Origin of the sequence: Frankia sp. QA3 (assembly GCF_000262465.1) — a bacterium.
Classification (GTDB): Bacteria; Actinomycetota; Actinomycetes; order Frankiales; family Frankiaceae; genus Frankia.
This window is the reverse complement of the sequence record NZ_CM001489.1, coordinates 1,498,633-1,556,303: the sequence shown is the minus strand read 5'-3', so window position 1 is coordinate 1,556,303 and position 57,671 is coordinate 1,498,633. Positions and strand designations below refer to the sequence as shown.

At 72.6% G+C, this 57,671-nt stretch carries 34 protein-coding genes and 1 pseudogene (1 of these 35 running past the window's edge); 16 read left to right on the top strand and 19 right to left on the bottom strand.

Annotation, left to right across the window (positions count from 1 at the left end; all coding sequences use genetic code 11):
- Both FRAQA3DRAFT_RS06100 and hpnH read right to left on the bottom strand, forming a co-directional pair.
- Positions 1-2,559, bottom strand: the 5' portion of a protein-coding gene (locus FRAQA3DRAFT_RS06100; protein WP_009738192.1) for a branched-chain amino acid ABC transporter permease/ATP-binding protein. The gene continues 405 nt to the left of window position 1, outside the view; 2,559 of the gene's 2,964 nt are visible here — the first part of the coding sequence; its start codon is at positions 2,557-2,559; the stop codon falls past the left edge of the window.
- 485 nt (positions 2,560-3,044) lie between these two features.
- On the bottom strand, positions 3,045-4,046 hold the full coding sequence (gene hpnH / locus FRAQA3DRAFT_RS06095; RefSeq protein ID WP_009738191.1) for an adenosyl-hopene transferase HpnH: 1,002 nt from the start codon (positions 4,044-4,046) through the stop codon (positions 3,045-3,047).
- Positions 4,047-4,424: 378 nt separating this feature from the next.
- Here hpnH and FRAQA3DRAFT_RS06090 point away from each other — a divergent pair, with 378 nt between their 5' ends.
- On the top strand, positions 4,425-5,030 hold the full coding sequence (locus FRAQA3DRAFT_RS06090) for a nucleoside triphosphate pyrophosphatase (protein ID WP_009738190.1): 606 nt from the start codon (positions 4,425-4,427) through the stop codon (positions 5,028-5,030).
- 146 nt (positions 5,031-5,176) lie between these two features.
- Here FRAQA3DRAFT_RS06090 and FRAQA3DRAFT_RS35795 read toward each other — a convergent pair whose 3' ends face one another.
- Both FRAQA3DRAFT_RS35795 and FRAQA3DRAFT_RS06080 read right to left on the bottom strand, forming a co-directional pair.
- A complete protein-coding gene (locus FRAQA3DRAFT_RS35795; protein ID WP_035920629.1) occupies positions 5,177-5,356 on the bottom strand; it encodes a hypothetical protein in 180 nt (59 codons plus the stop codon).
- Positions 5,357-5,359: 3 nt separating this feature from the next.
- Positions 5,360-6,931: an MFS transporter gene (locus FRAQA3DRAFT_RS06080; protein ID WP_009738189.1), complete on the bottom strand. Its 1,572-nt coding sequence runs from the start codon at positions 6,929-6,931 to the stop codon at positions 5,360-5,362.
- 186 nt (positions 6,932-7,117) lie between these two features.
- Here FRAQA3DRAFT_RS06080 and FRAQA3DRAFT_RS06075 point away from each other — a divergent pair, with 186 nt between their 5' ends.
- From FRAQA3DRAFT_RS06075 to FRAQA3DRAFT_RS06065, 3 genes are all read left to right on the top strand, one after another.
- The gene (locus tag FRAQA3DRAFT_RS06075; protein WP_009738188.1) at positions 7,118-8,170 is read left to right on the top strand and encodes an Lrp/AsnC family transcriptional regulator; all 1,053 of its coding nucleotides are present in this window, start codon (positions 7,118-7,120) and stop codon (positions 8,168-8,170) included.
- A 289-nt stretch (positions 8,171-8,459) separates the two neighbouring features.
- Positions 8,460-10,538 carry a PKD domain-containing protein gene (locus tag FRAQA3DRAFT_RS06070; protein ID WP_009738187.1) on the top strand — a complete coding sequence of 693 codons (2,079 nt, stop codon included), beginning with the start codon at positions 8,460-8,462 and terminating at the stop codon, positions 10,536-10,538.
- A 583-nt stretch (positions 10,539-11,121) separates the two neighbouring features.
- On the top strand, positions 11,122-12,198 hold the full coding sequence (locus FRAQA3DRAFT_RS06065; protein WP_009738186.1) for a phosphatidylinositol-specific phospholipase C: 1,077 nt from the start codon (positions 11,122-11,124) through the stop codon (positions 12,196-12,198).
- A 206-nt stretch (positions 12,199-12,404) separates the two neighbouring features.
- Here FRAQA3DRAFT_RS06065 and FRAQA3DRAFT_RS06060 read toward each other — a convergent pair whose 3' ends face one another.
- Positions 12,405-13,250, bottom strand: coding sequence for a hypothetical protein (locus FRAQA3DRAFT_RS06060; protein ID WP_009738185.1), 846 nt, complete (start codon positions 13,248-13,250; stop codon positions 12,405-12,407).
- Between the two features lie 380 nt (positions 13,251-13,630).
- Here FRAQA3DRAFT_RS06060 and FRAQA3DRAFT_RS06055 point away from each other — a divergent pair.
- Positions 13,631-14,224: pseudogene (locus FRAQA3DRAFT_RS06055) on the top strand (transposase); the annotation flags it as partial.
- Between the two features lie 44 nt (positions 14,225-14,268).
- On the opposite strand, the gene cysE reads toward FRAQA3DRAFT_RS06055, so the two are convergent.
- Both cysE and cysK read right to left on the bottom strand, forming a co-directional pair.
- Entirely contained in the window at positions 14,269-15,000 is a 732-nt protein-coding gene (gene cysE / locus FRAQA3DRAFT_RS06050; protein ID WP_009738184.1) for a serine O-acetyltransferase, read from the bottom strand.
- Between the two features lie 3 nt (positions 15,001-15,003).
- The gene (gene cysK / locus FRAQA3DRAFT_RS06045) at positions 15,004-15,936 is read right to left on the bottom strand and encodes a cysteine synthase A (protein WP_009738183.1); all 933 of its coding nucleotides are present in this window, start codon (positions 15,934-15,936) and stop codon (positions 15,004-15,006) included.
- Positions 15,937-16,236: 300 nt separating this feature from the next.
- On the opposite strand from cysK, the gene FRAQA3DRAFT_RS06040 reads away from it, so the two are divergent.
- From FRAQA3DRAFT_RS06040 to FRAQA3DRAFT_RS06025, 4 genes are all read left to right on the top strand, one after another.
- Positions 16,237-16,992 carry a (Fe-S)-binding protein gene (locus FRAQA3DRAFT_RS06040; protein ID WP_009738182.1) on the top strand — a complete coding sequence of 252 codons (756 nt, stop codon included), beginning with the start codon at positions 16,237-16,239 and terminating at the stop codon, positions 16,990-16,992.
- A complete protein-coding gene (locus FRAQA3DRAFT_RS06035; RefSeq protein ID WP_009738181.1) occupies positions 16,989-18,470 on the top strand; it encodes a lactate utilization protein B in 1,482 nt (493 codons plus the stop codon). Before FRAQA3DRAFT_RS06040 ends, FRAQA3DRAFT_RS06035 begins: the two co-directional genes overlap by 4 nt.
- On the top strand, positions 18,467-19,168 hold the full coding sequence (locus FRAQA3DRAFT_RS06030; protein ID WP_035922338.1) for an LUD domain-containing protein: 702 nt from the start codon (positions 18,467-18,469) through the stop codon (positions 19,166-19,168). Before FRAQA3DRAFT_RS06035 ends, FRAQA3DRAFT_RS06030 begins: the two co-directional genes overlap by 4 nt.
- 194 nt (positions 19,169-19,362) lie before the next feature.
- Entirely contained in the window at positions 19,363-22,485 is a 3,123-nt protein-coding gene (locus tag FRAQA3DRAFT_RS06025; RefSeq protein ID WP_009738179.1) for a tetratricopeptide repeat protein, read from the top strand.
- Positions 22,486-22,507: 22 nt separating this feature from the next.
- Here the strand turns inward: FRAQA3DRAFT_RS06025 and FRAQA3DRAFT_RS06020 are convergent, their stop codons facing one another.
- The 8 genes from FRAQA3DRAFT_RS06020 to FRAQA3DRAFT_RS05985 form a co-directional block, all read right to left on the bottom strand.
- Positions 22,508-23,095 carry a hypothetical protein gene (locus FRAQA3DRAFT_RS06020; protein WP_035920628.1) on the bottom strand — a complete coding sequence of 196 codons (588 nt, stop codon included), beginning with the start codon at positions 23,093-23,095 and terminating at the stop codon, positions 22,508-22,510.
- A gap of 69 nt (positions 23,096-23,164) precedes the next feature.
- Positions 23,165-24,403, bottom strand: a complete 1,239-nt coding sequence (locus FRAQA3DRAFT_RS06015) for an McrC family protein (protein ID WP_009738177.1) — start codon at positions 24,401-24,403, stop codon at positions 23,165-23,167.
- A gap of 9 nt (positions 24,404-24,412) precedes the next feature.
- Positions 24,413-26,758, bottom strand: coding sequence for an AAA family ATPase (locus tag FRAQA3DRAFT_RS06010; RefSeq protein ID WP_009738176.1), 2,346 nt, complete (start codon positions 26,756-26,758; stop codon positions 24,413-24,415).
- Positions 26,755-30,819 carry a DNA methyltransferase gene (locus tag FRAQA3DRAFT_RS06005; protein WP_009738175.1) on the bottom strand — a complete coding sequence of 1,355 codons (4,065 nt, stop codon included), beginning with the start codon at positions 30,817-30,819 and terminating at the stop codon, positions 26,755-26,757. Before FRAQA3DRAFT_RS06005 ends, FRAQA3DRAFT_RS06010 begins: the two co-directional genes overlap by 4 nt.
- The gene (locus FRAQA3DRAFT_RS06000) at positions 30,816-33,764 is read right to left on the bottom strand and encodes a helicase-related protein (RefSeq protein ID WP_009738174.1); all 2,949 of its coding nucleotides are present in this window, start codon (positions 33,762-33,764) and stop codon (positions 30,816-30,818) included. The genes FRAQA3DRAFT_RS06005 and FRAQA3DRAFT_RS06000 overlap by 4 nt, the downstream gene beginning before the upstream one ends.
- On the bottom strand, positions 33,761-39,034 hold the full coding sequence (locus FRAQA3DRAFT_RS05995; RefSeq protein ID WP_035922334.1) for a DEAD/DEAH box helicase: 5,274 nt from the start codon (positions 39,032-39,034) through the stop codon (positions 33,761-33,763). The genes FRAQA3DRAFT_RS06000 and FRAQA3DRAFT_RS05995 overlap by 4 nt, the downstream gene beginning before the upstream one ends.
- Before the next feature lie 295 nt (positions 39,035-39,329).
- On the bottom strand, positions 39,330-40,301 hold the full coding sequence (locus tag FRAQA3DRAFT_RS05990; protein ID WP_009738172.1) for an LLM class flavin-dependent oxidoreductase: 972 nt from the start codon (positions 40,299-40,301) through the stop codon (positions 39,330-39,332).
- 11 nt (positions 40,302-40,312) lie between these two features.
- A complete protein-coding gene (locus FRAQA3DRAFT_RS05985) occupies positions 40,313-41,407 on the bottom strand; it encodes an LLM class flavin-dependent oxidoreductase (RefSeq protein ID WP_009738171.1) in 1,095 nt (364 codons plus the stop codon).
- 246 nt (positions 41,408-41,653) lie between these two features.
- Here FRAQA3DRAFT_RS05985 and FRAQA3DRAFT_RS05980 point away from each other — a divergent pair, with 246 nt between their 5' ends.
- Both FRAQA3DRAFT_RS05980 and FRAQA3DRAFT_RS05975 read left to right on the top strand, forming a co-directional pair.
- Positions 41,654-42,676, top strand: a complete 1,023-nt coding sequence (locus FRAQA3DRAFT_RS05980) for an ABC transporter permease (protein WP_232291936.1) — start codon at positions 41,654-41,656, stop codon at positions 42,674-42,676.
- A 5-nt stretch (positions 42,677-42,681) separates the two neighbouring features.
- The gene (locus tag FRAQA3DRAFT_RS05975; protein ID WP_009738169.1) at positions 42,682-43,437 is read left to right on the top strand and encodes an ABC transporter ATP-binding protein; all 756 of its coding nucleotides are present in this window, start codon (positions 42,682-42,684) and stop codon (positions 43,435-43,437) included.
- A 14-nt stretch (positions 43,438-43,451) separates the two neighbouring features.
- Here the strand turns inward: FRAQA3DRAFT_RS05975 and FRAQA3DRAFT_RS05970 are convergent, their stop codons facing one another.
- Both FRAQA3DRAFT_RS05970 and FRAQA3DRAFT_RS05965 read right to left on the bottom strand, forming a co-directional pair.
- Entirely contained in the window at positions 43,452-44,114 is a 663-nt protein-coding gene (locus FRAQA3DRAFT_RS05970) for a TetR/AcrR family transcriptional regulator (RefSeq protein ID WP_009738168.1), read from the bottom strand.
- Between the two features lie 14 nt (positions 44,115-44,128).
- Positions 44,129-44,944: a mycofactocin-coupled SDR family oxidoreductase gene (locus FRAQA3DRAFT_RS05965; RefSeq protein WP_009738167.1), complete on the bottom strand. Its 816-nt coding sequence runs from the start codon at positions 44,942-44,944 to the stop codon at positions 44,129-44,131.
- 343 nt (positions 44,945-45,287) lie between these two features.
- Between FRAQA3DRAFT_RS05965 and FRAQA3DRAFT_RS05960 the strand changes: the two genes are divergently transcribed.
- The 5 genes from FRAQA3DRAFT_RS05960 (at position 45,288) to FRAQA3DRAFT_RS36760 (ending at position 56,261) form a co-directional block, all read left to right on the top strand.
- A complete protein-coding gene (locus tag FRAQA3DRAFT_RS05960) occupies positions 45,288-51,821 on the top strand; it encodes a CHAT domain-containing protein (protein ID WP_009738166.1) in 6,534 nt (2,177 codons plus the stop codon).
- Positions 51,822-51,857: 36 nt separating this feature from the next.
- On the top strand, positions 51,858-52,226 hold the full coding sequence (locus FRAQA3DRAFT_RS05955) for a hypothetical protein (protein ID WP_009738165.1): 369 nt from the start codon (positions 51,858-51,860) through the stop codon (positions 52,224-52,226).
- Positions 52,223-52,843, top strand: a complete 621-nt coding sequence (locus tag FRAQA3DRAFT_RS05950; RefSeq protein WP_009738164.1) for a hypothetical protein — start codon at positions 52,223-52,225, stop codon at positions 52,841-52,843. Before FRAQA3DRAFT_RS05955 ends, FRAQA3DRAFT_RS05950 begins: the two co-directional genes overlap by 4 nt.
- A 203-nt stretch (positions 52,844-53,046) precedes the next feature.
- Positions 53,047-54,345: a toll/interleukin-1 receptor domain-containing protein gene (locus FRAQA3DRAFT_RS36765; protein WP_009738163.1), complete on the top strand. Its 1,299-nt coding sequence runs from the start codon at positions 53,047-53,049 to the stop codon at positions 54,343-54,345.
- Between the two features lie 116 nt (positions 54,346-54,461).
- A complete protein-coding gene (locus tag FRAQA3DRAFT_RS36760) occupies positions 54,462-56,261 on the top strand; it encodes a tetratricopeptide repeat protein (RefSeq protein ID WP_009738161.1) in 1,800 nt (599 codons plus the stop codon).
- Positions 56,262-56,283: 22 nt separating this feature from the next.
- Here FRAQA3DRAFT_RS36760 and FRAQA3DRAFT_RS31285 read toward each other — a convergent pair whose 3' ends face one another.
- Together FRAQA3DRAFT_RS31285 and FRAQA3DRAFT_RS32035 are read right to left on the bottom strand one after the other, a co-directional pair.
- The gene (locus FRAQA3DRAFT_RS31285) at positions 56,284-56,640 is read right to left on the bottom strand and encodes a hypothetical protein (protein WP_009738160.1); all 357 of its coding nucleotides are present in this window, start codon (positions 56,638-56,640) and stop codon (positions 56,284-56,286) included.
- Positions 56,641-57,165: 525 nt separating this feature from the next.
- The coding region (locus FRAQA3DRAFT_RS32035) for an IS256 family transposase (protein WP_009738159.1) at positions 57,166-57,671 on the bottom strand (506 nt) is incomplete at its 5' end.

Sequence of the window (57,671 nt, the reverse complement as noted above, 5' to 3'; positions counted from 1 at the left end):
CGGGCCGGCCAGGCAGCGGGCGAGCTCGACCAGCCGGCGCTCCCCGGTCGACAGGATGCCGACGGGCCGGTCCAGCAGGTCGGTGATCCCGCAGGTGGCCGCGGCGCGTTCGACCGCCTCGGCGACCACCTTGCGCTGCGAGCGGGTCCCGGCGAGGTGCCGCCAGGGCCGGACCCCGGCCATGGACGCCTCCCGGCCGAGCACGATGTTCTCCCGCACCGACATCGAGTCGAACAGTTCCATCCGTTGGAACGTCCGCCCGAGCCCGCCGCGGGCCCGCGCCGACGGTGGCAGGCGCGACACGTCCGAGCCGTGCAGCCGCACCCGCCCGCTGCTGGGGCGGACCAGGCCGCTGCACGCGTTGAACGTCGTCGTCTTGCCGGCGCCGTTGGGCCCGATCAGCCCGGTGACCCGGCCCTGGGGGGCGATCAGCGAGAAGCTGTCGACGGCGAGGTTGCCGCCGAAGCGGACGCTGATCTTCTCCACCTGGATGCCGCTGTCGGGCGCGGCCGCGACCGCCGCGGGCCGCTCGATGGAGATCGCCGCCGTGTCAGCCGCCGCGGTCGCGTCGATGGGCAGCACGTCGATGGGCAGCACGTCGACTGGCAGCGCGGTGGGCAGCGCGTCGGCGCCGGCCGGCGGGGGGGTGCCCGGCTCGCCGGCCGGTGCCGCCGCGACGGTCGCCGCGTCGGGTCGCCGGCCGCCGAGGCGGTCGGCCAGGCGGCGCAGCGCGACGTTGCGCGGCGGTCCCCCGCTCAGCGACACCGCGATGGCGGACACGCCGAACAGGAAGTTCAGCCAGTTGGTGGTGTTCTCGTTGGTGATGTAGGCGCTGGGCAGGACCATGCCCGCCGCGGCGAGGAAGGCGTACCACGGCACCCCGCCCACGCTGATCACCAGGACGGCGAGGAGCACCAGCGAGGAGAACGAGGAGAACGACGACCCGGTCACGGCCGAGACCGAGCCGCCGTAGAGGCCGCCGTAGATCGCGGCGATGAAGGCGGACAGGCAGAACACGAGCACCCGGGTGGTGTTCACGCTCGCGCCGTGGGTGGCCAGCGCCGTCGGCGAGTCGCTCAGGCCGCGCAGCAGGCGCCCGAGCCGGCTGCGGTGCACGCCCACCACCAGGGCCGCGACGAGCGCGACGAAAATCAGGACGAGGTAGTAGTACCCGCGGTCGCTCTCGAAGGCCGACAGGCCGGGGCGGGGCACCCGCACGCCCGACGTGCTGGACCCGAACAGGATCTTCAGCGGGTAGCCCATCTGCTCCAGCGCGATGCCGAAGCCGAAGGTGGCCAGGGCCAGGAACACCCCGGACAGCCTGATCGCCGGGATCGCGATGATCGCGCCGACCGGGATGGCGACCAGGCCCGCGAGCAGCAGCGCGACCAGCCAGGGCAGGTCGAGGCCGGTGGTGAAGTGCCCCATGGACGCGGCGCCGATCGCGGCGAACGCGGCGTGGGCCAGCGACACCTGGCCCGAGGTGCGCACCAGCAGCCCGAGGGAGAGGAAGAGGATGACCTTCAGCAGCGCGTCGGTGTAGGTCGGGATGCGCGAGCTGCCGACGAGGAACGGCACGGCGACGGCGAGGGCCGCGAGCACCACGGCGCCGCTGACCTGGATCCGGGCCGGGGCCCGCCAGGTGTCGGTGACCAGCAGGCGGGCCGACAGCCGCCGGTCGACCAGGCGCCGGCGCGGGGTGAGGAGCAGGACCGCGAACAGCACGAGGAACGGGGTGCTCGGCGGCAGCCCGGTCAGCAGCGCGTTCGGGTGGGTGACCGCGCCGTACTTGGTCAGGATGGAGGCGAGCACGCCGACGACGAGGCCGCCGGCGTAGGTCAGCGGCAGGCTGGAGAAGTAGCCGAGCGCGGCCGCGCCGAACGCCTGCACGACGAGCAGCGTCAGCAGCAGGGCGTCCAGGCTCAGGCTCGGGGCGAGCAGGACGCCGGCGAGGCAGGCGAACGTGCTGCCGATCACCCAGGACCAGCGGCGCACCGCCACCGGGTTGGTGCCGGCGGAGTCGAGCAGCTCGGGGTCGTCGACGACGCCGCGCATCGCCAGGCCCAGGCGGGCGAAGCGGAAGAACAGGTACAGCCCCGCGGTGGCGACCAGCGCGATGGCCGTGATGATGATCTGGTCCCAGGTGATGACCGTCCCGGACAGCGTGAACGCCTCGCCGGTCGGCAGGAAGGTGGGGAAGGTCTGGCTCTGGGCGCCGTAGCGGGCGGTGAAGAAGCCCTGGACGGCCAGGATGATCCCGATGGTTGCAACGATCTTGTAGACGACCCGGACTTCGGCGAGGCGGCGTGCCATCAACTCGAGCAGAAGTCCGAGGGCGGGTCCTACGACGCCGACACTCAGCAGTGCGGCGAATCCCCAGGGGAGGTCGTGTTGGACCCGTAAGAAGTAGAAGGTGTAGGCGGCGGTCGTGGCGACCGCCCCGTGCGCAAGGTTGAAGATCCCGGATGTCTTGTAGGTGAGCACCAGGCCCGTGGCCGCCAGTCCGTAGACGGAGCCGGAGACCAGGCCGATGATCACGAAAGGTAAGAGGTCGTTCATGCGATCGGCCACTCCGCCGACCGGGAACGCACACCTCGGAAGATCATTCCGACACTCCCGTCAGATTCTGCCTCAGACCGAACTCGCCACAGGGGCCGGACGGCCCGCCCGGTCGGATGCCCGCCCGAACGGCCAGGCCGCCCACTCGATCGTGTGGCCGGAATCATACCGTCAGATTGTCTGTCGACCAGAGGCTTGGCGCGTTCTTCTACTGCGACGGAGGGTCTGACCTGCTCGCAGGGGCGTCGGGGCCGGTCCGAAGGCGGCGCGGCGGTGGCGTGTCGGCCGCGGCAGTGCAGGTGACGAAAGAGTTAGAACGACCGGCAGGTCAGCGCGGGGCGCACGACCGAACAGGCCCCCGGCGGCCGGGATACCGAGCCGCCGGGGGCGGGGATACCGAGCCGCCGGGGGCGGGGATTGGCGCGGTGGGCATCAGCCCGCGGGGCGGATATCAGCGCGCGGGGCGGATCAGCGTCCGGCGAGGATCAGCGCGCGGCGGCGCGGATGGTCTCGCGCAGGGACCCCAGCGTGGCCGCGAGGGCCGTCGGTTCGTGGCCGCAGTGCGCCATGCAGTTCGCGCAGCGCGGGTCGCGGCCCCGCCCGTAGCTCTCCCAGTCGGTGGTGTCGAGCAGCTCCTGGTAGGACTCGGCGTAGCCGTCACCCATCAGGTAGCACGGCTTCTGCCAGCCGTACAGGGAGTAGGACGGGATTCCCCAGGCCGTGCAGGGGAAATCGAGCTTGCCTTCGAGGAAGTCCAGGTAAAGCGGCGAGTGGTTGAGTCGCCAGCCCTTCCGGCGGCCTTCCGCGAACGCCTTCCGGAAAAGCTCCCGAGTCTCCTCGACGCCCAGGAAGTTCTCCTGGTCGGGGGCCTTCTCGTAGGCGTACGCCGGGGACAGCATCATCCCGTCGACATTGAGCTCGTTGTTCAGGAAGTTCAGTACGTCGATGACGTTCTGCGGGGTGTCGGTGTTGAAGAAGGTCGTGTTGGTGGTGACCCGGAAACCGCGGCGCTGAGCTTCCTTGATGTTGTCCACGGCCTGGGCGAACACACCCTTCTTCGCCACGATCTCGTCGTGGCGTTCCTCCAGGCCGTCGATGTGCACCGCGAAGGACAGGTACGGCGACGGGGTCAGCTTGTCGATCTTCCGCGGGATGAGCAGCGCGTTCGTGCACAGGTACACGAACTTCTTGCGCTTCACCAGGCCCGCGACGATCTGTTCGACCTGCGGGTGCATCAGCGGTTCGCCGCCCGCCAGGCAGACCACGGGGGCACCGCACTCGTCGACGGCGGCCAGCGCCTGTTCGACCGGCATTCGCTGTTTCAACACGTCCGCCGGATGCTGGATCTTGCCACAGCCCTCACACGCGAGGTTGCACGCGAACAGCGGTTCCAGCTCGAGGGTGATGGGAAACTTCTCCCGCCGCAGAAGTTTCTGCTTCGCGAGATAGGCCCCGACCCTGATCGCCTGACGTGCTGGAATGGCCATTTTCACCCTCCTGGTGTTTGATCTCGACATCGCCGGGTGGGTGGAGCAGTGCCCTGCCGGATCCAGTCTAGGTCCACGATCCATCCGGTTCACGGCCGAGCACCGGTGAGAGTTATGTAACCGACGAGGTACGACCCAACCCCTCCCGCCCACGCCCGAAAGGGTCAATCGACGAATAGCCCGGTCAGCAGGCCAGCCGGCCCGACGGGTGCTCGTTCGGCTCCGCGTTCGACGCTTGGTCGAATGTGCTTGTCCACCGCACCAGAAAAGCTCGCCGCCTGACGACGCCGACGCGCCGAAACGCCGACGCGCCGACCCGCCGGGGGGTGGGCCGTGGCCGGCGGGTAGGCCGTGGCCCGCGCTGGATACGCTGCCTGCATGACGGCGGACCGGCGCATCGTGCTCGCATCCGGGTCACCGCGGCGCCGCGAGCTGCTGGCCCGGCTCGGCGTGCCCTTCGAGGTGGTCGTCAGTGGCGTCGACGAGTCGACGGCGACCGCGACGGCCCCCGAGCTGACCGTTGAGCTCGCCGAGCGCAAGGCCCGCGCCGTCGCCGCGCTGCGTCCCGACCGCCTCATCCTCGGCAGCGACACCGTCGTCGAGATCGACGGCCGGATCCTCGGCAAGCCCGCCTCCCCGGCCGAGGCCCTCGCCATGCTGCGCAGCCTGCGCGGGCGGACCCACCGGGTGGTCACCGGCGTCGTCGTGCTCGACGCGGCGACCGGCACCGTCCGCGGCCGCGCCGCCGTCACCGCGGTCACGATGCGCGATGTGCCCGACGCCGAGCTCGCCGCCTACGTCGCCTCCGGCGAGCCGATGGACGCCGCGGGCGCCTACGCGATCCAGGGTGGCGCCGCTGCGTTCGTCACCGCCGTCGACGGCGACCTCGACACCGTCATCGGCCTGCCGACCGCCGTCGTCCGCGACCTGCTCGCCGGCCTCGACGCCGGCGTCCCCACCGCCGCGACCGAGACCGGCCCCTGAGCGCCACCCGCCGACGCCGCCCACCCGCCAGCCCGCACACCCGCCAGCCCGGTCACCCGCCCCCACCCGATGGCGGTCGGATCATGGCCACATCGGTGACACCACGCTGCGGCGGGCCGGACACCCCCTTTCCGGCCAGATGGCGGTCAGATCGTGCCGAGGGATAAGTACGGCGTTGCGGCGCGTTGCGGCCCCAGACCGTGCTCAGCCCTCGGCACGATGCCGTACATGAGGTGATCATGGAGGGAGACGGCGGGCCGGTCCTCTCCGTCGTCGGTGGACGCGAGGCTGGCGTCCGCTGGATCCAGCCACTTCAGCGTCAGCACTCCTCAATGCCGGGTTGCGCCGGCGGCACGCTGTGACGTGTCGTCGATGCCCACCCGCTGGGAAGCCTCCGACCGCTCGGCCGCGGATCCCGAGGACCCGGCGGCTCCGGCGGCGGCCGCAGCAGCGCCCACGGCCGTACCAGCGCTCCCGGCCGTACCAGCGCTCCCGGCCGTACCAGCGCTCCCGGCCGCAGCCGCCGGGCCGTGCTCGGCGTGGACGCCGCGGCGGACGGTGGCCAGGACGACCACGGCGCCGACCAGCGCCGCCACCGCCGCCCACAGCGAGACCCGGTCGATGCCGGCGGCGTAGCCCGCCCGGACCGACGGCGCCGACCGCAGTCGGGCCGAGAAGACCGCTCCGAACAACGCGATGCCCAGGGTCATGCCGAGCTGGCGGAAGGTGTTGACGGCGCCCCCCGCCATGCCCGCCTGCCGCGGCGGCACCGACTCGACCGCGGCGGAGACCAGCACCGGCGTCGTGAGCCCGACGCCGGCGCCCACCACGGCGAGGCCCGCGAACAGCGCGGACTGGCCGGAGTCGGCCTGCACCGTCAGCCACAGCAGCGCCGAGCCCGCGGCGATGCAGAGCAGGCCCACCCCGATCGGCAGCCGCGGCGCGAACCGGGGCATGTGCCGGCCCGCGACCGCCGCGACCACGAACGCCGTCCCGGCCAGCGGCATCAGCGCCAGGCCGCCGCGCACCGGGCTGAGCCCCAGGACGTTCTGCAGCCACAACGACACGAAGAGCAGGCCGCCGAACGCCGCCATCTGAAACAGCAACGCCCCGGTCAGCAGCCCGGCGAAGGACGGGCGCCGCAGCAGCGCCAGGTCCAGCATGGGCTGGGCGGCCCGCCACTCGACGACGACGAAACCGGCCGCCGCGAGCCCGGCGATCACGAAGGACGCCACGGTCAGCCGGTCGTCCCAGCCGTGTTCGCCACCTCTGATCAGGGCGTACGTCAGCGCGGCCGCGGCCAGCGTGAAGGCGGTCGCGCCGGGCACGTCCAGCCGGCCGGCGCCGCGGGCGCCGGCCGGCAGCACCCGCAGGGTCAGGACGATCGCGCCGAGGGCGATCGGCAGGTTCACCAGGAAGATCGCCTGCCAGCCCAGGCCCTCGGTGAGCAGTCCGCCGGCGATGGGCCCGGCCGCGGCGGCGGCGCCGTTGACCGCGCCCCACACGCCGAAGGCCACGCCGCGGTCCCGGCCGTGATAGGTCGCGGAGACCAGCGCGGCCGAGGTCGCGAACATCGCGGCGCCGCCGACTCCCTGCACCGCCCGGGCGGTGATGAGCAGGGCGGCGTTCGGCGCGAGCGAGCACGCCAGGGACGCGGCCGCGAAGACGACGAGCCCGGCCACGTACAGCCGGCGGTGGCCGAACAGGTCGGCCAGCGAGCCGGCGGCCATCAGCAGGGCGGCCAGCGCGAGGGCGTAGATGTCGATCACCCACTGCAGGGAGGTGAAGGACGCGTGCAGGTCGTCCGCCATCCGGGGCAGGGCGACGTTCACGATGGTGACGTCGACCAGCAGGATGAAGGCGCCCAGGCAGATCGCCGTGAGGGGCAGCCATTTACGCATGACGGGGGAACTCCGTTCCGGGGCGAGGGCCGGGTGGCCGCCGTGACGTCGCCCGGCCGTGGGGCGCTCCGGCGTCGGCAGCCGGGTGGCCGGTTGATCCGTGGTTCCACAGTCCATCGGGCACGGGCCCACACCCCAGCCAGGAGAGCCGGCGCGGCGGAATCCGACAGCCGATAGCCTCGGCGGGTGGAATCCGACGCGTCGTGGCCTCCGCTCGATGCCCTGGACCAGCTCGACCGGCGGATCATGCACGCCCTCCAGATCGACGGCCGGGCGCCGTTCGCGCGGATCGCCGAGGTGCTGGGCGTCTCCGACCAGACGGTCGCCCGCCGCTACGCGCGGCTGCGCGGCACGGGGACCGTCCGGGTGCTGGGCCTGGTCGACCCGTTGCGGATCGGGCTGACCACGTGGCTCGTACGGGTGCGGTGCACCCCGGACGCGGCGGCTTCCGTCGGTGCGGCGCTGGCCCGGCGTACCGACACCCGCTGGGTGAGCCTGATCTCCGGCGGCACGGAGATCTCCTGCATCGTGCAGGGCGCCGTCCCCGGGCAGGACGACACGCTGCTGTTGCAGCAGCTCCCGCGCACCCCTCGGGTGGTGCAGGTGACCGCGCACGCGCTGCTGCACGTCTTCTTCGGCCGCGACCTCAGCCCGCTGACCCGCACCGGCCCGCTCGGTGCGGCCGAGACCGCCGCGCTGGCCCCGGCCGACGCACCCGGGCGCTGCTGGACCGAAACCGCCGAGGAGCCTGTCCCACTCGGCCGCGACGATCAGCGGCTGCTCGACGCGCTCGCCGTGGACGGCCGGACCCCGGCAGCCGAGCTGGCCACCGCCACCGGGTGGTCGCAGACGACGGTGCGGCGCAGGCTGGCGGAGCTGCGGTCGTCCGGCGCGCTCTACTACGACCTGGACTTCGACCACGGCAGGCTGCAGCCGCAACTGCGGGCCTCGCTGTGGCTGGAGGTCGAGCCGGCCCGGCTCGCCGAGGCCGGGACCGCGCTCGCCGGGCACGAGCAGGTGGCCTTCGCCGGGGCGACCACCGGCACGGCGAACCTGTACGCGGCGGTCGGCTGCCGCAACGCCGGCGCCCTCTACCGCTACCTGACCGGCCCGGTCGCCGCGATCCCCGGCATCCGCCGCATCGAGACCGCCCCGATCCACCGCAACCTCAAGGGCGCGGGCCCCCGGCACGACACCCGCCGCACCCTCCCGGCCGGCGACGGATCCCCGGTCGGTTAGATCACGAACCCCGGTCCGCAAGCAGGAGCTGGCCAGCTTGCGAGCCCACCACACCTTGCGGTGAACGCCGTTGACTTGTGGCCTGCGTCACTCTACTGTCGAGCCCTGGTCAGGTTCGTCACTCCGCCGTTCCCCGCCCCGAGATGCGTGGTGGTGAGTGCGGGTCAGCCACGTGGCCGAATCGCGAGGCCGACAGACCGCATGCGGCATGCCGCCATCCGGACGATAGACCGTGAACAGCCGGCAGCACAGACGGGTCATCAGTGACTCACGCGTGAAAGGAAGCTCGATGAAGCTCGTTGAACTCGACTCCTACGTGGTGACCGACAGCTTCTTCGGTGTGCCGTACATCGACGAGGACGAACAGCGCAGCGAGCCCGTCGAGCATCGTTACATCCACGGCGGTTTCGAGGGGACGAGCACCCGGTTCGCATTATGTTATCCGCCCGCCGAGAGATGGCAGGGCCGCCTTTTCCAGCCGCTGGAAGGCGCCAACGCCGGCCACGAGAACGTCAACACCGGCCCGCTCGGCCAGGTGACCGGCGGGCTGGAGATGATCTTCCGGTTGGGCGGCTTCGCCATCGAGTCCAACATGGGTCACATCGGCGATGTCATGGATCCGAAGGCAGGCCCCGATCCGACGATCTACGGCTATCGGGCTGCCGCCGAGTCCGCCCGTTTCGCCAAGTTCGTGGCCGCCCAGATCTATGGCGCGCCGCCCGCGTACGCCTACGTGTACGGCGGAAGCGGCGGCGCGCGGCGCTCGCCGCTGTGCCTGGCGTACGCGCCCGACGTGTGGGACGCGGCCCTGCCCTACATGGGCGACGCCCAGGACGGCGACTACGGCGACCTGCGATTACTGCGTAACGGCACGCCCAACTTCTCGTCGATGTTCAACGTCCAGCGGGTGCTCGGCGACAGGATCCACGACGTCGTCGACGCGATGTGGCCGGGCGGCAGCGGCGATCCGTTCGCCGGCCTGAACACCCATCAGCGCACCGAACTCGCGACGCTCTACAAGATCGGCTATCCGCGTGGCGACGAGTCCTTCATCGCCCAGCCGATGGGCCAGATGTGGCTGTGGTCGTCGATGGCCACCCGCCTGCAGGCCGACTACCCGCAGTACTGGGAAAATTTCTGGACCAGGCCCGGTCACGTCGGCTTCGACCAGCCCGAGCTCGTGCGCGACGACCTGATCGAGCTGGAGACGACGGTCAGGCGGGTCCTGTACGCCAACGACCTGCTCGAGGACCCGACCCTGCAGACGCCGGAGCTGGACCAGGTGCGCGCGTTGGCGTCGCTGTTCGCGGGCATGAACAACATGTGGCACATCCCGATGGCGGTGCAGCTCGACGAGGTTCCGGACGGCTACCTTCTCGGGGCGGCCGTCGAACTGACCAGCGGCGCGGCCGCGGGACGCGTCCTCTACGTCCTCAACGGCCACCAGGACGTGCTGCTCGTCGACAGCGACGGCGAGGCCGCGAACCTGCGTTTCACCGGGGTCGAGCCGGGCGACCGGATACGCGTCGACAACCATGCCTTTCTCGCCTACTGCTACTACTACCGGCACCATCTCCTCCCGTGGGAGCCGGAGTACGACTTCCTGCGGATCGACGGCCGGCCCGTCTACCCGCAGTACGAACTACCGGAGATGTCGCCGTTCATGGGCGTCAAGCACACCGGCCGGATCGAAGGCAAGCTGATGTGGGTGCACCACACGCACGATTCGTCGCTGTGGCCGCCGCAGGGCCTGGGCTTCAAGGCGAACATCGAACGCGAGTACGGGGTCGAACTGGCCCGCACGAAGTTCCGCCTGCGCTGGACCGAGAATGCCGAGCACGTGCCGCCGATGATGGCGGCGTCGGCGCCGGGCCGGGCCAACACCACCTACCTGGTGAACTACCAGCCGATCATCGAGCAGTCCCTGGTCGACCTGATCGACTGGGTGGAGAACGGCATCGAACCGGTGGACACGGCCTACGACTACCGCGACGGCGCGATCGTCCTGCCGGCGACCGCCAAGGAGCGCCGCGGTATCCAACCGGTCGTGTCGGTGACGGCGAACGGCGGCGCCCGGGCCGGGGTCGCGGTGGGCGAGCCGGTCACGCTGTCCGCCCACGCCGAGACGCCGCCCGGCGCCGGCACGATCGTCGGCCTCCGGTGGGACTTCGACGGGCAGGGCACCTTCCCGCGCACGGAGGACCTCGACGGCTCGCAGGCCGAGGTGACCGTGACCACGACACACGCCTACGACGCGCCCGGCACCTACTTCGCCACAGCCCTCGTCGAATCCCACCGCGACGGCGACGTCGCCGCCACCTCGCGCCGCATCCCCAACCTGGCCTCGGCCCGCATCATCGTGCGCTAGCACCCACACACTCAGGTCCGAGCCCCGACTCCGACTCCGCCTCCGAGGATCGTGGTGTGCATGGGAGCGGCGCCATCTGTCTCCTCCACAGGGATAAATCGGACGCGCAACCCTGTGGAAGAACCATGGAGGCGCTCTCCCACGCATCCGCCGCGGACGCCCGAGCCGTCACCCGGCGTTCCGCGATCGTCGGAGCGGCTCGCGGCGGTCAGCCCGCAGACAGTGCCGCCGGAGGCACCGTGGTCACTGCGGTCACTGTTCCGGACAATTTCCGGGAATCCTCCTCGCCTGGCGGCGACGCGCCCCTAAGCTGTCGTTCCGGTAGATATCGTCCGCTGGCCACCGCGTCTTAGCAGGACCGGCGGCAGATCGCATCGCGTTCCAGTTTCCTCACTCTGTTCCGACGAATTCTCGCGTGCGCGCTGGGCCGTCCAGCTCGATTCCAGCTCCGGCCTTCCGCCGCTGTCACTGTCACTGCTACCGCCGTTTTTCCCACCGGGAAATCCGCGGCGTGGAAGAACCCGGCCCGGAAGCGGGCCGCGGCGCAGCAGTTCCCGCAGACTCCCCTGACCTGGAGACGCCGATGGCAAGCGTGCACGACGACGCCGAGACGAAGCTCGCCGAGATCTCGACCGGGACGGCGGGCGGGCCGGCGGGCGGGCCGGCGGGCGGGCCCACCGATCTCCCGCCCGCCATGACACGTCCGGCCTCCACCGAGGCCGACCTGCGCCCGACCCTGTCCCAGGCGGCGAGCTTCGCCCCCCTGCGGGCCGAGCCCCGCGAAGGCGTCGGCCGGCGGCTGCTGCGTGGCCGCGCGAAGTCGGCCGAGCTGCTCACCAGCGACGAGTGGATGTACTACCTCTCCGACAGCACGTCGATCGGGCGGATCTCGATCCCCGGAACCCACGAATCCTGCGCGCGGTACGGCAAGGGAAACATCTTCGTGCCCTGCCAGACGCTCGACGTCGCCGACCAGCTCGACCGGGGCTGCCGTTTCCTCGACATCCGGTGCCGGGTCGTCGGCAGCGGCTCGGACATGTCGTTCGCCATCCACCACGGCGCCTACTACCAGAACATCATGTTCGGTGACGTCCAGCAGAAGTGCGCGGACTTCCTCTACAGCCACCCGTCCGAGTTCATCCTGATGCGGGTGAAGCAGGAGTACTCCAACGAAAGCGACGAGACCTTCCGGAAGATCTTCAACAACAGGTACCTGCGGTCGTACTACTACACCGACGGCGACATCCCGACGGTGGGCCGGGCCCGCGGGAAGATCGTGCTGCTCGGTGACGTGGCCGGTCTCGGCGGCATCAACTACGGCGGGCCCGACCTCGTCATCCAGGACGACTACGGCAACAGCGACCCGAGCGTGAAGTTCGACGAGATCTGGGCCCAGGCGAACGCGTCGGTCGTCTACCGCCAGCCGGGCGACGACCGCCTCTACGTCAACTACGTGAGCGCGAACGACCCGCCGTGGATCGCGCCGGACGGCTACGCCGACCTCATCCAGCCGCCGCTCTACGACGCGATCTGGGGCAACATCGAGCAGTGGCGCACCGTGGGCCAGTTGGGCGTCATGCCGCTCGACTTCTTCGACTCCGACGACGGCTGGAACGAGGGGCTGATCAGCGGAATCGTCTACTGGAACTACAACTGGTAGCGCCGGCAGAATCCTCGCGTCTTGAGCCTCCAGTTCTTTTATAGGCCATGGACCTGAGGATAGAGCCGGGCCCGTCGGCGCTACTGCGACCGTACACGTCCAACATCACGGCGTGCGCGGCGATTACTGTAGCAGCCCCTTGTCTCACCTTTCATGACGACTACCCCTCCGGCCTCGACCCGAGTACGTCCGGGTGGTGGGCGCGGTCACACCAGTAGTGCGTCGTCGCTCGACGGGACGGGCAGGCTGTCGGGCTCGACGACCGCGCGGGGCCGAGGAAGGAACTTCGATGCGCCGTGGATGGCCAGGACGCAGAGGGCCATCGTGAGGAAGGTCGCGGCCCACACGAGCCCGCGGGAGAAGTCCTCGCCGTCCAGGTGCAGCGCGATGATGATCGGACTGCCGATGCCGAAGTTCGCTCCGAACATCGTGATGGGGAAGGCAGCGAACAGCGAGGTCAGGCCCCACGTACGGGAGACGCGCCGCCAAATCTGCACGGCCAGGACCGTGAACAGGACTGTCTGGGTGCCCTCAAGCACGCCGATCACGGCTGGGTAGTTCCAGATCCGCAGCTCGTAGGGGCCGTAGTAGGTGTAGACGTTGACGCCGGTGCCGATCGCCTCGAAGACGCACGAGGTGACAATCTCCAGGCCCCAGATTGCGAACAGTCCCTTGCGGGTCAGACGGCCCTCGTACATCTTCCGCCCCGCATAGAGCGCGACGGCGGCATACAGAATGATGTAGCCGCTGTGTGACCAGTTCGGCTGCACAACGCCGAAGGCGCTGAAGTGCGACCACATCGCACCAGGGGTGCCGGCACTGTCCGAGTCGAAAAACCACAGGTCGAAGGCGACATCGTACAGCGGCTCGGCGAACGCCGCGACGCCCGCCGCGAGCACCACGCAGAGATAGAACGGCGTCCGCTCCTTGCGCCATAAGTAGATCGCGATCGCGATCATTGCGAGCGCGATGGCCCAGCTCACCCAGGTGAAGATCGACTGCCAGAGTAGATCGAGCTCGTGCGACATCACGTCATGCGGCATGCGTCCCAACGAGAGCCTCCATGGCCGGAGTCATCGCAAATATGGCGACCGTCACTCCGGAGGTTAGGTGACGTCATGAGAGCGAAGCCTCCCCCGCAGGGGGACAATCCCTCCTCCGAATGAGGGAACAAGGATCCGCTGCGCACCCTGATCGCCACGATCGGCGCAGGCCACGGCCTGCACCTCTACCTCCCGCCCTGATCCAACGAACTACCGCTAGTGCGCTGTCCATGAACGTTTCGGGGTTGTGTGGACACGCCGGGCGTGGTGCTGGGGATCGGGTGGTTTCAGGTTCACCGTCGGGATCGGTACTGATGCCGATTTGACGTCCTCCCCGCCCTGAAGGACGGGGAGGACGTCAAAACCTCACCCGGCGGGTCAGTGTGGGCCGGGATCCGAACCGCTGTTTCGCGTTCGACCAGTTCGGGCCGCTGTCGATCCGCCCGCCCCATGGGGTCGGCTGGGCACCGCAGTCCCATCCGGACCGGCTGCCCGCGACCTACCACCGCCGCCACGGGATCCGCTACTTCCACGGCTGCTACTCCCTCGGCGACGACCAGCTCTGGGGTGTCACCCGGACCCGCAAGAGCGCAACGAACGCGCTGGCCGCCCTGCAATCGATCAGGGCCGCCCGCCCCGACACCGCCCCGGTCTACATCATTCTGGACAACCTGTCCGCGAACACCACCCCGAAAATCCGCCGCTGGGCGGCACGCCACAACGTCGAGCTGTGTCTGACCCCGACCTACGAGTCATGGGCGAACCCGATCGAGGCCCAGTTCGGCCCCCTACGCAGCTTCACCATGGCCAACGCGAACCACCCGAACCACCCGGCACTCGCCCACCGCCTGCAGAACTACCTGCGCTGGCGCAACACCCACGCCCGCCACCCCACCGTCCTGCAAGCCCAACGCCGCGAACGCGCCCGTATCCGCAGCGAACGCCAACAACGCTGGGGACGACCCCGAACAGAAGCTGCCTGACCAACCCGAAAAGGACCAACCCGAAAAGGATCGTGGTCAGCGCACTAGATGGAGAAGTCCTCCCCCTGCCAGACGCCGGCCTGGGGGAGGCGGATCGGCGGCCGCTCGCCAGCACCATCGCCGCCGGCGGTGGTGGCGGTGGCAGCGGCCGTGACGGGGGTGTCGGCGCGGGTCGCCTCCAGCCGGTTGACCCGGGTGAGCAGCGACTGAAGGCTGATGCCGACCAGGTCGGGCAGGCGGTCGTCGTGGGCGGGCTGCGGGCGGCTGGGGCTGATGACCTGCCCGGGAACGCCGACGACGACCGAGCCGGGCGGGACCGGGTGGACGACGACGGCGTTCGCGCCGATGCGGCTGTCGGCGCCGACGGTGAACGAGCCGAGCACCTTCGCGCCGGCGCCGATCACCACCCGGTCGCCGATCGTCGGGTGCCGCTTGGTGGCCTCCAGGCTGGTCCCGCCGAGCGTCACCCCGTGGTAGATCGTCACGTCGTCGCCGACCTCGGCGGTCTCGCCGATCACGACCCCGGTGGCGTGGTCGATGAACACGCCCTCGCCGATCCGGGCGGCGGGGTGGATGTCGACGCCGGTCAGTTTGCGGGTCATCTCGGCGCCGACCCGGCTGAGCAGCGGCAGCCGGTGCGTCCACAGCCAGTGGTTCACCCGGTGGCCCCACAGGGCGTGCACCCCGGGGTAGCACAGCGCGACTTCGAGGGCGGAGCGGGCGGCAGGGTCGCGGTCCCGCGCCGTACGCAGGTCCCGGCGCAGCGTCGCGAGCACGGCTCAGTCCCCCAGGCCGGCGAACAGCGGCGTGGACAGGTAGCGCTCGCCGAAATCGGGCAGCACCACCACGATCAGCTTGCCGGCGTTCTCGGGGCGGCCCGCCACCGTCAGCGCCGCCGACACCGCCGCCCCGGCGGAGATGCCGACCAGCAGGCCCTCCTCGCGGGCGAGGCGGCGGGCGAGTTCCATCGCGTCGTCGGCCTGCACCTGAATGATCTCGTCGACGAGCGAGGTGTCGAGCACGCCGGGCACGAAGCCGGCGCCGATGCCCTGGATCGGGTGCGGCCCCTTCACGCCCCCCGACAGCACCGGCGAGGCGGCGGGCTCGACCGCGACGAACCGGGCCGACGGCCGGCGCTGCTTGATGACCTCCGCCACCCCGGTGATCGTCCCCCCCGTGCCGACGCCGGCGACGAGAATATCGATCTGCCCGTCGGTGTCGCGCCAGATCTCCTCGGCGGTCGTGGCCCGGTGGATCGCCGGGTTGGCCGGGTTCTCGAACTGCTGGGGGATGAAGTAGCGGGAGTCGGCCTTCGCGAGCTCCTCGGCCTTGGCGATGGCCCCGGCCATCCCCTCGGCGCCGGGGGTGAGCACCAGGTCGGCACCGTAGGCGCGCAGCAGCATCCGCCGCTCGACGCTCATCGTCTCCGGCATCGTCAGCACGCACCTGTAGCCGCGCGCCGCGCACACCATGGCCAGCGCGATGCCGGTGTTGCCGCTGGTGGGCTCCACGATGATGGTGTCCGGGCCGATCGCGCCGGCCCGCTCGGCGGCGTCGATGAGCGCCAGCCCCAGCCGGTCCTTCACGCTGTGCGCCGGGTTGAACGACTCCAGCTTGGCCACGACCCGGGCCCCGACCCCGTCGGTAACCCGGTTCAGGCGCACCAGGGGCGTGTTCCCGACCAGCCGCGTGATGTCCTCGGCGATCCTCATCGACGTTCTTCTCCTCGGTCGGCGCCCCTCTTGGTCACAGGGCCAGGGTATGTCCCGACTCCGGCGCGGAGCCGTCCATGAGCAATCAGGCACCATCGGGCGCCGCGGATCGCGGCGGCGGTGCCCGCCCGGGTGTCGGTGCGGCGCGGCGGGTTGCGCGATGGGCGGACGTCCGCGGTCCGGCCGGGATAGTTTCGAGCCCGTGGCGCGGGTCCGGGATCGAAGGTGCGCGGGCGGGCGCGGTGCCGGGGCGCGGCGTCGAACGTCCGAAGGCGCGGTCGGGCCCGGAGGCGAGGCCGGATGAGGATCGCGCTGTTCGTGACGTGCCTGGTCGACGCGCTGTTCCCCCGGGTCGGGCAGGCCACGACCGAGCTGCTCGAACGCCTCGGTCACGAGGTCGTCTTCCCCACCGGGCAGACCTGCTGCGGGCAGATGCACACCAACACCGGCTACGCCCGTGAGGCGGTCGAGCTGGTCCGCCACCACGTCGATGTCTTCGAGGGCGCCGACGTCGTCGTCACCCCGTCCGGGTCGTGCGCCGGTTCGGTGCGCCACCAGCACGCCGCGCTCGCCCGCGACGCCGGCGACGACGCGCTCGCCCGCCGCGCCGAGGCGGTCGCGGCCCGCACGTACGAGCTGTCCGAGCTGCTCGTCGACGTGCTCGGCGTCTTTGACGTCGGCGCCTACTACCCGCACCGGGTCACCTACCATCCGACCTGCCACTCGCTGCGGGTGCTGCGGGTGGGTGACCGGCCGCTGCGGCTGCTGCGCCACGTCGCCGGGATGACGCTGCTGGAGCTGCCGGAGGCCGAGACCTGCTGCGGGTTCGGCGGCACGTTCGCGGTGAAGAACGCGCCGACGTCGACGGCGATGCTCGCCGACAAGATGCGCCACGTGCTCGGCACCGGCGCGGAGGTGGCCACCGCCGGCGACGCGTCCTGCCTGATGCACATCGGCGGCGGCCTGACGCGGCTGCGGGCCGCGACCCGCACGGTGCACCTCGCCGAGATCCTCGCCAGCACCCAGGCGTCTGGCGATCGGACAGGGATCCGGTGACGGCGACGTTCCTCGGGATCCCCGCGCCGGCCGGCGTCGGGCAGCTGCGTGGTGACCGGCCCTTCCCCGCCGCCGCGCGTGACGCACTCGCCGACAGCCAGCTGCGCCGTAACCTCGGCCACGCCACCGGGGTCATCCGCACCAAGCGGGCCGCGGCGGTCGGCGAACTCGACGACTGGGAGCAGCTCCGCCTCGCCGGCGAGGCGATCAAACGGGCGACGATGGCCCGCCTCGACGACCACCTCGTCCGGCTGGAGGCCGAGGTGAGCGCCCGCGGTGGGACGGTGCACTGGGCCCGCGACGCAAACGAGGCCAACGCGATCGTCACCGGGCTCGTCCAGGCGACCGGCGCGACCGAGCTGGTCAAGGTCAAGTCGATGGCCACCCAGGAGATCGGCCTGAACGCCGCGCTCGCCGACGCCGGCATCATCGCGCACGAGACCGACCTCGCCGAGTTGATCATCCAGCTCGGCGACGACGTGCCCAGCCACATCCTCGTCCCGGCGATCCACCGCAACCGCGCCGAGATCCGCGAGCTGTTCGGGCGCAAGATGCCCGGCGTCGACCCGTCGCTCACCGCCGAGCCGCGCCGCCTGGCAATGGCCGCCCGCGCGCACCTGCGCCGCACGTTCCTGCGGGCGCGGGTCGCCGTCTCCGGGGCGAACTTCGCCGTGGCCGACACCGGCGCGCTGGTCGTGGTGGAGTCCGAGGGCAACGGGCGGATGTGCCTGACGCTGCCGGAGACGCTGATCACGGTGATGGGCATCGAGAAGGTCGTGCCGAGCTGGCGGGACCTGGAGGTGTTCCTGCAGCTGCTGCCGCGCTCGTCGACCGGCGAGCGGATGAACCCGTACACCTCGATCTGGACCGGCGTCACCCCCGGCGACGGGCCGCGGTCGTTCCACCTGGTCCTGCTCGACAACGGCCGCACCGCCGCCCTCGGCGACGCCGTCGGCCGCGACGCGCTGCACTGCATCCGCTGCTCGGCCTGCCTGAACGTCTGCCCCGTCTACGAACGCGTCGGCGGCCACGCCTACGGCTCGATCTACCCCGGGCCCATCGGCGCCGTGCTGTCCCCGCAGCTCACCGGGATCCATGCCGGCAGCGACGACAACGCCTCGCTGCCCTACGCCTCCAGCCTGTGCGGCGCCTGCTACGACGTCTGCCCGGTGCGCATCGACATCCCGTCACTGCTCGTCCGCCTGCGCACCGCCCACGTCGACGCCGCCCGCGCCCGCCCGCTGCCCACCGCGGAGGCGCTCACCATGGCCGCCGCCGCCTGGGTGATGTCCTCCCCCACCCGCTTCGCCGCCGCCGAGACCGCCTCCCGCCTCGGCCGGTTGGGCGGACGCGCCTCGGGCCGGCTGTCCTCGCTGCCCCCGCCGCTGTCGGCATGGACGTCCAGCCGCGACGCCCCCCGGCCCCCCGAGGAGACCTTCCGCCAGTGGTGGTCCCGCACCCGCGGCAACTCGGCGTGAGCGCGCGCGACGAGGTGCTGGCCCGCATCCGGGCCGCGAACGCCAACGCGGGCCTCGGCCTCGGCGGTGCGGTGGACGGACCGCGTGCGGACGGCGATGTCGCCATCCCCCGCGACTACCGCGGCGGCGGCGGCCCGGCCCCCGGCAGCCCGCCGCTGCTCGATCTGCTGCGCCGCCGGCTCATCGACTACCGGGCGTCCGTTGTCGACGCGGCCCCCGGCGACGAGCCGGCCGCGATCCGCGCAGCCCTGGCCGCCGCCTCCGTCGGACCCACGCCCGGTTCCGCGGAGCGGGGCGGCGGGGCGGTGCTCGTCCCGCCCGGGCTGCCGGCGAGCTGGTGCCCGGCCGGCGTCGTCGACGACGGCTTCACCGCCGTTGAACTCGACGGGTTCGCGGCGGTGGTCACCGCCTGCGCGGCGGCCTGCGCGCTGACCGGGACGATCGCCCTCGACGGCTCCCCCGACCAGGGCCGGCGCGCGATCACCCTGGTACCCGACGTCCACGTCTGCGTGGTCCGGGCCGACCAGGTCGTCCACGGCGTCCCCGACCTGCTCGCCCGCCTGGACCCGACCCGCCCGATCACGCTCATCAGCGGCCCGTCGGCCACCAGCGACATCGAGTTCGAACGCGTCGAGGGCGTCCACGGCCCCCGCACCCTCACCGTCATCCTCGTCGCCGCACCCCCCGCCCCGGCCTGAGGCTGAAGGCCGGGGATTCCCGCCGCATCGCGCGGGTTCACAAGGTGGCGCTGTTTCGACCGCAGGTGCCGCGGGTTCGCGACCACCTCGCCCGTGGAGCTGGTGGCAGCTTCCTTCTCAACCGAGTCAGTCACCTGAGCCGGTTCGTGGCAAGGGGGGCCGGTCTGCCTGTGTGACTGTGGGATTCTGTCCGGGTGACCGGCGGGGGCGAGCAGGACGCTCTCGACTGTTTCGTGTCGTACGCGGACGACGGCAGGACCTGGGCCGAGTGGATCGCCTGGCAGTTGAAGGATGCCGGCTACCGGATCAGGGTCGAGTCGTGGGACCTGGCACCGGGCGACAACCACGTCGCGTGGCGGCACCGGGCGGTGAGCCAGGCCCGGCACACCATCGCCGTGGTGACCGACGGCTACCTGCGCTCCCCCACCGCCGCCGCGGAGTGGACGGCGGCCTGGTCGGCCGACTCCCCCGGCGACGAACGGCGGCTGCTGGTGGTGCGCACGACCGACCGGCCGCTGCCCGGCCTGCTCCACCAGGTCACCCCGCTGGACCTGTTCGACCGCGGTGATCTCGCCGCCCGCACGGAGCTGCTCGCGGCCGTCCGGGGCGGGCGGGGCGGCCCGGAGATCCCACCGGTCTACCCCGGCGGACCGATCTACCCGCGAGACCTGCCGGCCGTGTGGAACGTGCCCGAACCACCCGGCCAGTTCGTCGGCCGCGCCGACTCCCTCGCGCGCCTCGACGCGGCCTTCGCCCGCTCGCCGCTGGTCGCCGTGACGGGCATCGCCGGCATCGGGAAGACCAGCCTGGTCACGGAATACGTCCGCCAGCACCATCGGGACCTCGACGCCGTCTGGTGGGTGCCGGCGGGACGCCCCGAGCTGGTCGGCGAGCGGATACGCGCCCTCGCCCCCGCGCTCGGCCTGCCCGAGCACGCCGAGCCTCCCGCCGTGCTCGCGCACCTCGCCCGCTCGGACGGCCGCTGGCTGGTCGTCCTCGACGACGCCGCCGACGCCGCCGGACTGCCGGGCTGGCTGCGCCCCGCCGGCGCCGGCCGGCTGCTGCTGACCTCCCGCAATCCGGAGTGGGACGGGCTCGGTGCCCTCGTGCCGGTCGGGCCGATGACCCGCACCGACTCCATCACCCTGCTCGCCGACCGGCGGCCGAGCATCGACGCGGCCGTCGCCGCCGGGATCGCCGAACGCCTCGGCGACCATCCCCTCGCCCTCGCCCAGGCTGCCGACCGGCTCAGGCGGGGCGGCGCCCCGGCCGAGTCCTACCTCGAGGCGCTGACCACACGGCCCGCCGATCTGCTCGCCCAGGACGAGGCGCCGCACCGCCCCGGGGTCAGCGTCGCCACCCTCTGGGACGAGTCGATCCGGCGCCTCGACGCCGAGACGCCGGCCGCCGGCCATCTGCTGCGCCTCGTCGCCCAGGGCGACGACGCCCCCCTGCCGATCCGGCTGCTCACCGCCGAGCCGGACGCGATCGGTGACGCCGGCCTTCGCGCAAAGGCCGGCGACCCGCTCGACCTGGCCGAGACGATCGCCGCCGTGGAACGCTCCGGCCTCGTCCACCGCGACGGCTCCGCCGTGACGATGCACGGGCTGATCCGGTCTGCCGCCCGCGCCCACACCACCCCCGAGCAGGCCGACCAGATCGTCACGGGCCTGACCCGGATGCTGCGCGCGTTGCTGCCCGAGTCCGTCACGGCCAACCCGGCCGCCTGGCCCGCCTGGCGGGAGCTGCTGCCCCACGCGCTCACCGTCCTCGACGCCACCGAGGCCGGCCGCCTCGCTGCCGCCGACAGCCCGCAGACCGCCTGGCTGGCCGAGCACGCCGCGGCCTACCTGCTGGAGCACGGCCACGCCGAGCGGGCCGTCCCCCTCGCCGAACGCGCCGTGCACGCCCGCAACGACCTCGACGGCCCGGACCATCCCGACACCTTGACCAGCCGGGAAGTCCTGACCCGGGCGACCCTGGCCGCCGGCGACATCCCCACCGCCGGCCGTCTCGCCGAAACCACCCTCGCCGACCGCACCCGGATCCTCGGCCGCGACCATCCCGACACCCTGACCAGCCAGGACGTCCTGGCCCGGGTGCTGCGGCAGGACGGTCAGCTCGGCGACGCGATCGACCTGTTCGAACGCACCCTCGACGGCCGCACCCGCGTCCTCGGCGACCGCCACCCCGACACCCTCGCCAGCCGCCACAGCCTCGGCGGCGCCTACGACGACGCCGGCCGCGGCGACCAGGCCACCGACCTGCTCCGCGACACCCTCGCCGACCGCCGCCGCGTCCTCGGCCCCGAGCACCCCGCCACCCTCGACACCCGCCACGACCTCGCCGTCGCCTACCGCCGCACCGGCGCGCTGCCCGACGCCGTCGCCCAGTTCGAACGAACCCTCAACACCCGCCGCGACGTCCTCGGCCCCGACCATCCCGCTACCCTCGACACCCGCCACCACCTCGGTATCACCTACCACCAGACCGGCCGCCTCGACGACGCAACCCGCAACCTCGACGAGGCCCTGACTCTCCGGGAGGACACCCTCGGTCCCGACCACCCCGCCACCCTCGACAGCGCCCACGGACTCGCCCGGGTCCACCTCGGGGCCGGACGACCCGAGCAGGCCCTGCCTCTGTTCGAACGCGCGTTGAATGGGCGTGTACGCACTCTCAGCCCAGACCACCACGACACTGTCGAGACCCGCGAGCTGATCGCCGAGTCGTACGTCAGCCTGGGAAGGCCGGGCGATGCCGTCCCTCACCTCGAATATGCCCTCGACCGCCACAACGAGGTCCTCGGCTCCAGGCACCCTCGCACTGTCGGCGCCCGGGAGGCCCTCGCCACCGCGTACCGACGCATGGGACAGCTCGAAGAGGCCCGCCCCTTGACCGAACAGTTGCTTGGTGACCACGCCCGAGCACACGGCGTCAGCGATATCAGGACCCTCCAGACCGCCGACAGGCTCGCCAATCTCTACCAGTCCACAGGTCGCCTACCGCAGGCCATCGATCTCAACGAACGCGTCCTGGCCATCCGCACGACGACCCTCGGCTCCGGTCACCCCGATACCACCACTAGCCGCGACGTCCTCGCCGACACCTACCGCCAGGCCAGCCGTCCCGCCGACGCCGTCCGCCTCTACCGAGAGGCGCTCGCGGACGCCATGCGCGAACACGGACCGTTCCACCCGGACACCACCCGGAGCCGCCGTGCCCTCGCCGACAGCGTCAACGAAACCCGCCGCGACCTGGCACCGCCGCCGGAGCGGCCGAGCCCGGCAGAGACTCGACTCGACCACCGATGGTGAGCACTCCCGGTGCCGGCTCGGATCACCGCGGATCCGCAGGGCTATCGGGATCTGCCGATCCATCGATTTCAGACTCTTCCGGCGAGAACCGATCGAGCTTGTCCAACTTGCGGAGCAGCTCCTCAGCGGCCGTCCCTCGCGCCGTCCGCCCACCCGCCGACGCCGCCCGAGCCTGTTCGTCCCGCAGCCGAGCCTCCTCACGATCAGACTCAGTGTTCATCTGCTCCAGCGTCTCCCGCCTAAGACGCTGGAGCTGCTCGTAGGCCCACTCCGACTCCTGTTCGGCGGCGCGTCTGTTCGACCACTGGCGGTCGTCGCGGGCGTTCCAGGTTCGGGTGAACGAGCCGTCCCAGTCGACCGGCCGCGTGGACTTCCCGGCTTCCGCCTCGGAGGCAGCCGGGTCGGGGCCGGAGGCTGCGTCCGGTTCGATCCCAGTCGGGGGAGCCGATTCGGCGTCGGGGGTCTCGGTGTCGGGGGTCTCGGCGTCGGCGGTCTCGGGGGTGCCGGACGTCGCCGAGGCGGCCTCCGGGTCTCCCTTGGGCGTGGGTGCGGCCTGCCGGTCAGCAGGTTCTTCAGGCATGGCCGTCCTCTCCAGGACCTCGCCGGGCACGGCCGTGGATCTGACGTGTGGTGCGATCATCCCGAGATGATCATTCGCCGGTTCCCGATGAGTCGATCTTTAGTGGATCAGGTGTTCAGAAGATATCTTCTTCTGAACACCTCCTGTGGCGGTGATGGATCTCGTGCTGGTGGCGATGGCGGTGGCGAGCGCGTCGATCTGGGTGAGGAGCGCGGCGGGTGGCTGGCCGAGGTCGACGGCGTGGGTGTGGATGTGGATGCCGCTGTGGCGAAGGACGTGGGTGGTGGGGGTGGCGGCGGCGTAGACGAGATGGCCGTCGGTGAGGCCGAGCGCGGTACAGTAGGCGATCATCTGGTAGAGGTCTTGGACGGGCACGGTCGCCGTGGCCTTGTACTTGGCGTCCACGACGGCCAGGCAGCGGTTGGCGTCCCACCAGGTGATGTCGGGGCGGGCGGGGAGCCGACCGGCCTCGTCGAGCTGGACGGTGCGTTGGCCGTCCACGGTGCCGCCGCGGCGTTCCAGCGCCGCGCGCAGCGTGGTGGTGAGCCAGGCCTCGAACACGGTGTTCAGCTCGAACAGGAACCCGGTCGCGGCGAGCGTGCCGGGTGCGGCTGCCGGCGGCATGTCGATGCCGCGATGGACCAGCACGAGTCGGGCGAGGCGTAGAGCGGGCTGGTAGCGGCGGGTCAGCCGGGTGACGGGAGTGGCCAGCGCTGGTGTGCCGGCGGTCAACGGGGTGACGTCGGCGAGGCGGGTGCGGATGCGGTGCAGCGCCGCCCGAGTCGGTGCGGGCACGCCCGGCAGGCGCAGCAGCCGGCGGGTGGCGGTGGCGAGGATGCGGTTGTCGTCGATGTCCGCGGTGTAGTCGTCGTGGCGGATCTCCAGCGGGACGGCGACGGCGAGCCGCGCCCGGATCTGGTCGGCTTCGCGCAGCCGGCCGCGCAGGACGGGTGAGGCCTCGTCGACCGCCCGGTAGCCGCGCAGCACACCGCCGGCCAGGGCCCGTTCGGCGCGGTGCGCGAAGGCCACCGCCAGCCCGGTGGTCAGGTCGGCGGACGGGTCGAGGGTGATGTCGTCGTCGCGCCAGCCGGCCGGGTCGCGGGCATACCCGAGCAGCCACAGCAGGCGCGCCACCCCGACCTTCGGCCGGACGACGAGCTCGACGTCGCCGGCGCGGACGACGCCGACCCGGCTGGAGGCGGTCAGCCGCAGGCCACCGTCGAGGTCGCGGGTGGCGGTGACGGCCCCGGTCAGGCCGAGTGTGCGGGCCGTCGCCACGTCGAGGCCCGGCACCACGGTGGACCGGTACTCCTGCACCTCGACGCGAACTGGTGGCATCCCGGACTCTCAGGAAACGCCGGGCGTGACACCGCCGGAGCCGTCGCCGACCGCTGGCCCGCCGACCGCCGTACCGGCGCCCGCTGCCAGCGCCGCGTAAAGGGTGTCCAGGCCGTAGCGGTCGCGGACGTAGCCGGCGACGTCGGGGTGCTCGCCGGCGTGATGCTCCTCGAGCAGCGGCAGGATCTGGGTACGCCAGATCCGGTCCAACCCGGCCCGTTCCCGCACGCGGCGGTTCATCAGGTAGGACGGGCCGACGGCGGCGTCGCGGTCGCCGATCGCGGCGTTCAGCGCGTCGAGCAGGGCTGCGACCTCGACCGGTAGTCCCTCGCCGGCCAGCCAGCGATGCAGCATCCTGTCGACCGGAGGTTCGCCGGGGAACAACGCCTGCCAGGCGAACCGGCGGCGCATGGCCGCGTCGACGAGGGCGATCGAACGGTCCGCGGTGTTCATCGTGCCGATCAGGAACACGTTCGGCGGCAGCCGGAACGGCTCGCCGGCCGAGTACTGCAGCTCGATCGTGCGATTGCGGTATTCGAGCAGGAAGTACAGCTCGCCGAACACCTTCGCCAGGTTGGCCCGGTTGATCTCGTCGATGACCAGCACATACGCACCGGACGGGTTCTCGACCGCCGTGCGGACGAGCCGGCGCAGCGGCCCGTCCTCCCGGGCGAAACGAAACGTGCCGTCGGGAGCCAGCCCGGGTCGAAAGCCCTCGATGAAGTCCTCGTAGGCGTAGGACGGATGGAACTGCACCAGTCGGTGCTCGCCGTTGGTCTCCTCGGCGGCGAAGCGGGCCAGCTCCTGGGCAAGGTAGGTCTTGCCCGTGCCGGGCGGCCCGTACAGGACGAGCTGCTTGTGCTCGCTCAGCAGATCCATGGCCTCGGCCAGCCAGTCGAGGTCGACCAGCAGCCGCCCGGCCAGCTCGGCCGTCGGCACCGGAAGCTCCTCCAGCGGTGGCCACTCGACGACGACCGTGGTCGGCTCGGGCAGCTCGCCGGCCCCCCGCAGGCCGGCCACGGCGGCCGTGTTCGTGCTGGCACCCAGCCCATCAGGCGGCACGGCGACGCCGGCTGCGTCGATTCCGTCGAGGTCGACGAGGTCCGCAACCTCCCGGGCCACCTCACTTAGCTCGACGACGCTCGCCTGGCCGGCGAGCCTGTCCTGGGCGGTGTCAGACAGGTCGGACCGGTGCAGCGTGACCGTGTCCAACCAGCGCACGGCACGCCGATGATGCGCGCCGGCCGCGTCCGTGCCCGCTACCCAGGTGGGTGCACCGGTGAGGACGCCCACGTGCACCCGAGACTCGTTGACCGTGACCACCAGGTCTCCGGGCGCCATTCGGTTGAGGAACCGGTCGAGCAGCGCGACCCGCGCTCCTTCCTGCGCGGGGCTCAGGTCAGGCTCCGCCGCGCGGACGACTGCGGCCAGAGCGGTGCGGGACAGGCCCGGAGCCACCGACGGGTAGCCGGGCAGCGAGATCGCGCAGTACCCCTCCCGCAACCATTCCGGGACGAGGTTGCGGCCCTGCACATTGGCCCCGCGCACCAGCCAGCCGGGCCGGTAGGCGACCAGGTTCTCTTTGTCCTGCGGCTCATCCCAGCCCCATCGCGATGACCAGGGCGCAGCGAAGAAGTCGACGGGCCCCTCATGCTCCTGCATCGCGCCCCGGATCGCGGCGAAGTCCCGTTCGTCGTCGCCGGTGAGCGCGTCCACCTCTTCCTGGAAGGCGCCGACGATGGCACGCAGATGATCGACACGCAGGCTGTCGAGAAAGATCTCGGGAAAGGCAAGGTGCAGCAACGCCCGCCGCTGCCCGGCGGCGACCGTCGTCGGGACGGCATCGAGCAGTGCGCGGAAGGCCCACGGATCGTCGAGCGCGGCCCGCGCGTTCACCGAAGGCAACGATTTCACGTGGGCGAAGACCCTGGCCAGCCAGGTCACCTGCTGCGCACGATAGGTCTTGAACGCCACCCCGACCCGCATGAAACCGCCGTCGAGCGCGGCGTCGAAAGCGGCCGGGAGACCGACCGGCCAGGCGGCCGCGCTGAGGACGCTGCGCAGCCCGACCCGTTTCGTCGACCCCTTGATGTCGGACGCCGGCAGGTAGTGCAGGAAGAGCAGCTCGGCGGCGAGCTGCACCACCTCGGTCCGCGCGCCTTTCAGCTCGGCGCGCAGCTTTCCCAGAAAGGTGCCGGACGCACCGGCCGGCGGGTGTTCCAGCCGGAACACCAGATCCTCGGCGTTCTCCCGCGTCCACACCGCCCGGCCCGGCGTGAACACCGAGTCGTCGGCGCCGAACCCGCGCTCCAGGATCAGCCGGGCGGCGGCGTAGACGGCCTCGTGCCCGGTCATGCGCGGCTCCGGTCGGGGTGACGGGGGCCTTGGCCGGGTGGCGGGTCGAGCGGGGAGGCGAAGGTGCCGGTGGACATGGCGTCGTAGGCGGCCAGGACGAGGCGGCGGGTCCGGAACTCCCCGAACGCCTTCTCCTCGTTCTTGCGCAGGACGAAGAAGGAGTCGATCACATGCTCGGCCTCGTCCCGGGCCAGGCCGTAGAGGTGCAGGTAGGCGGCGTCCAGCTCGGCCCGGATCTGCGCCCGCCGCTCGGGGACCCACCGGAACGGCGGCCCGTCGTCGTGCAGCTCCTCGGCGTAGGCGGCCAGGTCCCACGACGTGTAGGACAGCTCCACCACCCGATCCGCCACCCAGTCCCGCAGCTCCACGCCCCCTTCCCACGGCGTGGGGCGGACGTACGCCTCCGGCGGCAGAACTGGGAGCTGTTCCATGAGGCCGAACGTCACGTGCGCCCCGCCCAGCTTCTGCCGAGCGACATAATCGAGTACAAGGGACGAGAGATTGGCCTGGAGTCCCGCGATCTCTCCGTTCGATGCCAGTATGAGCGGCGCCGTGTGTCCTACGGGATTGAGGGGAAGGACGGTGGCCGTCAGTGTTCGCTCTTCGTCGTTTCGGGCGATGTCGCGCCAGCCAAGGAGCCAGCCGCGGTCCCATCGATCGCTCAAGACCTCGTCTACGTTTTCCTCGCTGACCCAGTAGCGTGGCCAGATGCCTCTGTCGGGGTCGTCGTGTCGAGCGTCGTCGAGCCTGGGGAGGGTGCCCTTGTTGATGTGCGCCTGGGTCGCGCCGTCATAGGTGGCGAAACGGTGGTCGTAGTGGTGCAGCATCTTCGCCTCGAACAGCGGCAGCATGCGCTCGTCGCCCCGGAAGAAGATGTTTCCGTCGGCCGCCCAGCCTTCGCCGACCAGCTTCTTCTCGGAGTCGAACAGCTTCGAGTCATTCGCCATGTCGAGCATCCGAAGGAACGAGAGATCCCACGGGTTTTCCTCGGCCACCCTCTCGGTAGCCTCCCTGATGAGGATGGGTATCCGCCGGTGGATGGCGATGGTGATCTCGGCGTCGCGGCGGGACCGGAAGACCGGGGCCGTTCCGCTGTTGGGGTTCACCTGCAGAAGCTCCTGCGGTGAGATCCTGAACCGCCGGGCCGGTAGATCCTGAACTATTTGCACCAGCGAGGCGAAGGATGCGTTCCTGACGGGCGTCCCGCCGGTGGCGATCAGGAGGGCGAAGCCCACCCGGTTGTTCACCCCCGGGAAGATCTTTGCCTCGTTCTCGAAGTCGAAGAGCCCGGCCAGGGTCGAGGTGCCGATCAGGTGGCGGAAGAAGGCTGCGGTGGTGTCCCCGGTGGTGACGCTGTTCGGGACGATGATCCCGAACCGTCCGCGCCTTGCCGAGACCGTCAGATTGTGCTCGGTGAAGATCTGCGCGGTGTTGATGTCGCCCCGGCCGGTCAGGGGATAGCGGCCGGAGCTGTGGGCGAAGTGGCTGGCGCTGTCCGAGTCGCGCAGGGCGCGCTGGTACTCCGCCCACAGCCCTGGGCGCTCGTCCGCCAGCCGGGCGAGCATCTTCTTGCGGGCCGCGGCGTTCGCGGCCTTGGCGATCTCCGGGTCGCGGGCGGCGAAGAACTCCTTGTCCTGGAGCTTGATCTTTTCCCAGGGTGGGTTGCCGAGGACGCAGGAGAAACCGCCGGGCAGGACGTCGGGGAACTCCAGGGGCCAGTGGAAGAAGCGGTAGCGGTCGCGCAGCTCGGCGAGCACCCGGAGCTGGTCGGCGGTGAGCGCGCCCGCGCCGACCTCGTCGATCTGGGCGATGTCGTTGGTGGTGGGGGGCGGCGGATCCGCCCGCAGTTCGGTCACCGCGTGCGGGGTGCCCCGGCCCGTCTTCCTGGTGCGTTCCGCCGCGAGCGCGACCTTGTCCGGGTCGAGGCGGTGGGGCCAGGCGAACGCGGCGCACCAGGCGTCGGCGGCCAGCCGGGCGCGGGCGATGCCCGGGTCGGCCTCGGCGCGCAGCCATTCGGCCCGCTTGTCGTGCACGGCGGTGAGGTCGCCCTCGGGTAGGTTCGCCAGCTTCTGGAACCTGGCCCGCCACGGCTGGGAGGGGTCGGCGAAGGGCAGCTCGTCGTAGCCGGTCCGGGCCCTGCGCAGCTCGTCGCGGTTGCGTTTGCGGTAGGCGACGACCTGGTCGCGGTCGTCGCCGGTGAGGACGGTGAACGCGTCCTCGGGCAGGCCGGCGGCGACCAGGTCAGGGGTGGTACCGATGAGGGCGTTGCCGACCTTGATGTGGGCGTCGAGGAAGGAGAACGGGCGGCCGGGGTCGAGCGCCTCCAGCCACAGTGCGACCTTGGTCAGCTCGGCGGCGAGCGGGTTGAGGTCCACCCCGTAGATGCAGTGGGCGACGACGTCGCGCATGGCGTGCTGGGTGGCCTCGACCGGAGGCTCGGCCTCGCCGGTGCGTACGGCGGCGAGGCGGCGGGCGACGCGCCGGGCGGCGGCGGCGAGGAAGTGCCCGGAGCCGCACGCCGGGTCGCAGACCGTCAGCGCCAGCAGGGCCTTCTCCGCAGCGGCCGGGTCGGTGGCGGCGCAACCCGCGGCGGCGTCGAGCACCGGGTCGAGGGCCTCGTCCAGCAGGATCTCGACCAGCCCGGGTGGGGTGTAGTAGGAGCCGGTGGTCTTGCGTTCGTGGCCGGCGGCGATGTCGAGGGTGAATGCGCCGGTCTCCCGGTCGACGTGCGGGACGAGTTCGAGCAGCGACTCGTAGACGCCGCCGAGCTCCTCCGCGCCGAGGTTGCGGTAGTCGACCTGCCGGGGCAGCCCGGCCTCGTCCCGGGTGACCGACAGGGCGCGGATGGCGGTGAGCAGGTCGACGTTGGTGAGCGACGCGGCGCCCAGCGCGCCGAGCTGGTCCGGCTCGTAGATGCCGCCGAGGCCGGGCAGGGCGAGGTCGGGCAGGCCGCCCTCACTGCCCAGGGCGCGCAGCACGAGCTGGTGGGCCGTCCACAGGTCGTGGTGGCGTCCGCCGGTCAGCCGACGGCGGGCCAGCCGGCGCAGTCGGTCGGTGGAGAAGTAGCCGGCGTAGGCCTGCCGGGCCTGCGCCGGGGCGTCCGGCGGGTGGAGCAGGGCGCGATCCTCCGCGACGAACAGGACGAGCAGCTGGTAGACGACGCGCAGCAGCAGCCGGTAGTACTCCCGGCCGGGCAGGGTCCCATCGGCCAGCGCGGTGCGCAGCGCGGCGTTGTCCGGGTGGCGCAGAAAACCGCGGCCGAGGACGGTGAGGGCCTGGGCGACCCCGTCGCGCAGCGCGGTCAGCGCCCTGGTGCCACGGGTGACGCCTTCGGCGCGCCAGGTCTCCAGCCAGCAGGTGTCCGGGCGGGCGTCACCGTCCGGGCGGGGTTCGACCCGGCTGGCGTGGGCGACCAGCCAGAGCAGGGTGAAGTCGGCGAACACCTCGCCGTCGAACATCGCCTCGAGGTCGAACTCGACGTAGGCCTGCCGCACGAGCGAGGCCGAGTCGCGCAGCAGGCGCAGCCGCAGGCCGTTGGCGACGAATCCCCACAGCAGGTCGGGTGAGCGGTTGAGCAGTTCCTGGACGAGCGAGTGCGGGGCCGCGGTTGCCGCGCCGGCCACGCCGGGGGTGCGATGGTCGAGGCTGAGGCCGGCGCCGAGCAGGTGGACGGGGCTGCGTCCCCACAGGTGCGAAACCGGGTAGGCGCGGGTGCCGGTGGGCCCGGTCACGGTGATGCCGCCGGCGGGGGCGGCGGGTAGGCGGCCGTAGCCGAGCTCTTCGAACAGCACCCGCAGCCAGCGGTTGCGGGTGACCTCGGTCTGCGCGCCGGTGACGGGGCCAGGTGGAACGACGCGACGAAAGTCAGTCCAGGCGGCCTGCAGCCGGGTGAACGACCGGTTCGCCGCCTCCCGCAGGGTCTCCCGACCGACCAGCCCGTAGTCCGCGGGATCGAGACCGGACACACCGCGGCCAGCGAGGACGGCGGTGAGAGTGTCGACGGGTAGCAGCCCGCCGGCGCTACGCACGGTGGTGAACGCGCCGATCATCGGGGCGGTCATGGCCGGACCGCCGGCCGGGGCAGGTGCAGGTAGACGCCGAGGACGTCGGCGGGGCGCTGGGCGGTGACGGTCAGGCCGCGGCGGATGAGATTGCCGGTGCTGCCAGCGGCCTCGCGTACCCGACGGTGGCTGGCGAGCAGCTCCGCGGCCAACCGGTCGCCGACCTCGTCGAGGTGGCCGGTGAGGGTGTCGACGCGGGCGGTCAGCCGGCGCAGATCGGCCACGGCGAGATCGCGAGGGTAGTTGGCGACGGGCCGGGCGGCCAGCGCGGCGGCGACCTGCTCGTCGTCCAGCCAGGTCGGGTCGGTCGGGGTACCGGTAAAACCGATGATGCGGGCCTCCTCCGCGACCTGCGGGCGGGGTCCGTCCCGGCCGGGCAGGGCCAGATGCAGCCGGTAGCGCACGAGCAGCAGCACGGTGCGGCGGTCGACGGCGTCGGTGACCATCACCCCGCAGCGGCGGGCGGGCCGGTCCGCCTCGTCGACGCCGACCGGGTCGAGGGCGGTGTCCAGCACGTAGCGGGCCAGGGTGGCGACGGTCTCGTCGGTGCGGGTCAGCACCGCCACGCCGGCCGGGGCCGGCAGCGTGCGGGCCAGCCGCAGCTCGTCGCCGACGCCGAGCTGGTCGCGCAGCGCCGAGGGCAGGCCGGCGGCCGGTGCCTGGTAGATCCCGGCGTCCCCCGCCCCTGCGGGCCGCAGCACAGTGGGAGCGCGCAGGGCGGCGAGGGCGGTGCGGATGAACTCCTCCACTTCGGCCGGCCCGCCGAGGCTGGCGCGGATCGCCGTGACCTCCCGGCCGACCTCCTCGGGCCGGATCTGCTCCTGGGCGTAGAGGGTGCGGGAGCGCTTCTCCCGCTCGGCGGCCGACTGCCAGCGGGCCAGCAGGTCCGCGCGGGCCGACTCACCGATCCCGTCCAGTTCGAGCTGGTCGGGCGTGGTGGGCGCGGCGAGTAGCCCCTCCAGGACGGCGGAGAGCACCGTGTCCGAGTCGGTGGGCACGGGAACGGAGACGCCGGTGTCCTGGCGGATCGCCTCGTGCCGGCGCAGCAGCACCCCGAGCACCAGGGAGTCGATCGGGTTGTCCGCGCCGAAGTACGTCACCGCCCGCACCACCGGGGCGGTCTGCCCGAACCGGTCGACGCGGCCCTCCCGCTGCTCGTGGCGGGTCGGGTTCCACGACAGGTCGTAGTGGACGACGGCGGTGAAGTACGGGTGGAGGTTGATGCCCTCCGAGAGGCAGTCGGTGGCGACCAGCACCCGGCGGGTCGTGCCGGCCGTGTTCCTGGCGAGGTCGGCGACCTGCTGGGCACGGTCGTCGGGGGGCATCTCCCCGGTGACGGTGGCGATCTCCACGCCGTGCAGAGCCCCGCCCGCGGCGCTCTGGGCCTCGCGGCGCAGGGCGTCGGCGAGGTAGGTGGCGGTGGCGATGTACCGGCAGAACACGACGACCGCGTCCCCGCCGGCCACCAGTTCCCTGATGATCTCTACACCCTTGGTCAGCTTGGCGTCGGCCTTGCCCTTGAGCGTGTCGGCGGTGGCGGCCATCGCCAGCAGCCGGCGCCGGTTCGGATCGAGCTGGGCGCCCGGACTGGTGTCCGCACCGTCCAGGGAGGCGGCATCGGTCAGGTCGAGTACCCCGGCCTCGCCGATCGCGTCCGCCTCGGCGACGCTGTCGGCCTCGGCGACGCCGCTTCGGTTACGCAGGGTGGCCCCCGCGGCGGCCGGTGACGACGCCAGGGCTCGCAGCAGTGCCAGCACCGACCACCAGCGGACCCGCTGCGCCACCCGCCCGCCGCCGGGGTCGCGAACAGACTCGCGGGCGTAGGCGAGGACCTCGTCGACCAGCGCCCGGTAGGTCGGGCTGAGCTGGTAGGACTCCTCGGCGGTCAGCCGATCCGGGAACGACGTGGTCTCGTCCAGGTAGGCGCGGATGTCGGCCCGTTGCCGCTGGACGAGGTGCCGCGCGACCCGTTCCCGGTCACGTCGCCGGGCCGGCCCGGCGAGGTCCTCCGGCAGGTCGGCCAACGCCGGGTCGAGCAGGGCGAGCAGCGCGCGGAAGGCGGCACTCTTGCCGCTGTGCGGGGTCGCGGTGAGCAGCAGCAGGTGCCGGTTCGCATCGGCGGCCAGGCCGGTCAGCAGGGCCTGGCGCTGCTGGGCGGCCTGGCCGGCCCGGCCGGCATCGTCGGCGGCCACGCAGGTGTGGGCTTCGTCGACGACGACCAGCTCGGGGCAGGCGCGGAGGAACTCGTCACGGCGCCGCGCGGCCTTGATGAAGTCCGTCGAGACGATCGTGTAGGGGTGGTGTTCGAACAGCGACTCGCCGGGTGGCAGGTCGCGTTCCAGCCGGCCGGCCGTGGAGGCCAGCACCAGCGTCGCGTCCAGGGCGAACTTCTCCGCCAACTCCGCCCGCCATTGCTGGGCCAACGACGGCGAGCACAGCACGGTGAACCGGCTGGCACTGCCCTGGGCGAGCAGCTCGGCGAGGACCAGCCCCGCCTCGACCGTCTTGCCGATGCCGACACCGTCGGCGATCAACAACCGGACGGTGTCCATCCGCAGCGCCATCAACAGCGGGACGAGCTGATAGGAGCGGGGGGTGACGGCGAGGCCGGCCAGGCTGCGCAGCGGCCCGCCGGAGGAGCGGAAGCCCAGCCGCAGAGCGCTGCGCAGCAGCCGCGCGCTGGCCGCATCGCCCAGGTCGGCCGCGTCCGGCGGCGCAAAGGTGGCCGACTCCACCGGCTCGACGGCGGGCAGGACGCCGGCGATCTCCTCGTCCGTCCCGCCGAGGGGCCGGAGCAGGAGCAGGCCGGGACCGCCACCGGGAAGCACGACCCATTCCCGACCACGGGCGCGGACCAGAGAGCCCACCGCAAACGCGGACGCCGAAGCCGGCTGGGTCGAGGCCCGGGGTGCTGGGGTCTGCTGGCTGGGCGGCGCAGCGGTCACGCCGCACTCCCCGTTCCGAACACGCTCGGCAGCTCTGCCACCTGGGATGCCCACTCCTTCTCGTCGCCGATCTCGATCACGCCCCAGCCGAGCGCGGCCAGCCGATCGATCGCCGCGTCGTCGGTGTGCCCGTCGACCCCGCCAGGCCCGTCGCACCGGACGAACACCCCCACCTCGCCGTGCGCCAGGCGGTACACCAGGTCCGGGCGGGCATCCGCCGCCGCGACCAGCAAGGTGGTCGCGTCCGGAAGCCGGTAGCCGTGGATGCGCAGCCAGCCGACGAAACGGCCGGCCGGCTCGTCCCCCTCCCGTGCCACCGAGCCATCCGGGTCACCCGTTCCTTCGGCAGCTCCCCCTCCGGCGCCGGGATGCGCCGTCGGCACGTGTGACGGGGGTGAGACGAGGCTGTTCACCGGAGCCGCATCTGCTTCCGGCCGGTACCGGTGGGTGGCGCTGTCGGCCAGGGTGAGCAGTACAGGCCGGGCGAGGAACCGGTCGAGCAGGTCGTGCTCGATCTGGTTGCCATAGGAGAGCAGACAGTCGTAACAGGCCCGAGCGCAGCGCTCGGTGACGCCGTCGGGGGCGCCCCGGTCGGTGCCGTCCAGGTCGAAGTGGAGCAGGTCGAGGGCGCACCGCGCCACCGCGTCGAACTCGCCGTCCACCATCAGCCGGCGCAGCACCCCCGCCCCGCCCTCGGCCGACTCGTACAGCAGGATCCGGCGGCGCTCCCACAGGTGCGGCAGCGCCTCCGCGGCGAGCTCGGAATCCTCGACGTTGTAGACGACCTGGACAGCCCGCTTGAGGGCGTACTGGAGGCTGGCGAGGGTCTGCGGCGGCAGGTCGAGCGCCCAGTCGACGATCAGCGCGTTGCGGCTGTCCTGCACGTAGGGAATCACCAGCTCGCCACCGGCAAATCCGCCCGCGCGCCCCCCGGCCGCCGTGGTCGTCGTGGTCGTCGTCGCGGTGAGATCGTCCGGGTCGGTGGGCTGCTCCACCCGCCGCGCCCACCGGCCGGTGGCCGCGTCCAACCGATAGCCGGTGGGCTCCTTGCTCCGCCGGCGGCGCAGGCCGATGTTCATCCGCCGGATCGTCGCAGTGTCGGCGTAGTAGAGCCGGGCCAGCAGCGTGCCGTCGGCCGACCGCACCTCCGCCTCGACTCGCCGGTCCGGGCCGTCCAACGGCATCGCCACCGCGGTACGGACGTCGAAGCCCTGCCGGCGGCGCTCCTCCTCGTCCGAGCTGATCCGCTGCCGGCGGATCGTGCTCGCCGTGGTCATCCGCAGCAGGTTGTTCCAGGCCGTACCCAGCTCGGCGCCGCACGAGGCGCACACGTCGTCGGCCGGGTCGTGCAGCGCGCCGCAGCCGGCGCAGACCTTGGCCGACTCCAGGGCAAGGCGGGGCTGGCCGGAGGTGTCCCCGCGCAGCGACCGGGCGACCTTGTACACCTCGTAGCGTGCCCCCTCGTGGTAGACGAGCGCGCCCGGGCCGAACTCGTTGATCGCCAGAAACCGCGGCCTCGACAGATAGTCGCCCTCGAACTGCCGCCGCCCCCGCCGGGCCGGGATGAACGCCGAGACCGGTAGCCGGGGGAAGCTGTACCCCGGCAGGAAGCCCTCGGACGCCAGGTAGCGGTAGGTGTAGAAATCGCTCTGATCCAGCGAGGTGTCGGTGTTGCGGAGCAGGTCCAGCTGGGCCTCGGCCTCGTTGCGCCGTGCCCGGGCCGCCTTGACCGCGTCCTTCGACGCCGCCACATCGGTGATCACCCGGTTGGCCTCGGCGAACTCGGTCTGCGCGTTCCGATACAGGGTGCGCCACCGGTCGCAGGCCCGGTCGAAGCTGGCCAGCGCCCGATCCACGACCCGCCCGGCCCAGCCCTCGTCATACCAGGGGGCGGTGGTGATCTCCGGGGTCTGTGCCAGGACGCGGCGGGCCCGCTGGGCCGCCTGCCGCCGGGCGGCCTCGTCCGACATCGCCGCCACGACCTCGGGACGCAGCGCCAGACTCGGGTTGTCACCGGCCGCGTCCAGAATGTCGACCAGCGAGCTGCCGAGCGCCTCGCGGGTGCACTCGGCCAGCCAGATGGCGTGCACATGCGCCCGGACCAGGTCGGCGTTTGCCAGGTCGAGCCGCGGCGGGGCCACGGCACCGGCGACCATGTCCTGCGATCGGCGGAAGTAGTACTGGTCGTGGGCGCTTCCGGTGGTGCAGTACGTCACCACCAGCGCCGGCTGGCTTTGCCGACCGGCCCGCCCGGAACGCTGCGCGTAGTTCGCCGGTGTCGGGGGCACGTTGCGCATCAGCACCGCGTTCAGCGACGAGATGTCGACACCGAGCTCCATCGTCGGGGAGCAGAACAGCACCGGCAGATTCGCGTTGCGGAAGTCCCGCTCCCGCTGCTCCCGAACGAGCGCCGGCACCTGGGCGGTGTGCTCCGCCGACGACAGTTCGGCCAGTTCCCGGGCCTGCTCCTGATACAACCGGACGAAGTAGCGGTTCGGACGCCCGCCCGGGCTGTTCCCACCGTCCGGGCCGGTCTGGCTGGCATCGCTGGTCTGGCTGGTCTGGGCGGAGACGGTGACCCGCAGCGGATCCGGTGCCCGGTGGGTGCCGTCTCCGGCCTTCCACACCAGCGCCGCCGCGTTGAGCTGGTAGCCGGCCGCCGCCGGGTCGGTGCTCTGCGCCTCATCGAACCGGTGCACGATCCCGTACTCGTCGGCCAGCACCGTCAGCATGGCCACGATCTCCGTCTCCGTCTCCTCCAGAGACGGAGTGTGACCGCGCAGGCGCCCCACCTCCCGGCGCAGGAACGCCCCATAGGCCGAACGGCCCGACAGGAACTGGTCCACCCGCGGCTCGTTCGGACGCTTGGAACGGGGCAACAGGCGCCCGGCGACGAAGGGTTGTTCCTCCAGCCGCCACAGCTCGGTCAGATGTTGACCGGCCAACAACTGCACCCGTTCGAACCCCTCGGCGGACAGCACCTCCGCGCGCAGGGACAGCCCGCGGCGCATCTCGTCCAACAGCACCTTCACCAGCCGGAGCCGGTCCACGTCGGCGAGGGCGCCCAGCGCGCTGCCACGCCAGGCCTCCTCGTCGGCCACCGCCTCATCCAGCGAGCGATAGCCGAGGACCAGCAGGCCGCTCTGCTCCAGATTCGGCATCGTGATCCGCACTCCTCGCTGCAGATCCAGGTAGAGGCGATACTCGATGACCTGCCGCAGCGCCCGGTCCGCATCCTCCCGAGCGAATCCCTTCGCCTTCGGGACCTGCGCATAGCGCTCCCGGGGCAGCGCCAGCGCGCGCACCACGGCGCGAGCGAGCTCCTCGTGCGTCAGCCCATCCGGTCCCGCCGCGACACATGCCTGGTGCAGGGCCGCGCGGACGAGGCTGACCTGCACGAAGTCGTTGAAATGACCGGCCTGCAGAGAGGCGTCCTGCCGGTTGTCGGTGAAGGCCAGCAGCTTACGCGCGTCATCGGCCAGGCCGTCCTGCCCGTGCAGGGCCCGCAGCAGGCTCGAACTGAGCACGGTGGTCGCCGAGCTACGGCCCTCCGAGCCCAGGCTCGACAGCTTCGCGAAATCCTGCTGGCGGGGCGACTCGTACGACACCCGGCACTCCCGGTTCAGGCAGAACCGGAAGGGCGCGCGGACGAACGCCGCCGCCAGCCCGGCGCCGTCATGCTCCCCGAGTTGGCGGCCATCCGACGTCACCTGGACCGGCTCCGGCAGCAGCCTGAGCCGGTTCGGCAGGACCGAGCCGTCGGCGGCCAGCCACGAGTCGGGCAGCCGGCCGGCCACGCCGTCCTGGCCGCGCGGCCAGGGATCCGACGCGCAGACATACAGGTAGCCGCCCTGCTCGTCGTCCTCTACCTCCGCCGAGGTGCCGCTCACCCCGAACCGGCCGCCCCGGCGGGTGACGGCCAGATACTCCTGGCCGCATTCCCGGCAGAACACCAGCGGGACGAGAATCGCGTCCGGGTCGTCCGGGCGGGCCAGCTGGCGGCGCGTCGTCAGGTGCCGGACGTCCTCGGCCTCCAGCGACGCATAGACGGTGTCGCCCTTGCCGACGAACTGATGCAGGCGGAACGCGAACAGCGGACGCCCGAACGCGTCCGCCTGCCGGCTGCCGGCCAGCAGGGTCTCCCGCAGCGCCCGCTCACAGTCCTCGGCCGGCAGGCCGGTGACCTCTGCCAGCTCGGCCGCCACCTCGGGCAGCTTGCGCGGCCGGCGTCGAACGAGCCGGCCCTCCTCCTCGGCCAGCCCGATCTGCGTCTCGGCCCAGCTCGCCAACGGATCGGCCCGCAGATCCTCGGGCGTGGCTGCCCGCCGCACGGCCGCACGCAACTGGTCGGAGTCGGTGGGGACATCGATGGTCGCCCGGCGCAGCGTCTCGGCCACCACATGGTCGGCGAAGACCGGCACGCCGAACATCGTGGACGCGGTGCGAGCAATCTCCTGATGCTGTCGCTCCCGGCTGCCCTCGGTCGCCAGGGTCGCCGACGTCCCCACACACTGCACCATCGGACTGCCGCAGGCCTCGCGGACCCGCCGGACCAGCATCGCGACGTCCGCCCCCTGCCGGCCGCGGTAGGTGTGCAGTTCGTCCAGCACGAGAAAGCGCAGGCCACTCGCCCGCTGGATCAGCGACCGCCGCTCGCCCGGGCGGGTCAGGATCAGATCCAGCATCACGTAGTTCGTCAGTAGGATGTCCGGCGGCTCGGTCAGGATCTCCCGCCGGCGTTCCTCGTTCTCCTGCCCGGTGTAGCGGGCGACCGTCACTCGCGGGTCGTCGCCGATGAAACTCTGCAGCGCCTCGTACTGCGAGTTCGCCAGCGCGTTCATCGGATAGACGATGATCGCCTTGATGCCACCGCCGGTACCGGTGCGCAGCACATGGTCGACGATCGGTACCAGGTACGTCAGGCTCTTTCCCGACCCGGTACCGGTCGTCACCACATAGCTCGCTCCGAACCGGGCCAACTCGACGGCGTCGCGCTGATGCCGGTGCAGCCGAATCGGGAGCCCGCCGATCCGGAACACATCCGCGCATCCCGGGTGCAGGCCGTCCGGGCCACCGTGGGCAAGATCCGTGACTTCCCCGCCGGGCTCGAACGCCGGATTCAGCGACAGCCACGCCTCCGGCCACAACAGCCCCCGCGCGACCGCATCCTCCACGTGTCCACGGATGCGCGGGCTACGGATGGTCAGGAAACCCCGAACGAACTCCTCGTAGTCACCGACCAGCCGGTCGCGCACCGCAAAAACGTCCACCGGCACACCCCCCAAAGCACCACGACCCCGAACCTCACACCGTAGTCCGACGATCCCGGACCGTCCCAGCAGGTAGCCGTGACCTCGCAAACCTCAGGCATTCACTCACCCCGTCCGCACTAGACGGACAATTATCTATCAAATAGGTCGGTGTGGTGCTGCAGACGCGTTCGGTGCGGAGCGCTACAGAGGCGGCGCTCGGCGCTTGCTGGTGGATGCGGTGCGGGCGCCCTGCTTGTCCAGAGGGTTTCGTGTCCGATTTATCCCTCTGGATAAGCAGGGAGGGGGCTGCGGGTCAGGGGCGGGCGGCGGCTACCTGGGCGCGGACCTGGGGGATCACCTCGTCGGCGAAGATCTGCAGGTGTTCGACGGGGGTCTCGCGGTCGCCGAGGACGAACGTGTCGAAGTCCAGCTCGAGGGCGAGGGCGGTGAGCTCGTCGGCCCACTGGCCGGCCGGGCCGACGAGGAAGCCCTCGGAGCGGTCCTGGAGCTTGTGGCCGAAGAAGGCGTTGTACAGGCGCGGGACCGCGGTGCGGGGCCGGCCGGCGGCGGTGAGCTCGGTGTCGAAGTGCGCGGCGTCGGCGCGGACGGTGTCCAGGTCGAGGCGGTTGCCGTTGGGGATCCAGCCGGCGCCCGCGGTGGCGGTCAGGCGGCGCATGAGCGGGCCCCCGCTGCCGATCCAGAGCTGGATCGGCTGCTGCGGGGGCAGCAGCGGCTGCGGGTGGTCGAGCTGGTAGTACCGGCCGTCGTAGGTGACGTCGGCGTCGCCGGACCACAGCAGCCGGATGACGTCGATCGCCTCGGCGAGGCGCTCGCGTGCCTCCCGCGGCTTCCACCGCGGGCCGCCGATCGCGGCGATCTGGTCCCACAGTCCGCCGGTGCCGAGGCCAAGCTCCAACCGGCCGGGGGCGATGCGGTCGATCGTCCACGCGGTCTTGGCCAGGACCGCGGGCGGGCGCAGGGCGAGGTTGACCACGTCGGTCAGCACCCGGATCGACGACGTGCGGCCGACCACCGCGGACAGCAGCGCGATCTGGTCGAGGTAGTCGGGGTTATAGGGATGGTCGGGCACGGCGATCAGGTCGTAGCCCAGGTCCTCGGCCTGCGCGGCATGGTCGAGCAGCGCGCGGCCGGCGACGGTGCGGGGAAACAGGAAGGTGCCGAACCGCAGCGGTCGGCGGTCGGGCGATCCCTGGTCGAGCGGTTCCTGGTCGAGCGGTGCCTGGTCCAACGGTCGGTCGTCGAGCGGTCGGTTTTCGTCGGTCATCTGACTGTCTCCTATGCCGCGCTGAGCGCGGTCTCCTTGCGGACGAGGGGGGCTACTTCCTCGGCGATCAGGTGCATGATCTCTTCGGTGCCCGCCGGCCCCAGGCCGTTGTCGATCTGGAGGAAGTGCAGGTCGTGGCGGAGGTCCTGGTGCATCCCGATCAGGCGCTCGGCGACGTACTCGGGGGTGCCGACGAGGATCTGGCCCGCCGGGCCGGTGAGGTCGTCGAAGCCCTGGTCGAGCAGCCGCTGCGCCCGGTTGTCCTGGCGCAGTCCCTGGTTGCGCTGCGCGGCGGCGTTGACCGTCTGCTCCCAGTAGGCCCGGTACTCGCGGCGCACCCGCGCCTCGTCGTGGTCGACGACGACGGTGGACAGCGACGCGACCCGGGCCTGGCGCGGGTCGTGGCCGGCGGCGGCGAACGCCTCGCGGTAGTGGTCGGCGAAGTCGGCGTAGGTGCCGGCCCGGAACCCGGCGACCAGGACGGGCAGGCCCTTGCTGGCGGCGAGCTCGACGGAGTCCACGTTGCGGGTCGCCCCGAGCCAGACCGGCAGCTGCGGCTGCACCGGCCGCGGGGTGACGTGCGCGTCGCTCAACGCCGGGCGGGAGGGGGCCGGGCGGGAGGGGGCCGGGCTGGACGTGGCGGGCCAGGCCGGGATGTGCCCGGTGCGCAGGATCTCCAGGAGCAGGTCGAGATGCTCGCGCAGCAACGCCCCGCGGTCCGGATCGTCCTGGCCGATGAGCAGCCGCGAGGCGCTCGCGAAGTTGCCCTTCCCGGCGACGATCTCGACGCGCCCGCCCGAGATCACGTCGAGGGTGGCGTAGTCCTCGGCGACGCGGACCGGGTCCAGCAGGGGAAGCAGCGTCACCCCGGTCATCAGCCGCACCCGCTCGGTCTGCGCGGCGATCGCGGCGAGGATGACCGGCGGTGCGCTCGTCACGAAGTGACGGTCGCCGTGGTGCTCCCCGACGGAGAACGCCTCGAACCCGAGCCGCTCGGCGAGCACGCCCTGGGCGACGATCGACGCCAGGCGCTCATGCTCGGTCGGCGTCGCCCCGGTGCGCCGGTCGGCGGAGACGCCGCCGAGCGTGTTGATTCCCAGTTCCACCAGATGCCCTCGATCGTCGTTGGTACGCGTTCACTTCGTCAGCAGATCAGGCCATGACGCTCAGCTTGCAATCAACCGCTGGAACCCGCGCCCGTCTCATCGTTTTGCCTGGACTGTAACCTGGCCAGCACTTTGTCGGCTATCTCTATGCTTTTTGTTGACAAAAACGTCATGCCATGAAACCTTCACCCGAACCCGGGGACGCCGGGGATTGGATCATGTGAGAGCTTCGATGTATCAGCGGGGATGAGTCCAGCCGTGGGCCCCGTCGACCCGAAGGCGCTGACCGACCAGCAGGGCATCGCCGACACCTTCCAGGCCGCCGGCCTGCTGCCCGGCAAGGTCGACGTCCCCGGCAGCTACAGCACGAAGCTGAACCCGGCGATCGAGGCCGCCATCGCCTCCTACAGGGCCAAGTTCGCGGCGAACTTCGCCGCGCCCACCGTCGCAGGTTCGCCTGCGGCGGTGGGCGGGCGCCGGGTGACCTTCAGCGCCGGCGGCGCGGACCGGCGCCGGCGGCTGCGGGTCCCCAGCCTGGTCCGCCGGGCGATCGTCCCGATCCTGCTCATCGCGCTGTGGCAGATCGGCAGCTCGGCGAGCTGGTGGTCGACGGAGGTCCTGCCCGCGCCGTGGGACGTCGCCCACGAGTTCGTCACCCTGTGGAACAACGGGCAGTTGCCGTCGAACCTGTGGGTGTCGGTGCGCCGGGCGTTGACGGGCGCGGCGATCGGCATCAGCGTGGGCCTCGCCCTGGGCGTGGCGGTCGGCCTGTGGCGGCCGGCCGAGGAGGCCCTTGACGCCACCCTGCAGATGATGCGGACGATCCCCTTCCTGGTGACCCTGCCGCTGTTCATCCTCTGGTTCGGCGTCGACGAGGCTCCGAAGATCCTGATCATCAGGATCGGCACGGCGCTGCCGATGTACATCAACACGATGTCGGGGGTGCGCACGGTCGACCCGCGCCTGCTGGAGATGGGCCGCCAGTTCGGCCTGAACCGGCTGCGGCTGATCGCGACCGTCGTCCTGCCGGGGGCGACGCCGAGCATCCTCACCGGTGTCCGCTACTCGCTGGGCCTGAGCTGGCTCGCGCTCGTCGTCGCCGAGCAGATCAACGCCCAGAAGGGCCTGGGCCTGCTCATCTACAACGCGCAGTCGCTGTTCCAGACGAAGATCCTGATGGTCGTCGTCGTGTACGCCGCCCTCGGCCTGCTCACCGACATGGTCGTGCGCCTCGCCGAGCGGCGCCTGCTGGCCTGGCGCGGGAGGTAGGGCGGATGAGTGCCGTCACGGTGCGCGGCCTGCGTCGCGCGTTCGGCTCGCACGTCGTGCTCGAGCGGCTCGACCTCACCATCGCCGACTCGGAGTTCGTGGCGCTGGTCGGCCGCAGCGGCGGCGGCAAGACCACGTTGTTGCGCACCCTGGCCGGGCTCGACCCGGTGACCGAGGGCAGCATCGAGGTGCCGGCGCTGCGCTCGGTGGTGTTCCAGGAGCCGCGGCTGCTGCCCTGGCGCCGGGTGTGGCAGAACGTCTCCCTGGGTCTGCCGCGGTCCCGTCGACGCGACGAGGCGACCCGCGCGCTGGCGGAGGTCGGGCTGGCCGACCATGCCCAGGCCTGGCCGCTGACGCTGTCCGGCGGCGAGGCGCAGCGCGTCGCGCTCGCGCGGGCGCTGGTCCGCGAACCCGAGCTGCTCCTGCTCGACGAGCCGTTCGGCGCCCTCGACGCGCTGACCCGCATCCACATGCATCACCTGGTCAGGCAGCTGCACGAGCGGCACCGCCCGGCCGTGCTGCTGGTGACGCACGACGTCGACGAGGCGCTCGAACTGGCCGACCGGGTGATCGTCCTGCGCGACGGCCGCCTCGACGAGCAGGTCGAGACCCGCGAGCTCTTCGACGACCGCCGGGACCCGCGCTTCGAGCAGGCCCGCGCCCGGCTGCTGGGCCTGCTCGGCGTCGCCGACACCTCAGCCGCCGACACCTCAGCCGCCGACACCTCAGCCGCCGAAAGCCAGCCGGTCGGCGGGCAGTAGGCACCGCCGGCGGCTCAGGGCACCGCCGGCGGCTCGGGGTCTGGTTCGGGGTCTGGTGCGGACAGGCCCCGCACGAGGAGCGCGGCGAGGGCGTCCGGGTCGACGAGGGTGTGGTCGGGCTGGTCGAGCAGCGGTGCCATCGCCGCGGCGAAGGTGAGCAGCTGCGCCGCGGCGACCTGCTCGGGTGTGGGGGCGTCGCGCCCGAAGATCCGGGCGAGCCGGCCGGCGATCACGGCCGCGGCGGCATCGGTGCTCTCCGTCGCCCGCCGCCGGATCTCCTCGTGGACGGCCAGCTCCTGCAGGACGATGCGATGCACCGGCGACGGCCGGCCGAGCACGGCGGTGAGATGCCGCCACAGCTCGGCGATCGCCTGGCGGGGATCGGCCCGCTCGGGCGAGGGCAGGTCGAGCTCGCCGAGCGTGGTCACCCGATCCCGTTGCACGACCGCGAGCAGCAGGTCCATCTTGGTCTTGAAATGGTAGAAGATCAGCCCGTGCGGCACGCCGGCCGCCGCGGCGACCCGGGCGGTGGACGTCCGGTCGAACCGGTGCTCGGCGAACAGCACCTCCGCGGCGGCCAGGATGCGCTCCCGCGCGGTGAGCTCGGGGTCCTCCGCCGGGCCCGCGCCCGGCGTCATCGCCCGGCCCGCGCCCGCGCCCCGCTCACCGCGCCCCACCTCGGACCTCGGTCTCAGAACTCGGTGTTGCCGGCGTCGGGGGCGATCTCGTGCGCGGTGATGAACCTCGACTCGTCCGAGGCCAGGAACAGCACGGTGTCGGCGACGTCCGCCGGCTCGGTGCCGTCGACCGGCAGCAGGTTCATGAACATCGGGCCGAGCCGGTCGTAGCCGGCGATCGCCTCGTCGATCCGCGCCTTCATGTCGCCGGTGCCCATCGGCGTGTTCACGCCGGTCGGGTGCACGCTGTTGACCCGGATGTGGTGCTGGCCCAGCTCCGCCGCGAACGCCTTCGCCATGCCGCGCACCGCGAACTTGCTGGTCGTGTACGGCACCATGAACGGCTGCACCTTCAGCCCCGCCGCCGAGCTGATCAGGATGATCGATCCCCCGCCGGCCCGCACGAGATGCGGCGCGCCGACCATCACCGTGTTCCACACCCCGGTGACGTTCGTGCTGATCGTGTCCTCGTAGATCTGCGGGGTCACCTTGTCCCACGCCCGCGGAACGCAGATCCCCGCGTTGGCGACGACGACGTCGAGCCGACCGAGCTGCGCCGCGCCGTCATCGACGATGCGACGCAGGGCCTCCAGGTCGCGGACGTCCACGATCCCGGACACTACTCGACGCCCGGTCTTCTCGATCAGCGAGACCGTCTCCGCCAGATCCTCCGGGGTCGCGGAAAGGTAGTCCACGCTCGGCAGGGGCGCGCACACGTCGACCACGATCACGTCGGCGCCCTCCTCCGCCAGCCGGAGTGCGTCCGCCCGTCCCTGCCCGCGCGCCGCCCCCGTCACTAACGCGACCTTGCCCGCCACCCGACCGCTCATCGCCGTCTCCGATCCCACGTCAGAACGCCCGGCCACCACCGGCCGAACGCTTGGTTGAGTACTCACTCAGCCTACGCCCTACCAGGGCATTCGGGTACATGGCGGCACCATGCACCCGAGTCGCGACGTTGTCGAACAAGGTCGGACAGCGCCCGCGTCGTCGTCGCTCGACCACCGGCGCCCCCGGGTCCGGCCGCGTCGAGGGTGCCGACGGCCCCCGCGCCCCCGCTGTCGCCCCCGTCGGCGCGCGCCGGCCAAAACATGACTGATCCGGCTCTACCCTGAGACGGAACGCGACGTCACCGCGGCCGGCCGGCGATCCGGCGCGCGACGGGAGCAGGTGATGATGGTCGGTGGAAGTCCTACCGTCTCTCGGCTGGGGCGGCGGCTGCGCCGCAGGATCGGCGCGTACCTGCGCCAGGGCGACGCCTCCCTGATCCTCGCCGACGACGCCGCGGCCGAAGCCGCCCGCGTCCTGCGCGGATTGCGCACCCGGACGGGTGCGCTCGACCTGCGTCGCGGGCGTTCCCTCGACGCCGCGGCCACGGTCGGCCGGCTGCACTGGTACCGGTATCTGGAACTGCCCCTCGACGCCGGGACGGCCGACCGCGCGGCGGCCTGGACCCTGCTCGCCGCCGTCGCCCGGGTCGATCCGGCCCGCGTCCCCGCCGAGCTGCGCTCGCCGGCCCTCGCGGCGGGTCCGGGCGGCGATCCGGCGCCACCCGACCCCACGGCCGTTGCGGGCCCGGACACGGCCGGCTGGGAGCTGATCCGCCTGGTGGCACGGGCGCTCACCGTGGACGATCCGACCCGGCTGGCCGCCGCCGTCGAGGCGGCACCGCGGCTGGTGAAGGTCCTGCCCGCGCACGCGTACGACCAGCGGGCCCAGGTGGCCGATCTCGCGGTGCTGCTGGAGGGACGGTCCAACCGTCACGGGGAGCCCGAGCGCCTCGACGAGGCGATCACGCTCGGTCGCGCGCTGGCCGCCCGCCCCGGCGGCGGGGCTGGGGACGTGCTGCCCCTGTCGAACCTCGCCGGCATGCTGCTGACCCGCTTCCAGGCGACCGGCGAGTCCGCCGACCTGGACGAGGCGATCGTCGTGGCGGGCGCGGCGGTGGCGGCGAGCCCGCCGGGTCATCCCGATCGGCCCCGCAGCCTGACCAACCTCAGCTACGCCCTGCGGATGCGGTTCGTTCGCGACGAGACGGCGGCCGATCTGGACACCTCGATCGCCCTGCTGCGCCAGGCCCTCGCCGCGAGCGCCCCCGACGACGCGGATCGGCCGGGGCGGCTGATCAGCCTCGGCGCCACCCTGCACCTGCGCCACGAACGGACCGGCGGACGCGACGACCTCGACGCGTCGATCGCCACCAGCCGCCAGGCCCTCGCGGCGGCCGGCGCCGACCGGTTCGACGCGTTGACGAACCTCTGGTCCGCGTTGTGGGATCGCTTCACCGCCGACGACGCGTCCGCCGACCTCGACGAGCTGATCGCCGTCGGGCGGCAGCGGGCCGAGCTGCGGGCCGCCCGCGCGGCCGGTGAGGGCCCCGACGCCGACCAGGCCGTGTTCCTGTCCCTGCACGCCGCGGCGCTGCGGGTCAGGTTCGGGCGAGGCCGGGACGCGGCGGATCTGGACGAGGCCGTCGCGGCCCAGCGCCGCGCGGTGCGGCTCGAGCCGGTCGGCACGCAGTGGCACGCGGAGTACCGCGACGCTCTGGACCTGCTCCTGCGGCTGCGCGACGGCGGCGCACCGGACGGCCCCGACGAGACGATTGACCGCCTGCGGGAGCTGGTGACCGCCTCGCCCGCCGGGGACGGCGGGGACGGCGGGGACGGCGGGCGGCGGGAGCTGGTGGCGCGGCTGACGGCGCGGGCGGAGCGGACCCGCGAACGCGCCGACGTCGACGAGGCGATCCGGCTCGCCGGTGGGCTCCTCGACGCCGGCGGCGCCGATGCGGCCGACCCCGACCGCCGGTCGGACCTCTCCGACCTCGCCGACCTGTACCGGATCCGGTTCGAGCTGGGCGGGGACGTCGCCGACCTCGGCAGGGCCATCGACGGCTGGCGGGCGGCGCTCGACGGCATCGCGGACGACCACCCTCGTCGAGCCGGCTGGCTGTCCAACCTCGGCCTGGCACTGCGGACCCGGGCGGCGCAGACAGCGACCGCCGCGGACCTGTACGCGGCCATCCCACTGCTGCAGACCGCGTTGGAGGGCCTCCCCCCGGACGCCGCGTGGCGGGCGACCGCCCTGATGAACCTCGGGGACGCGCTGTACGACCGCTACCGGCATCGCGGGGAGCGGGCCGATCTCGATCGGGCCATCGCGCTCGGTCGGGCCGCGCTGGCGGCCGTCGGCCCGGACGATCCGCAGCGGGGCATGATCCTGCACAACCTCGGTCAGAGCCTGCTCGCCGAGCACACGCGCTCCGGCGACCCGAGGGCCCTCGACCCGGCCCTCGACGTGCTGCGATCGGCGCTCGACGCCACCCCGGCGGACCATCTCAGGCTGCCCACCCGGCAGGCGAGCCTCGGCGGCGCACTGCTGGCCCGGTTCGATCAGACCGGCGAGGCCGCCGCCCTGGCGGAGGCCATCGCCCTGCTGCGGGCACCGCTCGACGGCCCGCCGCTCGACGTCGCCGACCGCTGGAAGGCACAGGCCAACCTGGCGGGTGCCCTGTGGCGGCGGCATCGCCTCGCCGTCGACACGGCGGCCGGGACCACCACGGGTGACGGATCCGGCGGCGGGCGGGCAGCGTCCGAGCGTCAGACGTCCGACGGGCCGCCGTCCGACGGGCCGCCGTCCGACGAGCCGCCGTCCGACGGGCCGCGCGGCGACCTCGACGAGGCGATCGCGCTGTGGGAACGCGCGTTGGCCGCGATCCCGCACGACGACCCCGTGCGATCGTCCCTGTTCGTCCATCTCAGCCGGGCGCGCGGCGAGCGCGACGCGGGCGCCGAGCAACCGCGTGGTGAACGGGAGGACCAGGACGGGCCGGCCCCGCGCGAGCTGGATGCGGGTCTGCTCGCGGAGGGCCTGGCGTGGACGGACGATCTCGACACGTTCGTCGACCTCTACCTGATCACCCCCGAGTTCGCGACCGAGGCCCCGCTGCGGGAGCTGCGGGCCCGGATGGCCCAGGCCCGGACCCGGCGCGACTACCGGTCCGCGGCGGCCTACCGCCAGCGACTGGAGTTCCTGACCCGGGCGCAGCAGGTGGGTGGGCCGGCCGCGGCCGCGGAGCTGCGCCGCCGCGGTGTGCTGATCGCGCAGCTCGCGACCCTCGCCTTCTACACCACCCGCGCGCCCGAGGTGGAGCGGCTCCTACTGAACGCCATCCCGACCATCGCGCGGTTGGACGCGGACGAGGCTCCCGCCGTCGGCTACACCGCCGTCGGGGCAGGGGCCGGGCCCGCCGTCGTCCCGGCCGGCAACGCGCAGGCGGCGGCGCTCCCGCCCGCGGCGGAACACCTCGCCCTGCTTCGCGCCAAGGGCGCGGTCATGGACGCGCACGCCGCCGAGGCGGCCGCGGGAGTCGTCCCGGACGACGGACGGTGGCGGGTCGGTGCCGCGATCGCCTTCGACCTGGACAGGGCCTACCACCGCCACGACGCCCAGGCCGGGGATGGCGATCCCGACGCGGACGCCGGACCGCGGGGTCGTCCCCCGGTCGGGGTGGCCTTCGCGCTCGCCGTGGCCGCGCTGGCCCTGCTGCCGCCCGACGTCGACGGCCGGGATGTCGAGGTGCTGCTCACCGTCGCCGTGAACCTCGCCGTCCGCCTGTACGCCCAGAACGCGGCGCGGGACCGCCCGAGCGAGCCGGACGCGGCGGCGCGTCACGACGACCGGCTCGGCGCGCTCGACTGGCTGATCGTCCTGCTCGAACGCCGGCTTGGCGAGCTGGCGCCCGACGACGGACGCGCCGAGGCCCTGGCCACCCTGGTCGACGCCCTGTCGGACCGGTACGACCAGACGAGGCACGCTGCTGACCTCGACCGCCTGGTCGAGGTGCTGACCGAGCTGGCCGGGCTGCTGCCGGCCGGACATCCCAACACGGCCGACTGCGAGGCCGGCCTGGCCGACGCCGCGGCCAGCCGGTTCGACGTCAGCCGGGATCCGGTGGACCTCGACACGGCGATCGAGCGGTACCAGCGGGCGCTCGACGCCCTCCCCGCGGCGGACCCGGCCCGCGACGAGCTCCGGAGGCGGCTCGCGGAGATCCTGCTGCGGCGGTTCCGGCACGCCGGTCGCATCGCCGACGTCAACGCCGCCGTGGAGCTGTACGAACAGCTGGTGGACGGAGCCGCCGCTGGTACGGAGCACCGTCCGATGATCCTGTCCGGGTTCGCCACCGCGCTGCGGCAGCGCCACGATCTGACCCGGCGGGAGGCGGACATCGACACCGCCATCGCGGCGGGACGCGCCGCGATCGAGGCAGCCCCGGCCGGCGGCCCGGACCGTCCGGGGCTGCTCTCGGCGTTGGCCCGGTCGCTGCGGGCCCGGTACATCCAGAGCGGGCGGCCCGACGACATCGACGGCGCGATCGACCTCGGACGGGCGGCCCTCGACGCCACTCCGCCCGCCCACCCCGACCGGCCGGGGTACGCCTCCGATCTCGCGCAATCGCTGATCAACCGGATCGGTATCGTCGGGTCGGGGGCTGCCGAGACGGCCGAGGAGCTGCGAGCGCAGGTCACCGACGCCCCCACCGCGCGGGAACGCAGCCAGGCGCAGCTGATGCTCGCCCGCTGGTTCCGTCCCGACGTCGACCGGGACGCCGACATCGGCGCGGCGATCGACCTGTACCGCCAGGCCATCGCGGCGAGCCCGACCGACGACCCCGATCACGCGCACTACCTGTCCGGGCTCGCGGCGGTGCTGCGGAGGCGGCTGGCCCGCGCCGACACCCCGGCCGACACCCCGGACGCCGACGCGGCGCTCGACGCGATGCTCGGCGCGGTGCAGGTGGCCCATCCCGGCGACCCCCAGCGGGCGGCGATGCTGCTCAACCTCGGCCTGACGTGGGCGGGACGCGCCGAGCAGACCGGCTCGCCCACGGATCAGGCGGTCGCGGTCGGCTACCTGCGCGAGGCGGCGACCGCCCCGACCGCGCCGTCCCACCTGCGGCTGAGCGCGGCCGAGGCCTGGGGGCGGGGCGCCGCGCGGGCCGGCGAGCCGGCCGTGGCCGTCGACGCCTACGCGGTCGCCCTCGCGCGGCTGATCGAGACGACGTGGGAGGGACGGGACCGGCCGCATCAGGAGCAGCAGCTGGCGGCCCGCGCGGAGCTGGCGCGCGACGCCGCCGCGCTCGCGGTCGAGGCCGGCGCGCCCGCACGGGCGGTCGAGCTGCTCGAACAGGGCCGCGCGGTGCTGTGGGGCCAGCTGTTGAACCTGCGCGGCGACCTGGGACGGCTCGCCCAGCGGGCACCGGCGCTGCACGCCGAGCTGGAGCGGGTCCGCGCGGAGCTCGACGGCCCGCCGACGGCCGCGGACGCCGAGGACGTCGGCCGGGCCGCCGAGCGGCGCATCGGCCTCGCGCAGCGCTGGGAGGAGCTGGTGGCGCGGGTGCGTGGGCTCGACGGGTTCGACGGCTTCCTGCGGCCGGTGCCGGCGGAGGCGTTGCTGCCGGCCGCCGCCGACGGGCCGGTGGTGGTGGTGAACCTCAGCCGCCGGCGGTGCGACGCGCTGCTCGTGCGTCCCGGCGGGGTGAGCGCGCTCGCGCTGCCCCGCCTGGACGCCCGGGAGGCGGCCGAGCGCGCGCAGGAGTACGTGGACGCGCTGCACCGGGTCGACGACGCCCGACAGGCCCACGAGGCGGCGTGGCGCGCGGCCCGCACCGGCGGCGGTGTGGCCGCCCGGCAGGGCGCCCAGCAGGCCGAACGTGAGCTGCTGCGGGCCCGGACGGCCGCCGAGACGCTCACCACCGGCGTGCTGGAATGGCTCTGGGACGTCGTCGCCGAGCCGGTTCTCACCGCGCTCGGCTTCCGGGACGCTCCCGCCGGTGCCGGTGCCGGTGCCGGTGCCGGCGACGGCGACGACCACGGCGACGGCGACGACCACGGCGACGGCGACGGCGACGGCTCGTGGCCGCGGCTGTGGTGGTGCCCGACCGGCCCGCTGGCCCTGCTCCCCCTGCACGGCGCCGGCCACCATCAGCGGCCGACCCGAGGGGCGCCACGGACGGTGATCGATCGGGTGGTCTCCTCCTACACGCCGACGCTGCGGGCCCTGCTCCAGGCGCGCGGATCGGACGCCGCGACCGCCGCGACCGCCGTGCACGGCTCCCCCCGGCTGCTGGCCGTCGCGCTCGAGGAGACACCCGGCCAGCCCCGGCTGCCGGGTGCGGCGGAGGAGCTGGCGATGCTGGCCGAACGGTTCGACGACCGGCGGCTGACCGTGCTGCGCGGCCCGGCGGCGACGCGGGCGGCCGTCGAGCGGGAACTCGCGACCCATCGCTGGGTGCATTTCAGCTGCCACGGCAACCAGGACCTGGCCGAGCCGGCCGCCGGTGGGCTGGCGTTGCACGACGGTGTCCTCACCGTCGCCGACGTGGGGCGGCGACGGTATGTCGGCGAGTTCGCCGCCCTGTCGGCGTGCAAGACGGCGACCGGAGGCGTGAGCCTGGCCGACGAGGCGATCACCCTCGCGTCGGCGTTGCACCACATGGGTTATCGTCACGTCCTGGGCACTTTGTGGTCGGTCGACAGCGCCGAGACCACCAGTCTGTTCCGGGATGTGTACGGCGGGCTGACCGTGGACGGCGTCCCGCGTCCCGCCCTCGCCGCGCTCGCCCTGCACCGCGCCGTGCTCAGGCTGCGCGATGATCATCGCCTCGAGCCGGGTGCCTGGACCCCGTTCACCCACACGGGCCCGTAGCCCCCGTTCGGAGGACCTGACCCCGAGGAGTCGACGATGGCATTGACCCGACCGCGCCGCGACGAGCAGCCGCCGTCGGCGGGGCCGTACCTGGAGATCACCGATCTCGCCTACGGCGCGCACGTCGCCGAGACCTTCGAGGTGGAGCAGCCGCAGTCGCGCACCCTCGTCCTGCGGGGTCGCTGCCCACGCTGCGATCATCCGATGGAGTTCCTGGTCACCGACCAGGTGGTGAAGCGCTGGCGGCGGTCCAACCCGCAGGACGAACCGCCGCCCCCACCGGGATCGGACGATCGCACCGCCGAGGAACCCATGGTCTGCACCTGCGAGGGAGACCACGCCGGCCGTCCCGAGGGCTACCTCGGCTGCGGCGCCTACTGGAACGTGAAGATCAGCCAGGCATGACGGGTCTGTCCGCCGGCGGCCGGGCGACGCTGGCCGACGGCCGCGCCGCGCAGACGACGCAGCGGCTGTTCCGCGACGAGCTGGCGCGCGTGCGTGCCGCCGCCCTCGCCTGGCGCAACGCCCTGGCCGGCCTGCTCGTCGGCCTGGTCGGTTTCGGCCTCGTCCGCGGCCGATCCGATGTCGGTGACCTCACCGCCCCGTGGAACGCCGTCGTCGGCTTCCTGCTGCTCGCCGCCCTGCTCGCCGGGGCCGGCGGGGCGCTGCGCCTGCTGTCCGCCGCCCACGGGCGCCCGGTGGTCGTCGCGCGCCGCACGCTGGGCTCCGAGCTGGCCCGCACCCACGCCGAGGCGATCCGCGCCGCGGCGGCGCTGCGCCAGGGCATCGTCCTGGTCTTCGGCTGCGCCGCGCTGCTCGTGGCCGCGGTCGCCGTGACCTGGTACGGCCCGGGACGCAGCCAGCCGCGGCTCGTCGTGGCACTGCCCGCCGGCCAGGTCTGCGGCGAGGTCGTACGGGTCGGATCGGGCCGGCTGACGCTGCGCACGAACGGCGGGGAGGTGGAGGTCGACCTGCGGGCGGCGACCGGAATCCGCCCCGTCGCCACCTGCCCGCCGACCTGACGAACGACACCCGCCGACGCCAGGCCCCGGCGCCCCGGGGGCCCCGAGGCACCGGGGCCCCGCCCAGGGCAGGCCGAGCGCCTCCCCTGGCGCAGGCCGGACGCGAGACCTTCCCCCTGCTGATCCGGAGGCTTCCGCGCCCGATTTCTCCCTCCGGATCAGCGAGGGGCGGGCCGTTTCGGTGACTGTGGGATGGTTGTTCGGTGACCGTCGGGGGCGAGGGGGACGCTCTCGACTGCTTCGTGTCGTACGCCGAGGACGGCCGGGCGTGGGCCGAGTGGATCGCCGCGACGTTGGAGAACGCCGGCCTGCGGGTCCGGGTCGCCTCCTGGGACCGGGTGGCGGGCACCCATCAGGTCGCCTGGCTGGACCGGGCGACACGGCAGGCCCGGCACACCATCGCCGTGGTCTCGGACGGCTACCTGGACTCCCCGGCAGCGCTCGCCGAATGGGGGGCGGCGTGGTCGCCCCGCCTCGCCGACGGGGAACGCCGGCTGCTGGTCGCCCGGGTGACGGAGCGGGAGGTGCCCGGCCTGCTCGGCCAGATCGCGCCGATCAACCTGTTCGACCGGGGCGCGTTCGCCGGCGAGACCGCCCTGCTCGCGGCCGTGCGCGGCGGCGAGTCCGCGCCGCCGGAGGGCCACGCCGCGCGCCACCCCCACCGGCCGATCCACCCGGGTGACCTGCCGGCGGTGTGGAACGTGCCGACGCCACCCGCCGCGTTCGTCGGGCGCGGCGAGGCGCTCGACCGGCTCGACGCGGCGCTGGCCCGCTCCCCGCTGGTCACCGTCACCGGCCTCGCCGGCATCGGCAAGACGAGCCTGGCCACCGAGTACGTCCGCGCCCACCACCGGGACTTCGACGCCGTCTGGTGGGTGCCCGCCGGGCGCCCCGAGCTGCTCGGCGACCGGGTGCGCGCCCTCGCCCCCGCGCTGGGCCTGCCCGAGCACGCCGAACCGGCCGCCGTGCTGGCCCGCCTCGACCGCGCCGACGGCCGCTGGCTGATCGTCCTCGACGACGCCGCCGAACCCGACCTGCCCGACTGGCTGCGCCCGGCCGAACCGGGCCGCCTGCTGCTGACCTCCCGCAACCCCGACTGGGACCGCCTCGGCACGGTCGTCCCCGTCGGACCGCTGGGCCGCGCCGAGTCCCTCGCCCTGCTCGCCGACCGGCTGCCCACCGTCGACCGCTCCACCGCCGACCGCATCGCCGACCAGCTCGCCGACCACCCGCTCGCCCTCGACCAGGCCGCCCACCGGATCATCGCCGGCCGCCTGCCCGCCGAGACCTACCTCCAGGCGCTGACCGACCGCCCGGCCCGCCTGCTGGCCCAGGGCGAGGTCCCCGGACGCCCCGGTGTCACCGCCGCCACCCTGTGGGACGAGCCGCTGCGCCGCCTCGACGCCGACTCCCCGCCGCCGCCGAGCTGCTGCGCCTCGCCGCCCACGCCGATGTCACGGAGCTGTCGCTGTACATGCTCGTCGCCACGCTGGACGTCCTGATCCACGACGAGTTGCGCGCCGCCGCCGCCGACCGTCTCGACGTCGCGGACACGATCGCCAGCTTTGAACGTTCCGCCTTGGCCTAGCGCGACGGTCCGGCCGTGGCGGTGCAGTAGATGGTGTGCACCGCCGTTCGCGCCAACACCGGCCCCGAACACGCCGACCAGCTCACCGACTCCCTACGCCAGATGCTGCACGCCGCCCTGCCCGCCGACGTCGCCGGCAACCCCGCCGCCTGGCCCGCCTGGCGCGAACTGCTCCCCCACACCCTCGCCGTCCTCGACGCGCCCGACACCCGCCCGGACACCGGCCTCACCTCGACCGATGCCCCGGGCGCCCGCCCGACCGACATCCCGGGCGCCACCGACATCCCGGGCGCCACCGACACCCCGGGCGCCACCGACGGCCCGCACGCCGCCTGGCTCGCCGAGCACGCCGCCGCCTACCTGCTCGAACAGGGCCAGCCCGCACAGGCCCTCCCCCTGGCCGAACGCGCCGCCGCCGCCCGCGAACACCTCGCCGGCCCCGACCACCCCGACACCCTCACCGCCCGCGAAACCCTCACCCGCGCCACCCTCGCCGCGGGCAACATCGACGACGCTGGCCGCCTCGCCACCCGCACCCTCACCGACCGCACCCGCCTCCTCGGCCCCGACCACCCCGACACCCTGGAATCCCAGGCCACCCTCGCCTGGGCCTACCAACGCGCCGGCCACCTCGACCACGCCACCGCCCTGTTCGAACACACCCTCACCGACCGCACCCGCACCCTCGGCCCCGACCACCCCGACACCCTCGAAAGCCGCCACAGCCTGGGGCGCGCCTTCGACGCCACCGGACGCGGCGACGAGGCCGCCACCCTCCTGCGCGACACCCTCACCGACCGCCGACGCCTCCTCGGCGACGATCACCCCGCCACCCTGGACACCACCCACCAGCTCGCCGTCACCTACGCCCGCCGCGGCGCCCTCGGCGACGCCACCCCCCTCCTCGAACAGACCCTCACCACCCGCAGCCGCGTCCTCGGCCAGGACCACCCCGACACCCTCGACACCCGCCACCACCTGGGCACGACCCACCGCCGGGCCGGACGGCTCGACGACGCCACCCGAGAACTCGACCGAGCCCTGTCGGACCGCGACCGCATCCTCGGCCCCGACCATCCCGACACCCTCGACACCGCCCACGGCCTCGCCCGCACCCACATGCGCGCCGGCCGACCCGAACAGGCGGTCCCCCTGTTCGACCGCGCGCTGACCGGCCGCGAGCGCGTCCTCGGCCCCGACCACCCCGAAACGACGAGGACCCGTCTGAACCTCGCTGATGCCCACCTCAGGCTGGGAAAGCCCGCGGACGCCGTACCTCATCTCGAACGAGTCCTCGACCGGCACGAACGCAACCTCGGGCCCGCGCACCCGAACACCGTCGAGGCGCGGGACACCCTCGCCGCCGCCTACCGGCACACCGGACAGCTTGAGGCGGCCCGGCCTCAACTCGAACGCCTGCTCGGCGACCGGAGTCGGGCACACGGCGTGGCCGACGCCCGCACTCTGCGCGCTGCCGACGGCCTCGCCGACGTGTACCGCTCCACCGGGCGGCTGTCTCAGGCTGTCGATCTCAACGAACGCCTCCTGGCGATCCGCGGTCAGGTTCTCGGCCCGCGCCACCCGGACACCCTCGCCACCCGGACCGTCCTCGCCGACACCTATCGCCAGGCCGACCGTCCCCGGGACGCCCTGCAGCTCCACCGCGACGCGCTCACCGACGCGCTGCGTGAACACGGCCCGTTCCACCCGGACACCATCCGGGCCCGCCGATCGCTCGCCGAGACTGCCGACCATTCCCACGACGACCGGCCCCGCTCAGCCGAACAGCCGCTGAGGGCCGAGCCACGGTTTCCGCACCACGGTCCGTAGGACATCAGACCAGCCAAGCGAGCTACCGTGCGTCGCCCGATTCGTCGGGCTCGACGTCCGATAGCCGATCAAGCTTGTCGAGCTTGCGGGCCAGCCGCTCCTGCGCCGACTCCCGCCCGCCACCGCCCGCCGACGACGGCCGCCGACGTTCCTCCCGAGCCCGCGCCTCGGCCTGAGCGGACTCTGCGTTCATCCGGTCGCGCGCATCCTGCAACGACTGCCGGAGCTCCTCGTCCTCCCACTCGCGTTCCTGCTCGGCGGCGAGTTGGTTCGTCCAGTCGCGGCCGTAGCGGGCGTTCCAGGTGCGGCTGAAGGAGCCGTCCCAGTCGAGTGGGCGCAGGGACTTCCCGCTCTCCTCCTTGGAGTCGGCCGGATCCAAGGAGGCGTCCGCATCCGAGTCCGCTCCAGCCGGACGCGTCGTGTCGGGCTCCGCCGTGCCGGCGGCCCCAGGTACCGCCGAAGGCGCCCCCGGATCACTTCCGGCCGCGGGTTCAGCTCGCCGATCAGCATCTTCCTCGGACATCGCCGTCACTTCCCATCCAAGGGGTCACACCGGGCATAAGGCATCAGCCTGTCCTGCACGCTTGACCTCCCGGAAACCGCGATCTCCCGAGGGTCGATCACAACCTTCCCATGAGGGAGCAGCGGACTCATAATCCGTCGGTCGCGGGTTCGAGCCTTACCCGCCCCGCCACAAAGCGTGACAGGACTCTGGCCTGGGCAAATAGGTCCTATCGTTCAGAGGTGGGCGGCCGGGGTGCGACAAACGTGCTGGTGGACGGCCTGCACGGGTGGTTTGAGACCCAGATAGTTGCAAAGCAAGCAACTACCGGACGTAGTGGCAGCGGTCACGTCCGCTGGCGTGGTGTATGGAGGGTGACTCCGCGTGATCCTTAGTTGAAGTTTATGCGGTGAGTGCTTCGGGTGTCACGCTGATCTCGGGTGTGTCGGACGGCGTGTCTCGCGCGTCGACTTTCGCGAGGATTTCCACGCCGAAGTAGCGGTGGGTTTCGATCCACTCGTCGTGTTGCTCGGCGAGGACGGCGCCGACGAGCCGTATGATGGCGTCACGGTCGGGGAAGATACCGACGACGTCGGTGCGCCGGCGGATCTCCTTGTTCAGTCGTTCCTGCGGGTTCGACGACCAGATCTGCCGCCAGATCTCCCGCGGATAGCTGGTGAACGCGAGCAGGTCCGCTTTCGCTTCTTCCAGATGGGTCGCGGCGCGGGGTAGTTTCTCGGTCAGCGCGTCCACGACCCGGTCGAACTGCACCGCCACCTCGTTCGCGTCCGCCTGATCAAAAACGGTCCGGACCAACGTCGCGACCCATGGCTGCGACGACTTCGGGGTGAAGGTGAGAAGGTCCCGCAGGTAGTGCGTCCGACATCTCTGCCAGGAGGCCCCGGGCA

Coding starts and splice junctions, on each gene's coding strand:
- hpnH (WP_009738191.1), bottom strand. CDS start 4,046: ATGGCCATTCCAGCACGTCAGGCGATCAGGGTCGGGGCCTATCTCGCG.
- FRAQA3DRAFT_RS06090 (WP_009738190.1), top strand. CDS start 4,425: ATGACGGCGGACCGGCGCATCGTGCTCGCATCCGGGTCACCGCGGCGC.
- FRAQA3DRAFT_RS06080 (WP_009738189.1), bottom strand. CDS start 6,931: ATGCGTAAATGGCTGCCCCTCACGGCGATCTGCCTGGGCGCCTTCATC.
- FRAQA3DRAFT_RS06070 (WP_009738187.1), top strand. CDS start 8,460: ATGAAGCTCGTTGAACTCGACTCCTACGTGGTGACCGACAGCTTCTTC.
- FRAQA3DRAFT_RS06065 (WP_009738186.1), top strand. CDS start 11,122: ATGGCAAGCGTGCACGACGACGCCGAGACGAAGCTCGCCGAGATCTCG.
- cysK (WP_009738183.1), bottom strand. CDS start 15,936: ATGAGGATCGCCGAGGACATCACGCGGCTGGTCGGGAACACGCCCCTG.
- FRAQA3DRAFT_RS06040 (WP_009738182.1), top strand. CDS start 16,237: ATGAGGATCGCGCTGTTCGTGACGTGCCTGGTCGACGCGCTGTTCCCC.
- FRAQA3DRAFT_RS06015 (WP_009738177.1), bottom strand. CDS start 24,403: ATGCCACCAGTTCGCGTCGAGGTGCAGGAGTACCGGTCCACCGTGGTG.
- FRAQA3DRAFT_RS06010 (WP_009738176.1), bottom strand. CDS start 26,758: ATGACCGGGCACGAGGCCGTCTACGCCGCCGCCCGGCTGATCCTGGAG.
- FRAQA3DRAFT_RS06005 (WP_009738175.1), bottom strand. CDS start 30,819: ATGACCGCCCCGATGATCGGCGCGTTCACCACCGTGCGTAGCGCCGGC.
- FRAQA3DRAFT_RS05990 (WP_009738172.1), bottom strand. CDS start 40,301: ATGACCGACGAAAACCGACCGCTCGACGACCGACCGTTGGACCAGGCA.
- FRAQA3DRAFT_RS05980 (WP_232291936.1), top strand. CDS start 41,654: ATGAGTCCAGCCGTGGGCCCCGTCGACCCGAAGGCGCTGACCGACCAG.
- FRAQA3DRAFT_RS05975 (WP_009738169.1), top strand. CDS start 42,682: ATGAGTGCCGTCACGGTGCGCGGCCTGCGTCGCGCGTTCGGCTCGCAC.
- FRAQA3DRAFT_RS05965 (WP_009738167.1), bottom strand. CDS start 44,944: ATGAGCGGTCGGGTGGCGGGCAAGGTCGCGTTAGTGACGGGGGCGGCG.
- FRAQA3DRAFT_RS05960 (WP_009738166.1), top strand. CDS start 45,288: ATGATGGTCGGTGGAAGTCCTACCGTCTCTCGGCTGGGGCGGCGGCTG.
- FRAQA3DRAFT_RS05955 (WP_009738165.1), top strand. CDS start 51,858: ATGGCATTGACCCGACCGCGCCGCGACGAGCAGCCGCCGTCGGCGGGG.
- FRAQA3DRAFT_RS05950 (WP_009738164.1), top strand. CDS start 52,223: ATGACGGGTCTGTCCGCCGGCGGCCGGGCGACGCTGGCCGACGGCCGC.
- FRAQA3DRAFT_RS36760 (WP_009738161.1), top strand. CDS start 54,462: ATGGTGTGCACCGCCGTTCGCGCCAACACCGGCCCCGAACACGCCGAC.